Source organism: Paenibacillus sp. GYB004 (assembly GCF_036577605.1).
Taxonomy (GTDB): Bacteria; Bacillota; Bacilli; order Paenibacillales; family NBRC-103111; genus Paenibacillus_AB; species Paenibacillus_AB oceani.
On the sequence record NZ_JARBDB010000002.1, the window covers coordinates 345,857 to 403,527 of the forward strand.

The window sequence follows — 57,671 nt, forward strand, 5'->3', positions numbered from 1 at the left end:
ATAGCGGACGCCTGACAAACGTTTGAACTTCGGCGCTTTGTCAACGGATACGTGAAATTCGGTCGCCCAAAACTGCACGTTCTCCGTATGGCCGCATGGATAAGCGCCTCTGGCTCCGGCAGCGTTCCGGTACGGGGACGCGATCAGCCGGCCGCCGCCCAGCACGCCGTCCTGCCTTCGGGCAGACTCGAAATAACAGCCGATAAACTGAATGTCGTCCGAGTCGTGCAAATGCAGCAAAATATCCTCGAATCCGAGCACGGTGCAGGCCATAAATTTCAACCCTCGCAGGTTGCCGCTGGCTTCGATGTTTTTGGAGACGCCGAGTCCGATACTACCGTGCGGCGCCCCTCTTTTGGAAGTGTGCTCCAAACCGGCGATATAACAGTTCACGTAGGTCGTCCCGGCAAAACCCGAGCTGAACGGGGATAACCGCAGCCCGTCCCCGACATTCCCGAGCTCCTCGGGATTGCTTGCGATGCCGTGCAGGGTGAGCTTGTCGCCCGATACGCTGGTCGAGGTGTAGTTGAGGTAGCTGCCGGCCAGCCGCACCGTTCCTTGAACGGGAAACGGATTGCTTGCAGTCCACGGAATTTCGATCGAATATTGCCCCGCCGATCCGCCGAACGCTGTAACCCGGTACATATCGCCACCTCGCACACATACGCCGGTCATTCCCTGAAACAAACAATCGTAGAATCGGTTCCTTTCCGCTCCGGCTTTCTTGTACTCATTGCCGAGCGAGCCGGCCGCCTGAAGCTTCGCTGCTATCCGCCAATATCCGACGATCTGCACGTTGTGCATGAGAATATCCTGGGCATTGTCCAGAAATACCCCGACGTCCCATTCGTCGCCGAGCGCAGCCGTCAGCTTGTCGTTGTAGCCGCTGATGCCGTTAAAATTCGGGACGAGGCGCAAGTTTCGGATCGAAGCAAATTCGCAGCCTTTCGGCACATAGATCCCGACTGAAAACTTACGGGTCGTCGCCGGGAGATTACCCGCAGCATCGGCGTTGCGGAAATTGGTCAGCCCGTAGACGGAATCCGCATGATCCGGCAGCGTCTGCGGATTGTGCAGCACCCCTCCGGAAGGAAGCATATCGGTGGCGTAAGCAATCTCGTATGTTTTCGCCCCGGTGCCGAGAAAGCGCAGCTCCGTCGGAGCCGGCTGCTTCGGCCGGTCGGAAAAGACCAGGTCCCATGCGCTGACGCCCGCTCCCTCAAGCGTGACGCCCGTGTGCAGCTGCAAGGTGCCTGTCACGTTATAGATGCCCGGGGGCAGGAAGACGATCCCCCCGCCTTCGCCGGCACATGCCTCGATCGCCGACTGAATCGCGGCTGTATCGTCGTTCGTCCCGTCGCCCGCCGCGCCGAAATCTTTGACGTTTACGGCGCCGTATGTCGCTTGCTGTACCGAATACGTTGATTGCTCCACCGTCTGATTCGAAGCTGCACTCGCTTGCAGCAAGCCGCCCGCCGCGACAGTTATACCCGCAGCTCCCATGGAGAGCAGAAGCTCCCTGCGGCTGACACGTTTGCCCGCTCCCTCGGCTTCTGTTCGAACAGATTGCCGCTCACTGCCGGACTCGTTTTTCATCGCTCAACGCCTCCTTGGATCTTGTCCTAGTCGTAGCCCGCTTCCGGCGATTCAGGCGTACGCTTCTGGTCGGGAACTGCTGACGAAAGCCCTGCATGAGCCTAGGAATCGCCGGAACTCCTTATGAACGCGTCGTACCAAATGCGGCATGCCTAGTAAACAAGCTTCCTGAAATGGCGAATCCGATGAAACGAGATAAAGTTCCCGTTATGAGCCGTAACCGCCCGCTCGTCGCCGGAGCGGCTCAGCACAACCAGATCGTCCCCGTCGATGGCCATGCTCGCGTAATGCCGGGCCTGCTTCGGGTGATCCGTTTTCGCGACCAGTCCGGCAAAGCACCAGTCGATGCAGTTTCTGGAGAAGTGCAGCTGCAGCCGGTGCCGCTCGTTATACGGCAGGTCGAAGCGCTCCGGCGGAAGCAGCTCCGCCCGCGTCATGCTGTCCGTCGTCTGGGTGCTGAGCAGCCAGTACAGCCGGGTCGTCTCATCGTATAGGATATGATACTTCATCTGGCCGCCGGGACACGGTACGAAGGCGATCGTCTTTCCGGAAGGAACGGTCTCCAGCATCGTCGCGATCGTCCCGTCCTCCTGCTCCACCGCTTTGGCCACATTCGCGAAGCCGGTCCCTCCCGTGTGCGCTCTCATCCAGAGATGGAACGTGCGCCCTTGCGGATCATGAAAATAATGGTTCGGATCGGTAAACTGCACGACATTCGTCTCCAGCCAGCCGATCCGGACGGCCGGCCGCCCCGGGGCGATGCGCGCCACGGTGCCCGGTTCGACCTTGTAGAATGGAACGCCGAAGCCGTTCAGCGCGTCCTCGTCGATCGCGTCGCGGAAGCCCAGCTCGGAAGCGAACGTCCAGCTTGACCGGAGAGTCAGGTCGCTGCCGGCGCTCGCCCGCATCAGAACGGGGGCAAGCACGCTGACCCCCCAGCCTTTGTAGGCCGGGTCGGTCATTTTCTCCATCACGAGATACACATTACCTTTGGCATAATGAACGTTCGCCGGTGCCTGGTGCCACTTTTCGCCATTCGTAAGCCGGACCGGCGCACTCCACGTCTCGCCCCGGTCGTCCGAGCGAATGATCGTCAAATCGTTGCAATGGCCCAGAACATATAACGCGTCCCCCGCTACGAACGGTCTTCCGTGAATAAACGGAAAGTCGGTCCGAAATGTCCATGTGCGGCCTTGATCGTCGGAAGTAAACACTTTGCCCTGCCACGGCCGGCCTGGCTCAAGCTCGCCCTTGCTGCCCGGCAATGCCGCTACGCCCGGCCCGCCCAGATCGAGCGTGGCGACAAGACGGCCGCCCGGCAGCACCGCGAGTCCGGGACTGTACGCGAACACAGTGCCCGGATCGGGCGACTCGTATACCTTTACCATTTCCGGGGCAAGCTCTTCGACTTTCCAATCGGACATTTTCCTTCATCCTTTCCCGCCGCTATCCAACCTGATCCGGCAGTCGTCTTCTTATTTTTTGTTTTCCGCGATCATTTTCGTAATTTCCTCGTCCATCTCCCGCAGTGCCGTATTCAAATCTTTGGCTCCGGTCAATATATCCTTGTTGTACTTGTTCATGATCGTGCGGGCCTTGCTGTCGTAAGGGGTTGGAATATGCGATCGGGCCGGCATCGTCTTATAGATGGCTTTCACGTTTTTCCCTTGTAGAAACGATACGTCTTTGCCGAACGACTCCTGTACGTTTTGGGCTTTTACTATCGGCATCTTGCCGTTGCGCGCCATCAGCAGCTGATTTTCTTCGGACAGCAGCACCTCGACCACCTTGTAGGCGGCATCCTTTTTGTCGCTGATCGAAGTGACGACGATACCGTGGCCGTCGAATTCATGCCCCGTATTCGGCGCTTCCTTCAGGCTCGGATAAGCAACCATATCCCAGTTCAGTTTATCCGCCACCTTGGAGATCGCCGGGAGTATATTCAGACCCGCCAGCATGCCAAGATTGCCTTTCGTAAATTCGCCGAAGTTGTTCGGATTAACGAACTTTTCCTTATAGCCGGGGATCTCGTATATCGTGTTGTACATTTGGAAGATTTGCTTCCACTTCTCGCCTGTTACGGTGGATACATGCTTCTCGTTGATGATCGGCTGGCCGATCGCGGAAGCGGTGCGGAACGGCAGATCGGGATCGAGTCCGCGGTATACGACGCCGCCCTCAGTGCGGGTCATTTTGCGCGTCAGCTCGATCGTCTCTTCCCAGGTCATGCCGTCCTTCGGGTAAGGAACGCCGAACCGGTCGAACAAATCTTTGTTGTAATAGAGCGCATTGAAATGTCTCGTGAAAGGAACGCCCGATAAGTGCTGACCGCCGCTCGCGATCTTGAACGAATCGAGCGCCACCTGTTCGATCCGGTTCAGGTCGATCTGATGCTTCTTCAGCATCGGCTCCATATTGTCGGCGAGCTTGGCCGCGATCACATCGTCGAACAGCAGGTTCGCCTCGAACAACAGATCGAACTTCTCGCCTTTTGCAAGCAGCAGCTCGTAACGGTCAACCGAATATTTCTGGCGGATCAGTTCCAGCGTAATGTTGGGGTATTTTTTCTTGACCGGTCCCTCGACATACAACTGATACTCTTCGTCCGTAATCAGACCGGTGTCGACGATCTTCAAGGTAACCGGCTTCGTCGTATCGAAGCCGTCGGCCGGTGTCATGTTCGTCCCCCCGTTTGCCTGTTCCTCTCCGCTCTTCCCGTTAGTCCCGCCGCATCCGACGGCCGTTAAGACGGCGAGCGCGGCCAATGTCCCGGTAATCCATCTTTTTGACATAGTAGAATCCCCCTGCATTCAAAATGGTAAAGCGTCGTCTGCCGGCACCGTACACGCCGGTAACCAACCGTCTGTCTGCCGATGGCGTTCAACGCGACTTCCCGGCTCCGGCAACCTGCGCATGATTGCCGAATGTGTACCGCTTTCATTTGTTCTTTAATACGGAACGACGTTTCCTAGGAATAGTATAACGCTTACCCTGTACCGCTTCATTGCAATTCTTAAGGTTGACCTCCCACTTTTTAACACCAGAATGTTTAAGATGAGTGCGAGTTCAAAAAGTCCGGTTTTCAGCACGGAGAAGATGGGATGAAGCTAGGAAATGAGGAGCGGAGCGTAGTGGCAGCTTTTGTGAGCACCGGAAGTTCCGGCTGAATTCCATATTCGATGTCGAGTAGGCTTTCGGATCTCCTTCGTGATCAAAAGTGGACTTTCTGAACTACCTCTTTAACAAAAAAAGCTTTGCCGCAACATACCGGCAAAGCCTCTTGCTTGCTTATCACTACCACATCTCAAATCCCGGTGACCCGGGTACGCCGCTGTTGATCATTCCAACCAGCGGAATCGTATAAGCGAAGACGATCAGCACGATGCAGACGCCAATCCAGACGCTCCACCGTTCCAGCAAAGCCGGAGTAGGCTCCGCCGATTCGGCTACTTCCCCGATCGGATATTCCTCGCGGCCTTTCGGCGCCCGGAGCATACCGATGATGCAGCCGATCATGATCAGGACGGCCAGGAACAGCAGCACGCCCGATACCGCCATCGCGACATGATACGGCATCCACGATAACGCGTCCGGATGATCGCCGTAAGTCGTGTAAGCCGTTCGACGCGGAGAGCCGAACAACCCGACCGTATGCATGGCGCCGGACATGAAGAACATGCCGACACACCACAAAATCGTCTGCACGATCCCCCACTTGTTCATGCGCGGCGTCAGCGTGCGTCCGGTCACGACCGGAACGAGCCAATACGTAATGCCGAAAAACGTCAGCGCGACGCTGGTCGCCACCGTCAGATGGAAGTGCCCGGTTACCCACAGCGTATTGTGCACGACCGCATTCATCTGATTGCTTGCATTGATGATGCCGCCCGCTCCCGCCGGAATGAAGACGAGCATGCCCATAAACGGAGCGAAAAACCGGACATCCTTCCACGGCAGCTCCTTAAACCAGCCGAACAAGCCTTTTCCCCCTTTGGACCGCCCGTACAGCTCGAACGAAGCGAACAGCGAAAAAGCGGTCATCAGCGAAGGTACGATAACCATAAACGTCAGGACGACCTGGAAATATTTCCAGAACGGACTGATGCCCGGCTCCATCAGCTGATGGTGAAAGCCTACCGGAATCGAGAATACGATGAACAGCATAAAGGACAGTCTGGCCAGAGCGTCGCTGAATATTTTGCCGCCGATCACTTTCGGGATGATCACATACCAGCAAATATACGCCGGAAGCAGCCAGAAATAAACGAGCGGATGGCCGAAATACCAGAACAACGTCCGGCTGAGCAGCACATTGATCGTCTCGACCCAGCCGAACGACCAAGGGATCAGCTGCAGCAGCACTTCCGCCGCGACTCCGATCGTCGCGATCTGCCACAAAATCATCGTCGCGACCGCCATGAAGGAAAACAGCGGCGACAGTTTGCCTTTGTGCGTTTTTTTCCAGTAGCGGTAGTTGTAAAACATCCCGAACCCGCTGACCCAGCTGCCGACTACGATGAGGGCGAGCGCGATATAGAAAAACGGGGAAGCTTTCAGCGGCGCGTAAAACGTATACAATACGCTCGCCTTGTTAAGCAGGATGACGACCGTGCCGATGACGGTTCCGATCGCCATCAGGACGAAGCCGATCCATCCCATCCGCAGCGAAGTCGGGAGCAGCTTGCCCCCCAGCGTCTTGGACATGCCCGAATACAGGAAACCGATAATGAAAAAGGTGGTGAAAATTAACGCCATCAATACGCCGTGCGCCGTCAGCAGCTGGTAATACCCGATGCCGGCCGGCAACTCGATCAGTCCGCCGCGGACGAGCCCCTGCAGCACACCTGCGATACCGCCGAGCAGAAGAGCCGTGAAAGCGAATAAGAGATGCGCCAGAACGAGCGCCCCGTCCTGACGGTCGAAGCGTTCCGCTTTCTCGCCGCCCTTCCCGCGCGTTGTCATCGGTTCCGCAGCCGGAGCCGCCTGCGTGTCTGTTGCCATATTCATACGATCGCCATCCTTTCCGGACCAGGCCGGATCTGTTTATTTCACGACCAGCGTCGTTTTCATCATTTCATGGCCGATTCCGCAATACTCGTTGCACAGAATCAGATATTCTCCCGGTTTTTTGAACGTATGCGTCGTATGGTTCACCTCGCCGGGCAGCACCATCATATTGACGTTCGTCCCCGGAATCTCAAAGCCGTGAATGACGTCCGGGCTCGTAATCGTGAAATGCACCGTCGCCCCTGCCGGAACTTCCAGCGTACCCGGCGCATAACCGTAAGCGAATGCGGTCATGATCGCCTCATATTCGTTGTCGCCTACTTTCTTTAATACAGGCTTGTCGAAAGGCGCCGTCTCGTTCACCATCGTCGGGTCTATCGAATGATGATGGCTGCTTGGCGGTGCCATCCCCATCGAAAACGTCATCACGCCCAATACGAGCAAAAAAACGACCAGCATGGAAAACCCGAACGTCAGCCAAATTTTTTCCAAACGGTGCATGTGCATGCCAATTCCCTCTTTCCCCCCGTTAATTCCGAGCCAAGTACAACACGAACACGGCCAGCCACGTTACAGCGATAAATCCGCCGAGCAGCATTACCGCAGCAAACGTTCCTTTTAATGACGGTTCCGACTTCGAGTGCCGGTCCTGCTGCGGCTGTGAAGCTTGCGAAGCCGATTGCGGTGCCTGAACGGCTTGCCGGTTATGATCCTCCTGAGCAGTCGATTGCCCCATATCCGAACGCCTCCTCTCCTACCGCTTATAAGGCCTGTTGTTGCCCGCTTTACTCTGCTATTGTAACGGCCCGGAGGAAGTCCGCACTGTGACCAGCATCACTCGCCGCCGCCCGGAGCCGTGAACAATTTGTTACGTCTTGCCGCGATGTGCAAACTCCGCAAACTTTCCACAAGCCCAGCCGGGGCGAAACGCCGTCCACCCATTCACCAAGGGATATATGTCCTCATATGATGAGAGTAGTCTATGGAAGCAAATCAAATCCGCAAGACGGCTCTTCTAAAGGAGACACACCATGACCAGTACGAAAATGACAATCCATGTGCAAAACATGGGCGGTATGCTTCAGGATCAGACGATCGTTCTCGGGGATCGCGCAGTCCGTTTATCCAAAATTCCGACTAGCGGAACCGTCACGCTTAAGTTCGGCGCTTCCAAGCAGCAGGTGAAGGTCGTCTCCGCCTCTCATCTCGACGGCCTGCGCATCGGCGAGCCGCTGGCCCGCAGGCTGGGCGTTCACCATGGAGCCCATGTCGGCGTTTCGTATAGGGCGAGCAGCAAAACGTTGTCGCTTGGTCCGCTGATCGGCGTTTTGATGAGCCGGGTATACAGCGGTACTCCGGATCGTCCGTTCGGAACGAACACGGGGTTTTGCAAGGAACTGGTGGACGCGTGCCATACGTACGGCGCTCTCGTTTACTTTTTTACTCCCGGCGACATCTCTTCCGGACAGCAGTCTCTGGAGGGCTGGACCTATTACGGCAGATGGCGCAAATCCAGCTTTCCGATCCCGGACGTCGTGTACAACCGGCTGACGACGCGCAAGCTGGAAAATATGCCGAGCGTGCAGCATTTCATGAAAGAAGTCAAATCCCGTTACGGAAATTACGTGTTCAACGAAACGTACTTGGACAAAACCGACGTCTTCGACGCGCTGAAGAAGGATTCGTCGCTGGCCCGATATTTGCCGGAATCCCATTTGTTCAAAAACTACCAGATGCTCAAATCGATGACGGCCCGTCATCCGATCGTCTTCCTCAAGCCGATTACCGGCAGTCTCGGCAAAGGCATCATCCGGATCAGCCGGCTTGCGGGCCAGTCTTACATGTGCCAGTCTACGAGCTTGAACGGCACGGTCCGGCAGTCGTTCCCGAGTATCGACGCCCTGTTCTCCTCCTTATCCGGCAAGCTGAAGCAGCGCCGCTACCAGATCCAGCAAGGACTTCACCTGATCGAAACGGGAGGAAGACCGGTCGACTTCCGCGCACTCGTGCAGCGGGGACCGCAAGGCGTGTGGGGAGTCACCTCCGTGGTCGCCCGGATCGCCGGCAGCAATCATTTCGTCTCCAATCTGGCCCGAGGCGGGACGCTCAGCCGGGTGAAGGAAGCTTTGCAAAAGACGAATCTGAGCGCCGCCCAGCAGCGCACCGTTAACACTCATCTGCGCAAGGCCGCGCTTGATATCGCCAAAGGGATCGAATCGCACATCAAGGGACATTTCGGCGAGCTCGGCGTAGACCTGGCCGTGGATTCCCACGGCAAAGTATGGCTGCTCGAAGTGAATTCCAAGCCGTCGAAAAATGACGGAACGCCGCTCTCCGAAGGCGCCATTCGGCCGTCCGTCAAGATGACGGTCCAATATGCCCGTTATTTGGCAGGATTTTAGCGAAGGTGATAGCGATGAAAGCAACGACAGCGACGCGAATATCCGGCAATACGGTCGGCATTATGGTTTGTCCTTCGGCGGGCGATCCGCCGTTTTCCGAAAAGCAGTATTACCGCCGACTCTCATTGCTCGGTCAGAAACTGGGGCTGGCCGTTTTTGTTTTTTTCCCCCACCGGATCGACTGGGAGCGCAGACGCGTGCTCGGTTACCGCTACAACGCTTCGGGAAGCCGCTGGGAGAAGCGTCTATACCCGCTCCCGGAGACGGTATACGACCGCTGCTTTTACTCGGACGCGAAGCTGTACGCCGAATTCCGGGAGCCGATCCGCCGCCTGATGCAGACGCCCGGCACGCGGTTTCTCGGCTACGGCCTGAAGGGCAAGTGGAGCGTTCATCAGATGATGATCCGCGACGAGGCGCTCTCGCCCTACATCCCCGAGACGGAGCTGCTGCAGAGCCCCGCCGATATCGAGCGGTGGCTGAAGGAGAAGGGGGAGCTGTTTCTGAAGCCGCACGGGGGCAGCCAGGGCAAAGGGGTGCTGCGTGTGACCCGGGAGGAGAACGGTTATGCCGTGAACGGACGCAGCCACCGCAACGAAGCGGTGCGCTCGGGTTTCCGCTCCAAGCGCCGGTTGCTGGATTGGATCGCCGCTTTTACCGGAGGACGCAAATATTTGATCCAGCAATACTTGATCCTGACGACGACAGAGGGAGAAGCGTTCGACATCCGGGCGCTCGTGCAGAAAAACCGTACCGGCCGCTGGGAACTGACCGGCATCGCGGTCCGCCGGGGAGCGCCGGGGAGCGTTACCTCCAACCTGCACGGCGGCGGCCATGCCGAGGAGGCATTGCCTTTCCTGCGCCAGCAATACGGCCGGCCGGCCGCCGAGACGATCGAGTCGTCCGTCCGCGAGCTGGCGCTGCGCGTCCCCTACGTGCTCGAGCAGTATCACGGCCGTCTCGTGGAGCTCGGCGTCGATATTGGCGTCGACACCGCCGGGCACGTCTGGATTCTGGAAGCCAATTCGAAGCCGGGCCGGTCCTCCTTCGCCGTATTAACCGACAAGAAGGTGAGACTCGACTCGATCCGCAATCCGATCCTGTACGCCAAATTTCTGATCGATAATCCCGGCAAACGTCATGATCCGTCCCTATAACGCCATCCGGTAATGACTCGCTGCATGTAGAAGCTTATGAACCGGCAGCTTCTGTTTACCTGGTGCGACCATTGTCGGTATATGGCCACCCAAGCTTCTCGCAACCTTTTAGGAGGGTAACTTCATGAGTTTGACAACGTGTACAATCCATTTTGCGGCGCGAACCGACAAGACCGTGTACGTCAGCTCCGCCCTGATGAAGTCGCTGCAGCTGACGGGAACGAAGCCGGTAACGCTCAAAGTGGGAAGCAAGTCTCTGCTTGCGCCGATCAAAATCGTCAAAAAGACCGGGAACCATCTGTATTTGCCGGTTGCGGTCAAAAACGCGCTCCTCGTGCCGCGAAGTGGAACTTGCATGGCGGTTTCGCACGGGGGGCGGGATATTCAGATCGGACCGCTGGTCGGCATCCTGACGAACGCATCGAGCGCCAGCATCGTGCAACCGTTTGGCACCCGTTCCCCGCTGCTCAAGCAGTACATCGGCCCCGGCAGCCAGAAATCGTTTTTTTTCGCGTTTACGCCATCCGGGGTCAACTGGGCGGCCGAAACCGTCACCGCCTACTTCCCTTCCGGCGACGGCTGGGTCCGCAAGACGGTCCCGCTGCCCGACGTCGTCTACAACCGGCTGTCCAGCCGCAAGGCCGAAAAATCGCTTTCGATCGAAAACTTCAAGGAACGGTTCGTCCGAAGAGGGACGCCGATCTTTAACTGGAGCTTCTTCGATAAATGGGACGTGTACAACTTGCTGGAGGGCGACAAGGAAGCGTTCAAGCATGTGCCGGAATCACACCTGAATCCGACGCCCGAACGGGTCAAGGAAATGCTGGAGAAGCACCGGTTCGTCTATTTGAAGCCGACCGGCGGCAGCCTCGGCATCGGCATTTACCGGCTGACGTATCATCCGAAGCGCGGCTATTTCGCCCGGTTCCGCCGCAACGGCAAAAATGTGCTGTACCGGTTCGCCCAGTTTGGCGGCCTGATGAACCTGCTGAACTCGCGGAGCGGCAGAATGCGCAATTATGTCGTCCAGCAAGGCATCCGGTTGATCGAGATCGACAGCTGCCCGATCGATTTCCGCTTCCACCTTCATAAAAACGGTCAAAATGAATGGGTAGTCGCCGGAATCGGCGCCAAAAAGGCCGGGAAAGGGAGTGTGACGACCCACGTCAAAAACGGCGGGCAAATTATGACGCCCGAGCAGGTGCTGGACCGCGTATTCGGCAGCAAAGCCGATACGATTCTGCAAAACGCCAAGCAGACGGCCATCAAGCTGGCCGAAGCGATCGAGAAAAACAGCCGCCACTTGCTCGGCGAGCTCGGATTCGATATCGGGATCGATCAGAACGAGCGCATCTGGATGTTCGAGGCGAACTCCAAGCCGGGGCGTTCCATCTTCAAGCACCCTTCCTTGAAGTCGCAGGGCAAGACGTCTCTCGGTCTCATTTTTGAGCATAGCTTGTATTTGGGCAGGTTTCGGGCTAGGAGGGAAGCGTAAGTGGAATCTTCTGCACAGCACCATCGCCCTCTAATCGGCATTTTGACTATGGACGATCCGGCGGAAATGTTTCGGGGCAACCGGAACAACTTCATCGACATTATCCGGACCGGCTCGGAGCTCGGAGTGTCCGTATGCGTCGTGACCGTCAAAGATTTAAAGCTGAAGCACCGGAAGATGATCGGATACGTATTCGATTCGGCGAAAGGAACGTGGTCTCCGCAAACGATCGGTTTGCCCCATGTTCTGTATAACCGGATTCCGCTTCGCCAGGACGAAGCGCTGCCCGAGGTGCAGCAGACGCTCCAGGCCTGTGTCCGGCATCCGCACATCCGGATGTTCAATCCCGCTTTTTTTAACAAATGGTCGTTGTTCGAATGGCTGAGCAAAGGAAAAACAACGGCGAAATATATTCCGACCACCCGAAAAGTAACGACGCTCCAGGAGTTCGACAGTTTGTTTAAGCTTCACTCCTCGGTTTACTTAAAGCCGATCGGCGGCAAGGCGGGCAAAGGCATTATGAAGGCGGATCGCATGAGCGACCGCCTGGGCCGGAAGCTGGAATACTGCTTGAGCGTACAAGATACAAAAGGCAGCGTCGTATACAAATATCCGAAGATGTCGCAGCTGTGGGCGAAAATGAAAGAGGAGATCGGACAGGAGGAATACATCGCGCAGCGCGGCATCTCCCTGGCCCGCCATAAGAAGCGGCCGTTCGATCTTCGCCTTCTCGTTCAAAAAAATGCGAAAGGTCAATGGGATGTGACGGGGGTCGGCGCCCGCCTCGCCGGCAAGCTGAGCATCACGACGCACGTGCCGCGCGGCGGCTCGATCGACGACCCGGAGAAGCTGCTCGCCTCCACGTTCGGCATCGACGGAGCCAAAAAAATTATTCAGCGGACGCGCAGAGCGGCGCTCGCGATCGCGCGTCAGGTCGAGAAAAAGTCAGGACATATGCTAGGCGAAATGTCGATGGATATGGGGGTTGACATCCACGGCGGGATCTGGTTTTTCGAAGCCAACTCGAAGCCGATGAAGTTCGACGAACCCCATATCCGCAAAAAATCGCTGGAGAGGATCGTTCATTATTCCTTGTTTCTCATCCGGGCCAAGTCGAGCGCAGGCGGGGGTTACCCCGCCGCCCAATCCAATTAAATCGGACACTGCTTTACGGTGAGCGGACAACCGGCACGCAGAAACGGCGGTTAGGTCCGCTTCCGTACATTCGCAAAGTGGGTGAACCGTCTTGTCAGAACCGTCACTCGGCATTATGACGTTATATTTGAGCGATCGGGCGAATCTGGAAGAGCGAAGCTACTTCCGCAAGCTGATCGTACAGGCCAAAAAGCTGGGCATCCGGGCTTTCGTCTTTACCCCGCAGGATGTGGATTCGAAGCAGCACCGCATCTATGCCCACCATTTCGAACCGGCGGCCGGCAAGTGGACGCGCAGCTGGACCTCGTTTCCCCAGCTGATTTACGACCGGTGCCGGTACCAGCCGACGGAGCGGTTCCGCCAGTTCCGCCGCTTCCGGGCTACTTACAGCCAGCTTATTTATTTGAACCGCCCCATCTTGAACAAGTGGGGAATGCATCAATTTTTGGCCAAATCCAGCCGGATCCGTCCGCATCTGCCGGCCACGAAGCAATATGCCGATCACCGCGACTTGACCGAATTCATACGCAACCACCGGCATATTTACCTGAAACCGATTAACGGAACAGGGGGACGGGGAATTCTCCGGATATCCCGTCAGCCGAACGGCCAGTTCTACGTGCAGGGCCGGGACCAGAACCGCCGCATCGTGGCGCCTAAGCTGCTTACCGAGAAGCAGCTGCCCGGCCAGCTCGCTTCATGGAATGTAGCCGGCCGTTACTTGATCCAGCAAGGCATCCAAAGCCGGCTGCCGGACGGCCGCGTCCATGATTTCCGGCTGCTCATCCAAAAAAACGGCAGCGGGGAATGGGAAGTAACCGGCTGTGCCGGGCGGATCGGTCCGCGCAAAAGCATTACCTCCAACTTGCACGGCGGAGGCCAGGCCATCTCGATGACGGAGCTGCTGCGGCGGAGGATGCATTCGGAGGAGAAGATCGAGTCGATCCGCAGCAGCGTCTACGAGCTCGGCGAGGAGATCGCCAAATCAGTGGAAGGCCACTTCGGCCGGCTGTGCGAGCTTGGCATCGATATCGCGATCGATCCGAGCGGCCATCCGTGGGTGCTCGAGCTCAATCCGAAGCCGGCACGCGAGGTGTTCGCCCGGATCGGGGAAAAGGAAACGTACGAGAAAGCGATCTCCCGCCCGCTCGAATTTGCACTATGGCTGCATAAGCAGGACCCGGTTTCGTCCGCTTCGTTGCGGAGAAAGCGGCGGCGTACTTCCGCCCGCTCCGGTCCGGTACCAGGACGCAAATAAATCCGTCAGGCACCGCCGCGTCTGCAATAAAAACGGGGATGTCCCCATTTTCAAACGAAAAGACCTCAACTTCCACACTGCAACAGGTGGAGGCTGAGGTCCTTTTCTTGAGGGACATCGGTTCGAGGCGAGGTTCGAAAAATCGCCAAGCGACTTTGGAGACAGTCCCGTTCCGGCACGCCGGCGTTTTAAATATCGCGCCTCAGCGCCTTCAGCACATCGACCCGCGTCGCCCGGACAGCGGGGCGGACGCCTGACAGAATGGCGACGAGCAGGCTGATCGCGACGCAGATCAGCGTTAGCGCCGGAGGTATGTCGGAGAAGCGCAGACCTTCCGGCGGATTGCTGTCCAGCAGGCCGCGGACGATCTGGGGCAGCGCCAGATTGACGGCAAAGCTGACGGCATACGCGACCGCCGTCCCGATCGCCGCTCCCATAATTCCGATATAGGCGCTTTCGATCAAAAACACGCTTTTGATCGTCCTCGGGTGGGCGCCGATCGCTTTCATCACCCCGATATCCGGCGTACGTTCCGTGACGGCCATCGTCATCGTGTTGTAGATGCCGATCGAAGCGATCAATACGGCGATCGTACCGACGAGGATGAGGCCGATTTTCATAATGAGGAACACCGCGTTGACCTGATCGAGCTGATCGACGATCGAATACGTCGCATAGTTTGCCGTCTTAAGCCGCTCGACGATCGATTTGACGTTCTCCGCGCGGTCCGCATACACGTAGACTTCGTTGTATATCCGGGGCTGTCCGAGCGATTCAGGAGCTGGGTCCTCGGGATTTTTCGATGTCATGGCGCCGTATGCGGTCTGCGTGAACGATTCGATCTGCTTCATGACCTGTTCGTGGATGTAGACGTAACGGTCCTGGAGCCATTCCCGGGAGGGCGCTTTGCCGATCCCGACGATCGTGACCGGAACCGCGAAGCTTTTCGTTTCCTCGCCGAACCGCTGCACCACCTGTACATTCATCGTTTTCCCGATTAACGACTTCGCCTTGTCGGATACGGTTTTTTCGCCTTTGCCCGCAGCCGGCTCTTCCGCATCCGCGTTATCTTGCCGCTGCTCCTCCATCTGCTTCCGTTCCTCGGGAGTCAGCATCGATTCCGCAAAGTTGAAGCCGATGATAATCTCGAAGTCCTGCTGGGGCATCCGCCCTTCCGCCAGCTCGAAGCCGGCCTTCGCCTCGGACGGCATATCGACGACGACCGCCTGTCCGAGACCTTGAAGCTCGCCGATCCGGAATTCGGCCGACTGCTGGACCCCATATCGTCTCGTCACCGCCTTGACATGGTCCTGCGATTCCATAAACCCGATCTCGTTATCGCCGATCTGCCGGAACGATTTCTCGGATTCCTTCACGCCGTGCACCATAATTTGCGTCAGCAGTCTGCCCTCCGTTATATCCGCCACGACCGACTTTTGCAGGCCGAAGCCGACGGAAGCGAGCACGATCAGGAAGGAGCAGCCGATCGCCGTCGCGAGTACCGTCATAAATACCCGCGACCGGTTTTTCTTCATATTTTGCCGGACAAACCGGAACCTGTCCTTCCACTTCACAGCCATCCACCTCCCGTCGCCTGCAGCGGCGCTCTTTCGAGCCGGCCGTCGCGAATCGTCAAGGTGCGGTGTCCGATCGAAGCCACCTGATCGTCGTGCGTAATGATCAGAAACGTCTTGCCTTCGTCCCGGTTCAATTCGCGGATCAGCTCCAGCAGCGACCGTTCGTTGTCCGAATCCAGACTGCCGGTAGGCTCGTCTGCGAGCAGGATCGGAGGATTCGCGATCAGCGCCCGCGCGATGCCGACCCGCTGCTGCTGACCGCCTGACAGCTCCCCCGGATAATGGGTGCCGAACGATTCGAGTCCGACGCGTTCCAGCATCGCTTTCGTCTTTCGTCTCCGTTCGTTCTCGCTCGCCCCCTTCAGAATAAGCGGCAGCTCCACATTCTCGTATGCGGTCATGCTCGGAATCAGTTGAAAGCTCTGGAACACAAATCCGAATTGGGCAAGCCGGAAATCCGCCCACTGCCCTTCGCTGAGCCGCGTCACCTCTTGTCCGGCGATCCGGATCTCGCCGGTCGTGGGGCGGATATAACCGCTGATCAGGTTGAGCAGCGTCGATTTGCCTGAGCCGCTTCGGCCGACGATCGTCACAATCTCCCCTTCTCCTACCCGCATATCGATTTGATGAAGGACCGGAACGATACGCTCGCTGCCTCTTTTGCCGATGCGGAACTGATGGCTTACGCCGTTCACTTCGATCATAGCTCTGCCTCTCCTCCTGTTGCTTTCTCTTTATTTGGCCGGTCGGCTTGCTTTCTCCAGTCCTTGCTGGAGCAGCTTCCTGGCGTCCGGGTACACGTCTTTGTTCGTCGATTGCAGCACGACTACGATCACCTGCTTCCCGTCCCTGGAAGCGGAGGACACGAGACAATACCCCGCCTGGTCGGTAAACCCGGTTTTGATGCCGGTAGCTTCTTTCAAATAATTGGCTCCCCCCGGCTGAAGCAGCAGATTCGTATTCGTCAGCTGCAGCTTCGCGGACGGATTCGCGGACGTCTGCACCGCAGCCGTATAGCTGGCCGGCTGAACCGCCTGCCGGAACAGCTTGTTGTTCATCGCTTCTTTGGCGATCAGCGCCAAATCTTGCGCCGTGGAATAATGTTTGCGGTCGTGCAGGCCGGTAGCGTTGACGAAGTTCGAATGAGTGGCGCCCGCTTTCTTGGCCCGCTTGTTCATCAGCTTGACGAATTCAAGCTGCGCTTCGCGGATGCCCAGCTTCGGATTGCCTGCCGCTTTCCGGCCGATGTACACCGCAACCGATCGCGCCGCGTCGTTGCCGGACGGCAGCAGCGCCGCCTCCACCAGATCGAACAGCTTCAGCCGCTGGCCCGGTCGAAGCCCTGCCCGGCTCTCCTCCGGGTCTTCGGGAGCGACCTCCTCCCCGACCGTAACCAGTTCATCGGGCTTGCCCAGCTCCAGAGCGAGCAGACCGGTTAAGATTTTCGTCGTGCTTGCCGGATACGCCTGTTCCCGCTCGTTTTTGGAATAGAGTGTCTTGCCGTTTGCCGCATCTATGACAAGGGCATGGCTGGCCTGAATGCCATCACTAGCGAGGATCGCTCCGCCGCCGCCGATCGTGCGGTCCATCCATCGTTTAGCCTTGGACATGTATTCCTCGCCGAACGTGTTGCCGGCTACCAGAATTAGCAGTGCGATGCCGAGCGCGGCAACCGTTAAACGTTTCATTCTTCAGCTTCCTCTCCCGCTTTGATCGTTACCCAGTGTAACGGACAATGTTTAATCGAAAACGAAGAAAGGTTTAAATATTCCTTAACTTTCTCTTCAGATCGTTATGGGAAGGGGTGGTCACCCATTTGCCACTCCTGCCGCTCTAAATGAAGTCATACGTTAACGTTTTTTCGAACTCGAACATTCTGATCATTTAACCGCAAAAAAACCGCCAGGGAGCATTTCCCTGACGGTCTGGTGTGCATACGGCCGACGCGGCGGTATGCACGTACTTTAGCTATAAGCTACACGAGGCAGCGGTCCCACAAACGTTTCATATTGCCGCCGAACAGCGCTTTTTTATCCTCGATCGGCAAGTTGGCATACGCTAGCCAGCCGACCTGGGGCCGGGGGTCGCGCATCGGGGAATCGGTGCCGAACAGCACCTTGTCCGCGCCGGTCTCGCGAACCAAATATTCGATCGCGCCAAGCGTAACGGACGTGTACGTAAGCTGGAGATAGACGTTTTTGTGCGCCTTCGCCGTTTTCGCGTACAGCTCGGCAATCTCGAAGCTCCTCGCCCCGTGGTCCATAAAGATCGCTACCTCCGGATAACGACTCGCCAGTTCCTCGATCTGTCCGACGTACTCCGCGTCGTTTTGGCCCGCCGGATCGACGAGGGCGTACAGCTTGCGTTCGTTGCCCAGCTGCCACCACGGCGCAAATGCCGGGTCGGTGTAAGGAATATGCGACAAGTAAAAGTATGGCTTCATTCCTTTGAACCGTTTCTCGAGATGCCATCTCCGCGCCTCCGCTTCGACGTCCTCCACATAGTTCGGGTCGATCACGGCATACCCCTCGACCTCCTCGGGATATTTGCCTATAGCCAGCTCGGCGATCCGGTTACCCGCCTCCGAATCTCCGCCGTTGATGCCGGCCCACGGAGCGATCGACATTTTCCGGATGCCGATCTGGCGGTACAGTGCGATCATCGCGTCGATGTCCCCTTGCAGCATCGGAAAACCGCTGCCCGTACCGCCGCCGTCCTCGATCAAATGGGTATGGGAGTCGTACACCGGGATGGTGATCGGCAGTCCCCGGCAAGCGTTCGACGTGACTTCGTCCTGCTCCGGCAGCGCCGCTTCGGGAGGAGACGCGCCGAGCAGCTTTGCCAGATTGCCGCCTGCGATAAGCCGCTTCGCCTCTTCCGGAATCCGCGCGTAATCGATCAGCGCACGCGCTGCGCCTGGGCTTTTGAACGGCATACCGCTGCCGAACAGCAGCCGCTCGGCGCCTAATCGCTCGTAGGCGGTCTCGATAATTGCATTGCTTTGCAATGCCGAGAACTCGATCCGTACGTTCGGATGTTCATCGAGCATCGGGAACAGCCGGCGTTCCTGGCTCCAGCTCATCCCCTGCAGCACGACGGCCAGATCGGGGTGACTTCCGGCAATGCCGGCAACAGCGGATAAAGAGACTTCCGCTGCATCGACCAGAAGCGGAATCCGCTCCTGCTCCAGCATACTGAGCAGCTTGCCGATCGTCCTCCGGTCCGGATCGTAGTGGTGGCTCTTCGGAAACAGCTTGACGGCGCGCATCCCGCTCTGCCGCAACTCCTCCAGAAATGCCGCGGGCGCCGGAAAGTCGCCCAAATGGTCGGGCATCGCCGCCAGACAGCCGAACAGCCGCGGACTTTTGGCAAGCTCTTCCGGGAGCAGCCGGTTGCCGTATACCGGCGAATGCGATTTGGCCATCCCATGGTAGACGAGCGCCCCGGCGATTCCGCACCGCTCCATCTCCGCCAGCAAATCTTCCGTGCGCCACATTTGCAGCCGGTGCTTGTAGCCGATTTTTCCGACATTGGCATTGCAATCGAAATAGTGCAATTGCTGCTGTTCTCCAGTCATCGTTTTCTCCGCCTTCCGATGGGTTGGTCCGGTTATTCCGGGTATTTGATGGTTATCGTTTATCCTGTATGGGTTATCTCGGGACATTCATTTCCATACATGTAAAGAGGCTTTCAGGGCGATATTCCAGCCGTTTGGGCCGTGAGTCCCTCTTCCCCCATATAATCCACATGCCATTCCTGACTACAGGGTCTCCCCGCGCGCTTGTGCCCAGTTCCGGAAATAAAACTTCCGCTAACGCAACCTGATACGCCTAACCCTGTACTTACCGGAAATTTCGTTTCCGCTATTTCAGCAAAACCGCGCCTAAACGTTGATTTTCAGCGAAATAGAGGAAACGTTTCTTCCGGTATTCGGGTCCGAACGACTCATTTCACAGATTAGCGGAAGTTAAACTTCCGGTAACCGAGAAGATCCAGCAACATACGGGCGAAACTGCCGGGTGCTTAACATCCGGTACGGTCAGAACGACGATACCACATCTTGAAATGGATCAGCGTACCGCCAAAGCTCAGGGTCAGGCTCAGGCTCAGGCTCACTCACTCTAAAATCCTGCATTGCACGAGAAACCGGCATCTGACCACCCTAAATGAAACTCGATGATGATCTTCCGGCACTCCTTACGCGATGTTTTGGGGCATCTGCAACTGCGAGACACCCTAAACGAAGGTCGATGATGATCTTCCGGCACTTCTTGCGCAATGTTCTGGGACATCTGCCACTGCGAACCTCACACCCAATAAGGCTCCTAACGCTAAACGCTCGCCCCCCTGTCGCCCTACACAGCTCAGCTTCCCCACTTCGCCAGGATGGCTCCGGCATCCGCGCCGATCGCCGCAAGAGCGGCCTCTGTCAGAAGCCCTTGCTGGAGCACCGACGGAGCGCCGATATACGCCAGCATATCCCGCATGTAGTCGGCTGCCGTCGCCTGCTGGCCTTGCCCGGCCAACAGCCCGATTATACTCAGCCGGTACAGGAGCTGGCCGGATAACACAGCCGACATCCGTCCCGAAGACGCTTCCCCCTCGATCCGCCCGCGCAACTCCTCCAAGAGAAGCGCCGCCGATTCCCAGGTTGCCGTCAGCGGAATCCGGAAAGCCGCCCCTTCCGCGATATCGTACGCATACCCCGCAGCCATATCCGCATCGTTCGCATATTGGCGGATCAGCGTTTTGTCGCCGATCGAAAGCGCATAGCCGCCTCCTGCACGCTCCTGCACCGACTTGATCTCATACGCGGCGTTCCGCGTTCCGTCGTTCTCTACATAGATATGCGCCCGCTCCGGAAGCACGCCCGGCGACAAAGGTGCGTCTGCCGCGACGACGATCTCATTCTCCCAAACAAGCTGCTTCGTAAATCCGGCAATGCTGCCTTCCACAGCGGCCAGGGAAGTGGCGATCAGCGATTGACCGTTAGCCTGCAATACGGTTCCGTCATGCAAATAGCCGTATTCCGGCTGGCCGCCGCGCTCCGAGACTACCCCGAAAAACCCCTGGAACGTCAGCTTGTCGTCGACTGTGTAGACGATGTCCGGGTTCAGAGCGTTCACGATATAGTCGGTTCGGCCGTCGGCAAGCACCACCTTGATCGCAGCGGCCTCCGAGCCGGTGACGACAGCCGCGCCCGCCTTTACCTGAACCGGAGCTATCGATTGGATGTGCCGGCTGCCCCGGTAAGGCTCGATAACGGAGGCGAACAAGGAGTCCAGATCGGTGCCGGCGCGGCTGGCAAGGACGTAACGCAAGCTCTCGGGATTACCCGGCTTGTTCTGCGGCGGGATGCCGTCCGCCAGCGCAACCTCGTCGAACGTGCCCATCATCGTCAGCCGGAGGCGCACATCGGTCGGTGCTCCCATCCCTAACCCGTATACGTTCCAGGTATCTTCGACGCCCCAGTCGACGCTGAATGCGTTCGCCGGCGAATCGTCCCGCTCGACCCGCTTCAAGTAATGGAAGCCGCTGCCCATATACCCGGTACCTTCCACGCTGTCCACCCGCTGGCCGTACTCGACGTTCGGTCCCGCATACGTGCCGGCCGGCTGTGCCGTCAGATTCAATCCGTCTGTCGTAACGCCGCCTTCCGCCCCGTGAAAGCTGAAATGATGCTCGCTGCCGCCCTTCACCCGGAACAGATCGACGATGTACGAGTTCGCGTCATCCACCCGGATCGTCGCCGTCGTCCGCCGGTACGTCGTCGTCTGCGGATAGACATCGTCTGCCTCCACATCGATCAGTTTGACACGCTCCCCATCGTCGAAATGAAGCGGCGTCGACACCCATTGGGGCTGCTGCTGCGAGCGGTCCACGACGACCGTATTATGGCTCACCGTATTGCGGACGAAATGGAACCGGTGCATGTCCCGGCTGTCCGTAAATTCCGGGTAACCGAGATCCGGCGACAAATCCAGCCCGAAAGCGTGCAGACCGATATTCAGCGCATCCCGGTGCCCGTGGTAAATCGTCCGCCCGTAATACATCCACAAATCGCGCAGCGTCTCTTCCGACGCCGTACCGTCGCGAAGCGCCGTAAAGCCGTAGCCGGTCAAATTCGCGCTCTCCTGCTTCAGCGGTCCGTGCGCGGCGATAACGGAACCGATCTGTGCGGCGACGCCCTCCGGATCGGACGAGAAAATGTCCCCGTGAATGCCGGCGGTGCTGTTGCCGTTGAGGAAATAAGCCATCTGGGCGAATCCGGGATCGCCGAACGTCTGGAACGCTTTGACGTAATGGTCGAGACTGAGCCATACGGCCGGATTGCCCGTCCTGCCCGAATCGCCGATCGTCGGCATATAGTTGTCGCTTAAGACAAGCGGGGACAAACCGCTGAACAGCGTTTTCAATTTCAAATTGCCGTACAAATCCGCCCCCGGGTATAGATCGTAGCCCTGCAAAATATCCGCCGTCGTGCGGAACTGGTTCAGCCAGTACGAGTTGTATTCCGGAGAAGCTTCGTCCGGATGACCGTCCCGGTCGACCCTATTCACGAGCGAAGGAAGCACGTTGCCGCCCGTGACGCGGGCCGGATTGTACAGCGCGCCGCCCGCCTGGAACGTAAAGTCCAGCCATTCCTTCGTCTGCGGCAGCGTATCGTACACGACCGCCGCCATCGCCAGCGCGCTCTGGTGCATGCCGGTATTGCCGAGAATATCGCCGTTTCGGATCGCCGGGTACACTTGGCTGACGATCCGGTCCTCAATATTACGCGAGATCGCCGCTCCGTTTATTTTCGGATTGTCCAGTCCGAGCTCGCCCGCCTTTTGATGCAAAAACGCAATCAGCAGAGCATCCTCGCGTTCCGGGAAAAACGCGTCGTAAGCGCTCAGCAGCTCCTTGATCAAAAACGTTTCCCAGATCGCCCCTACCGCCTTGCCTTTGCCTTCCGCGCCGTTATGGAGATAAGGCGCTTTGTAGACGGACGTATCGAGCTCCGGGTAGACGTCGGCGATCCGGTCGAGCATCACGAGGCCGGCCCGCGCATATTTCGCGTCTCCCGTATACAAGTAAGCGTCTCTCATCGATTTCAGCGCATCGACGAGAAAGGCGTTTCTCTCCCCGTACCAGACGAACCGGTGAGCGTAATAAGCGATGAACGGATACCGGTTGCCGCTGCCGTCCACCCAGCCGAAGCCGTCGTCGACGCCCCAGCCGGGTCCCTTCTCCGGATACAGCGTATTCACAAGCAGGCTGCGGTCGGCAAGCTCCGGCCGGAATATCCCTTTGCCGTCCAGACCGCTCTCGTAGTAGGCGCCGAAATCGTTCGTCGGGAATTTGTAGCCGCTGCTCGGATCGACGATCTTCCAAGGCTCGTTGATCGGATCTCCCTGATATGGATAAGCGCCGAACCGGTCGATGTCGCGTCCGGTAACGGGACTGCCCATCGTCTCGTTAACGGCGTAGCTGCGCCGGAGCGTCTGCGGCGGGACCGCCTTCCAGAAAAAGTCGTAGCCATCTTGCGCAAAACCGTCCGACTGGAAGTACGCCTCCGCTCGCGTCACCGCGGCATTGCGCGACTGACTTGCCCAGCCGTAAGCGAGCACGTTGCTTCGGGCCGCTTGCACTTTGGCGGGCGTATAGATCGTGCTGCGCGTTTTGCTGCTTGTGATTGCCTTGATATCGATCGTAATCGACGAAGCCGCGCCGCCTGCGAAATCAAAATGGACGATGTAGGTTTGCGGCGGCAAAGAGTTCAAGTACGGCTCCCGAAACGTCACATCCAGGCCGGACACCGTATACGCCTCTCCCTCCGGAAGCGGAGAGCCTCCGATCCGCAGCCCGCCCAGCGTGCCTGCATAAGCGGACACTGTGACGGTTAAAGGCTGCGGAGCGGACGCTTGCTTGTAATACATCAGCGACGGTACGCTCAAGCCGGTCGAATCGGTAACGTTCAGTTCCACTTGACGTTCCTCCCCTTCATCGAACACAAACGTCAAAATCGCGGTTCCAGCCGGCTGCCCGGCCAAATATTCCTTCTTCAGGACGATCTCGCCCGTTGTCGCTGTGTAATCCCCTCCCGGCTGCAAAACGTAGCCGCCATTGCGGATCTGCAGCAAGCTGTTGCCGTTCGCCGTCACCCGGAGCGGAATATCTTGCTGCCGTGCCGCGTTTTTATCGAACTGGGCGGCGGTCGGCTCGACGACAGAGTTGCGGATCACCCGGGTCAAGGAAACGTCGTCGTACCAGATCGTCCCGGCTCCGCCCCTCATATGTACGGCCACGTGGGCATACTGGGCGCCAGCCGGAGCGGTTTCCTGCATCGCCGCCCGCGACCAGCCGGCTGCGGAGCGGTCCACATCGAGAACTTTCTGCGATAGAAACCCTGCGGCGTTCGGAGCCGAATACCAGGCCAGCAGGATGAAGGCGCGTCCGGTTATGTTTTGCGGCTTGAAGTAGCTGCTGAATTCGTACAGCTTGCCCGGCTGAACCGGAATGTACGATTGGGAGAAGAAGGCAATCTCCGTGCTGCCCTGCGTGATCAGCTTGGCCGACCGCGAGCCGGTATGGCTGACCGCCGCGTCCCATTCCCACGTGCCGGCCGCGCCGCGCGACCAATCGTCCGGCGCGGCGGCGCCGATTTCGAAGCCTGCATTTTTCACCAGATTAACCGGCTCCGCTGCCGCCACAGGGCCGCTAACCGCCAGGATCTCCAATACCATGCACACGACCAGCAATGCCGCAATCGCCGTCCGTGTAACCGCAGCCAGGCCCCGGCCCGATCGCCTTGATTCGCGCAGTATCCCGCTGGCCCCGCCGCGCCCCCGCCATGTGCCGATTTGGTGCAGCCTGCGGAGAACGCCTTTCCGATATTCGCTGTTCCGATCCTTCCGATCTTTCCGCTCCGTCAAGAGAATCCCTCCCGATTGTTAACCTTTGACCGCGCCGATCAGCATGCCTTTAATAAAGTACTTTTGCAGGAACGGGTAGACGAGCAGGATCGGCACGATCGCCACCACAACAGTCGCCATCTTGACAGTCTCGGGAGGAAGCTGGGCGACCAGCATCGGGTTGCGGATTTCGAGCTCCTGACTGACGTCCGGGGAACGAATCATGTTTTGCAGCACGACCTGCAGTGGGTACAGCCTCTTATCGTTCAAATACATAATGCCGGCAAAATAAGCGTTCCAATGGCCGACGCCGTAGAACAGCCCCATCGTGGCGAAGATCGGCGTCGACAGCGGCAGCACGATGCGCAGCAGCGTCCGCCAGTCGCCGCAGCCGTCTACCTTGGCCGCCTCCTCCAGCTCGTGCGGCAGCCCTTCGAAATACGTCTTCATGATCAGCAGATTAAATGTCGACACGAGCCCCGGAAGAATAAGCGCCCATATCGTATCGACGAGTCCGAGCGACCGGACGACCAGATAGGTCGGGATCATCCCCCCGCTGAACAGCATCGTGAACACGATGCCGAGCAGCAGGCCGCTGCGCCCAGGCACCGTCTTTTTCGACAGCGCGTAGGCGAGCAGCGAAGTAACGAGCAGGTTGAGAAACGTTCCGACTACCGTCACCGTCACCGTAATTTTCAATGCCTGCGGGATGCGTCCGCTCGTGAAGATTTCCTTGTATGCATCAAACGTCACCTGCTGCGGAAGCAGGACGAAGCCGCCGCTTCGCATCACCTCCGTATACGGCGTAATCGACATGACGACGACGTAATACAGCGGAAATAACGTGCTCAGCGCGAACAAGGTGAGGAACCCGTACATAACGGCGTCGACGATTCTGTCGCTTTTCGATTTCCGGATCGCCACCGTCCCCGGCTTGGTTACCATATTCCGTCACCTCCCAGCTTTTTGGCCAGCTTGTTCGCTCCCAGCACGAGCACCAGACCGATCACCGATTTGAAAAAGCCGGTAGCGGCGGCCACGCTGTAATCGAGCTGCTCCAATCCCCGCCGGAACACCCACGTATCGATAATATCTCCGACCTGGTAGACGCGGGAATTGAGGAAGATGTACACCTGCTCGAAGCCGGCGTCGAGAATATGACCGAGTCTGAGGATGAGCAGCAGCACGAAGACGGAGCGAATGCCGGGCAGCGTAATATGCCACAATTTGCGCCAGCGCCCCGCCCCGTCCGCTTCCGCCGCCTCGTACAGCTCCGGGTTGATGCTGGCCATCGCCGCCAAATAAATAATTGCGCCGAAGCCGGTGTTTTTCCACAGATCGCTTACGAGCAGCAGCGGACGGAAGAGTCCGGGCTCGGTCAGCACATTCGGGCTGAACCCCCACGTATCGCGGATAAAAGTCGTGACTAGCCCGGACCCTGGGGCAAAAAAAGCGAATACGAGCCCGTATACGATGACCCATGATAAAAAGTGCGGCCCATACGTAATCGTCTGCACCAGCCGTTTAAACCAGACGATCCGGATCTCGTTAAACATAATCGCCAGCGCCACATCCGGAATCATATTAAACAATATCCGGTAAAAGCTGATCACCAGCGTGTTCCGGAAAATAACCGGAAAATCGGGCGAGTGGAACACCGTCCGAAAATGGTCGAAGCCGGCCCACGGGCTGTCCCAGATCCCCTTAAACAGGTTGTAGTCTTTAAAAGCGACGAGCAGACCGGCCATCGGCAAATAACAAAATAAAACATAATACAGCACTCCCGGCAGCATCATCACATAAAACCAGCGGCTGCGCGCGATGCTTCTCCACAGCTGCCGGCGTCTTTCCGCGTTCGCCGGGGAGAAGCTCGTCTTGATTGTTGTCTGGCGGTCCATCGGCCGCTCCTTTCCCGTCGCACCGTCGGATGCACCCGCCCTGCCCGAAAAGGCAGGACGAATGCTCGATTGTGTCGTTAGCCGTCCAGTACAATTACAGAGCTTATCCATACGGGATGAAATGGTGCAGCTAACGCCAATTCCCTTTTTTCATACCGCATCCTAGCTCTGAATTGGAATCAGTTAGCGGCTTTAAACGTAATTTTTTTGCCGCGCGCCTCGCTGATTTGGCTGGCATACGCTTCGAAGATGTCCTTGGCTTTGTACTTGATCATGATCTCCTCGCGGTATTTCGGCCAGTTCGCGCTCGACTTGTCCTCGAACAGCATTCTGGCATGGTATTCCGACATTTTGGTCCGCATCTCTCCCAGGTTGACCCCCGGAGGCGGAGTCGTACTGGCGCCTACGCTCGGCACATATTTATAGCCGGTGCGCAGGAAGGCGAGAATCGACTCGTCGCGCGGCGTCTGGTCCGGATCTTTGACAGTCAGCCCGAACGTCTCCGGCGACGGCGGCGAGAAGAAGTCGTAGATCGACAGGAAGTTTCCTTTTTGGACGATGTCCTTCAAATACGCTTCTTTCTGGATCGTAATTTTCGAGCCTTCCTTCGTATAATGCTTGCCGCTTTGCCCGTAACGGGTTAGCAGGAAACCTTCCTCGCCCGCCAGCCAGTCCAGAATCTCGACGGTTTTGCGAATTTTCGCCGGATTCTGATCGGCTGTCTTCTTACTGAACAGGAACGGGTAACCCGCTTCGTTCTCGGTCCAGAACGGCTTATCCGGATACGGATTAAACGGCACCCAGTCGGCTTTCGGATTCAGCGCCTTCGCTTTGTTCTGCACGCTGCTCGGGCTGCTGTCCAGCGCAAAATTAACGTCAGGGCTATACACGATACCTGCTTTGCCCTGGACCGCTTTATCCGTCACTTGTTCCGCCTTATTCAAAAACCAGTCCGGATCGACGAGGCCGTCCTTAATCATCTGGAGCGTATCGTCCACTACCTTGGCTACGCGCGAGTCGGTTTGCGTATCGAAAAACTCGTCGTTCTCGACGTAATACCCGGCATAGAGACCGTGCTTCCGCCACTGCGGAAACGAAAGCGACAGCGACTTGCCGTTGCCGTTCGTCGTAAAACCGAACGTATCCTTCTTGCCGTTGCCGTCCGGGTCGTCGTGCGAGAACCTGCGCATCGCTTCCAGCATCTCGTCGTATGTTTTCGGAACCGGCAGCGAAAATTTGTCGAGCCAGTCTTTGCGAATGTAATACGCGAGATCGAGTTTTTTCTTGTACGGAAGCGGCGCCCGGTAAAAATCGCCTTCCACCTGATACGATTTCATTTCCAGCTCGTTCGTGTTCCAATACTTGTAGTAGTTCGGCATCGTTTCCTTCGAAACGTAAGGCGTCATCTTGGCGATCAGTCCGTCCTGAATAAGCTTCTGTGACAAGGTCCCGCTCGTGATGAACATATCCGGACTATTGCCGCTGGCCAGCGCCACGGTCAGCTTGTTGTCGTAATCGGCTCCCGCCGGATAGCTCTGAATCTTCAGGCGCACGTGAAACTTCTCTTCGATCGTTTTCTTGACGAAATCGTCGTCAGGCTTATCCGGAAGCAAGCTGCCCGCATCTCCGTCGATAAACCAGGAGATTTCCAGCGCCTGCTCCGCGCCACTTCCCTGATCCGGCCCGGCCTTCTCCCCGCCGTCCGCTTTCGTGCAGCCTCCGGCCAGCATAGCCGCCGCCAGCACGGACGTCAGCCAAACCTTTTCTCTTTTGTTCATGAGAATTCGTCCCCTCCTTTTTTACTGTGAACGGATATCCGCGAGCGGATCTCCATTACGGTGAACACGCTTTCATCTTAAACGGGGCAACCTTTGCCTGAAAACTGCAAAAACCGGCTTTTCCCTGTAAAAAACGAAGCCGTGCGACTGTAAAAACGGACTGTACTTTCACCGTGCCACTCCCTGTGCCAGCTGAGCAGGCAGTCCGGTTGCGGCCCCAAAGGCGAAAAGACGGGCTTACGCGCCGCTGCCGACCCGTCTGCCCGTCTATTCGTGTTTGCCTGCATACTGAATTTTATATTCGTTGGGCGTCAATCCGAAATGCTGCTTGAACAGCTTGAAGAAATAGCTTTGGTTGACGAACCCGACACGTTCCATTACCCTATTAACGCTGGCCTCCGATTGTGATAGCAGGTCGGCCGCATGGTTCATCCGGACCTGTGTAATATATTTGGCGACCGACAGCCCCGTCTCGTCCCGGAACTGCTTGCCCACGTAAGAAGACGACAAGTGGACCATGTCGGCGATGCTTTGCAGGCATAAGGCGGAGTCCGTATACCGCGATTCCACGATATCCCGGATCGTAGCGACAAGCAGCTGCCGCTTCGTCGTCTCCGAGCTGGCCGCGTCGATGCCGTCTTCCGACGAAAGGTGGAACAGCTGCGCGAACAGTCCACGGACGTCATCAATCGTTTCTTTTTCCAGGATGAGCTTGTACACGGAACGCAGATCGGGCGCTCCGCCTTCCCCCTTGGCCATCCGGAGCTCATGCGCGGCGCCGGCCGCTAGCGAAAGCAGCGTATTGATCATCTCTTCGTAGCGGAACTTGGCGATAAGCGAGAACAGCTCTTGCAGCAAACTCGCGCTTTCTTCCTCACTACGGGTCCGGATCGACAGAAGCCAGCTCTTCTCCAGCTCGATCGCGGCGCTCTCCATCTGGTTCTCCTCGCTTTGCCGGACAAGCGCCGGATGGATGACGGACTGTTTGCCATGAACAAACCGGTACTTCGCATAATTGTCCACCGTCCTGTATAACCGGGCGATCTGGGCATAATCCGGCGCAGGATCGCCGAATACGGCAGTAAGCGACAGCTTGTAATAGGTCATGATCGTCTGCTGCACCTCAGCGGCAAACCGGTGAATCCGTTCGGCGAGCTGCGGCTCGCTCTGCCCGGAGTTATCGTCATATAGAAGCGCGACGAACCGGTCCCCGCCTACTTCGACCACATCGCCATGCATCGAGCGGGAGATCATCTCCTGCATAATGTTAACGATCGAGAACGTGTATAACCGCCGGTCCTCCGGGCTATGGCTGTTCAGGAATGCCGCATAGTCGTCTAGCATGAACAAGCAGATGGAATAACGTCGCCGTCCGTGTCCAGAACCGGCATACAGCTTGTCGGCGGCGTCAAAAGGCGATACGTGCGGGTTGTCCATCAGCAGCTGCCTCACGTAATAACCGCGCAATATGCCGCTCTGCGAGTCCTGCATCTGCTTCAGCGAGCGCATCTCGTTCATCGTTTTCTCCAGCACCGTCGAGATGACCCCGAATTCGTCCCTTCTGGCAGACGCTGCCGGCTCGTGAAGGTCGGGATCTTTGCGGATCAGCCGCAGCACCCCGGACACCGGGTTGTACAGACGCGAGGCGAGCAGCGTCGAGCTGACCGCAACCAGCAGTAAAATAACCGCGACGGCAAATAGTGTAAACGCCTTCATTTCTTGAATAACCCGAAACACCGCATCATAGGGCTGTACGCTCACGAGCGTCCATTTGTTTTGGGGGGCCGACACATAGGTAACCAGACTGGCGATGCCGTCGCTGTCATCGATAAACGAATGGGTTCCTCCGTCGTTCAGCCGTCTGGTCTCCACCCGGTCGCGAAGCCGGTCCCAGGAGCCGTTCCCGGACAAATCGTTGACGATATTGCCGCTGCCGTCGATGATCAGCAGATGGCTGTCCGAATATTCGGTGAGCCGGTTCATTTCCGAGACGTTGGAGAACAGCCATTCCGGCTTAATGTTGAAAATTAGCGCTCCGTTGTCCGTCCCGATTAGATTGCCGGAGGAGCTGTTGTACATAAAAAACGAAAAGTGGCTGATTCTGCGGTCCGAATCGCTGTAATAAATCGGCACGAGCTGCAGCTTCGGCACATGGTCCGCCTTCATTAAGTACCGGTCCACCCGTCCATCCATCCCGTCATCCCGGCAATTCAGCACCTTCGTCTCGGAATAGTAATAATAGCAGCCGTTGCGGGAATTGTAGACGGCGACGGAATGCAGCAGCGGAACCGAACTTTGCAGCTTCTCGAACGACATGATGCTGGAATACAGCTTGAACTCCTCGGGCTGCGCCGAATCCAGCAGGTAAGCGGTACGCAGGTCCATATAGGTGGAAGTGATCAGGTTCGTCAGCATCCGGTCGGTAAAACTGAGGTTGTAGCTGACCTGCTCCAGCATCTTCCGGTTGGATTCGTGCTGCATGTCCAGCATCGTATTGCGCGATTTGTAAAACAACACGGCGGATGACAAGATCACAACGATAATAGACAGCAGGCCGATCGAGATGAGCATCTTGAACCAATACGACTTGCCGGTGTAGTTTCGCAGCCAGTTCATAGCATTCTCCATCCGTTCCCTTAAACGATAATGTAACTAGGCAACTTCATTATATAAAACTCCGATAAGAGAGAGAAGAAGATTTATCCCTGACTCCATAACCGAGCCGCCACGAGGAACGGCCTGCCCCCCTTGCCGGCACGATGTAAGCCAAGCTGCTCATCGAAGCTTTTCTGCGTGATGCGTGCCCTCCTAAGAGGGGGCTTGACTGGGTACAGAAACTGTGCCGCCGGCGCTCCCGAAACAACCTTGAAGCTTTACCGCTTTAGCAATTGTAAACGTTGTGGCGCCAAACTAATAAAAAGGCCGCCTCACCGGCAGCCTTCTCCTACTCATGTCTATCGGATTTGCAGCAGCAGCTTATAGTGCCGCCGTCTTGTCGATGAGTTGCGCCCGTTCGTCCGCTTCTACCGTCAATCGGCTGACCATCAGCACATCGTGCGGCGTCAGAACGGACGGCTTGCCTTCGATCCCGCCCAAGAAATCTTCGCACAGCTTATGCGGCACCGGCTGCAGCTCCTTGCGGGCCAGCGGTTCCCGGCCGGTCACGGTAAACATCAGCTCTTCCTTGGCAAGCGCCGGGTCCCCGTTCAGTCGCAGCTCCGCGGAGCCTTTCGTCCCGCAGACGAACAAGCGTGAATCGCCGTACGTCCAGCTTTTGTCGGGGGTATGCCAGTCCGCATACAGCTGGGCCAGAGCGGCATCCTCCATGACAACCTGGGCAGCCGCCACATCGTAGAAAGTCGGATGCTCAGGCATCATCGTTTTCGTCATGACGCTTTGCATGGAGGTTACCTCCTTGCCCGTCAGCCACCGGAGCAAGTCGAAGTCATGCACCAGAATATCTACAATCAAGCCGCCGTTATTTTCTTTGTTGAAAAACAACGGAGCTCTGGCGCCCCCAGCCAGCCGGTGGGGCTTGCGAAACGACAGGCTGACGATATCGCCCAGCTCGCCGGAATCGATCGTCCGCTTCAGCGTCACCGTCACCGGACGGAACCGCTCCGTCAGCATCATCCCGACCTGGATGCGCCCGCGTCCGATCACGGCTTCGAGCCGGCTCAGCCCGTCCCGGTCAGTTACCGCCGGCTTATCTACCATAATGTGCTTGCCGCGGCTTTCGCACAGCTCGATGACGTTTATTTTCTCGTTATTCAGCGCGGCCGAGCCGACGATGCCGATCTCCGGCGCAAGGGCCTCCTCCATATCGTCCAGAAACGGAACACCGTAACGCTCCGCAATCCCTACCGCCAGCTTCCTATCGCCGGATTCGTAGATGCCTTTGCAGCTGTACCCCAGGGCAATCATTTCCCCGATAAATGAGCCGATATGGCCGTGTTGACAGCCGATCACGGAAAACATTCGTTCCATTGCGACATCGCTCCCTTGTATTCAGGTTCGGCCTTCAGCCGAAACGGAGTTATTCCCCGATCCGGAATTGCTGCGGAAACCGGCTGTATCCGGTCACTTCGAAAGGCTCCGACGCTTTCGCCCACGGGATGCCTCCGAGCTCCGAGAACAGCCTACCTTCGCGGAATGCGGCGCGTACGGTCTCTTCAATTCCGCCGATATACATGCCGGGATCTCCCTGCTGTGTGCCCGGCTCCGCATACTGCCGCGGAATGTCCGTTACGCTGCCGGACGATTCAAAAGCGCCGTTCGCCGCAACCGTAAAGCGGATCGCCGATTCCAGCGAGACGTCGAGCTTTTCCTCGCGGCCTTCGATTACGGCAATCAAGTTCCGGTAACGGGCAGGAATAAAGCCTTCGTCCTGACAATCGTACACGACCGATTCTTCGCCTTTCCATAACGTGACCTTATTATCATAGCTCCATTCCACGGCCCCTCCGGTGCCTTCCAGACGAATCCGCTGCGTCTCTCCGTGCCGGGCGCACAGCGTGATATACAAGTGCAGCCGGAGGCCGCCCTCCGTAACCACTCGTACGCATGAAGTATCGTCGCTTTCGATCGGATTCGCATGATACAGCTCAGCCGTCACGCTCGACAAGCCGGACGGTTGTCCCGTCAGTGAGGATAACCGCTCCGACAAGTTCAGCATGCTGTAAAACAGATGCGCAGCGGGATTGTGGAACGTGCCGTCCAGCACGGTAACGCCCTGAACCGACAGCTTGCCCGCCCAAGCGGTTCTTGTGAAATAAGTTGCAGGCCGGTTCAGCAGCGAGATGCCCTTGAGCGCTTGAATCGGTCCGATCTCGCCCGAAGCGGCGATCCCGGTCAGCATCGACAGCGCTTTCCTCGAAGGAGTGAAGAAATTGACGGCGCACAGCTTGCCGCATCTTTTTGCAGTATCCGTTATCCGCAGCGCATCCTGAATGACCGCGGCCGGCGGTTTCTCGAGCAAGACGTGATACCCCGCCTCCATCGCTTCGATAGCCATCGGAGCATGGAGCTGAATCGGCGTCGAGATGACGACGAAGCTGGCGTCCTTCTCCCGGGCCAGCATCTCGCGGTAGTCCGTATAATGACGGATGCCCCGCTCCGTAACGATGGCGGATGCTTCCTCCGACAACCGCAGATCGCTTACCGCTGCGAGTTCCAGCATTCCCTCATCCTGCTGGCGCGTAAGCTCGTTCAGATGCCTGGCGCCGAATCCGTTTACTCCGATCAGCAAAACTTTATGTAATTTCCCCATATTCGGCCCGCCCTCTTCCGACTATTAACTAAGAAATCGATATCCATCCTGATTATACCAGACAATCGTTCGGAGCGGCTGTCCATAAAACGGCGTAAAAAAGAAGCGCTCAACCGCTGCAGCAGCGGTCAAACGCCTCCGTTGATCCGTCCAATGTTTGCTCGCCTGCCCTGCGTTCGCTTACCGATCCGCAAGCTCCAGCTTGAAGTTCCGCGACAAATGATCCGAGATCGAAGTAAAGTGGAAGCTTCGCATAATCTGCTCCAGCTTCGACCGGGTTCCGCCTACGTTGTAGTAATGAATGAACCGTTCCTTCGGCGGAAGGCTCAGCTTGTGCTCGGTCGTATCGATCTCCCTCGGATGCAAATAAACGATCGAGCTGTTCCCTTGGCGGTTCGCCGAACGGATCGCGTAGTCGATAAAAAACTTGGGGAAAAACCGGAAGTAAAATCCTCCGGAATATCCGATGTTTCTGCCGGCCAGCTTCATCACCGACATCGGCACCTCATACAAGTCCAGTTCCCTGCCGTTCACCCGCGGCTTATGGATCACGGTAGGCGCGCCCGGAATGCCGTACAGAAACGTTTTCACCGGGAAAATGCTCGCATCGTACTTTAAGCCAAGCTCCTCAAGCGCCTCCAGGTAGTGCAGATTCCGTTCCACGATCGACCAGGAAGGTGCACGGTAACCGAGGACCTTCGTGCCGGTAAGGTTCTCCAAAATATCGACCGATTTCTTCACGTCGTCGCGAAACTCATCAATCGTCTGCGAGTAGGCGAGCTGATGGCCGTAGCCGTGCGAAGCGACGTCATGACCGTCACGGGCGATCGCCTTGACGACGTCCGGATAATCCTCCCCGATACAGCCCAGTACGAAAAAGGTAGCTTTGCTGTTCGTCTCCCGGCACATCTGCAGCAGCGTATCCATATTGGCCCGGAAATTCGACCCTTTGCCGGTGGGAGGCGCGATGTCGTCGTAGTTGGCGTGAAACCATTCCTCTATATCGAAGGTCAGCATATTAACCGCTCCGCCGACCGGTTTCTCCAGGTTAGTCAATGTTCTTTCTCCCTTTTATCGCAAACGAAGTGGCGAGCATGTTCGAGAACGCTCCCGCCGATCTGCCGTTCGTAACGAATTTGAACGGATGATACATATGCAGAAACTCGATTTGATCAAAGCCGTATTTGTTAAACACTTTCTTCAGCTCGTCCATCGTATACATCCGGTCGAACTTTTTGCTTTTCTCCATCAGCTTGAGCAGCTTCCGCTGTACGGAGCCTTTGTTCAGCGTCTGAATCAGGAGGGTGCCGCCGGGCTTCGTCACGCGGGCCAGCTCTTTGATAACGGCTTCGTATTGTTCGATCAGTTGGATAACGCCGATGCACAATACGGCGTCAAACTTGCCGTCCTCGAACGTGAGCGCCGTCAAATCTCCGGGCATCGTCTTCAATCCCCGTGCCGCCGCGAATTCCAGACTTTTCTCGGAGAAGTCTACGCCGTATACGGTATTGTTTTTGACGAGAGGCTCGCTGAACGCGCCTACGCCGCAGCCCGCATCGAGTATGGTTTTATCCTTGCAGTCGCCCAACCAGCGAAGCGTATTGTCCCTTTGCATAAAGAAGCTTTCTTCATTGAAATAGTCGGATGATTGGACAGCCGCTCCATGAGTTTCGGCCCTTTTATCAAAGTACTGCTTCCAGTTGGTGTTGCTCATCGTATGTGCATCCTCCGATTATAGAAACGTTTATATTAAGTTACATTCAGCTTAACCACGAAGTATATTTAGCTCAACTTTCACAGTTTAAGGAAAAACATATTTGATCAATCGTTTGCCGACCGGGCCCGTAACGAAATCGGGCGTTTTTTTCCACAGCTCTACGAACAGGCTCAAGCTTTGTTTGTCCGGAGGTCCCGACTGTCCAGCCCCGCCGTCGTAGACGTAATAACGGAGCTGTTCGGGCTTCGCCCCCCATTGCTCCTTGTACTTGTACGTTCCGGAGCCGGCCGGCGACCGGCCCAAGTCCAAGCGGTTCATGCCATGCCGAATACCGAAGCGGACCGCTTCCCAGTACATAAAATTATTTAAGTATTTGTTGTTGTACTCCGTCAAATTCGCCCCGTACGGGTAATACAGCGTCGAATTCGAAGGGCTTGTCAGCAGCAGCATGCCGCCTACAACCGCCCCGGACTGCTTGTCCAAGACGGTGAGCAGGTGGGAGTGGTCCGGCAGAACTTCGAAAAACTTTCGAAAAAAGCCGATCTCCGGCGACGGAGAACCGAGCTGCTTCATCCGTCTTACGTATACGTTATAAAAGTCGTCCAGATGCCCCGGATCGAACGAAACTCCGAACCAATCGTTTTTGTACACTTTGCGGACATGATTCCGGTTGCTGCCGGAAGACAGCGCCAGTACCCGCTCCTCCTCATCCGCTAAAGCAAGCTCGAATGTATAATTGTGATCCTGCACGTTCCAGCCTGCGCCGTTCAACGTCTGCTCCTTCAGCCTTAACTCGATATAGCCGAGCCCGTACCGGGATTTCAGCTCCGGAATCGAATCGATCGCATAGCGGAGCGCCTCGTCGCTGTCGGCGCAAATATCCATATAATTCACGAACGGAAGCGAAACTCCGACCTTCTTGAGCCCGAGATTGCGGCCTGCGACAAGCGGCATAATCGCCCGGACCCGGTCATCCTTGTCTACAATCGCCTGGTAGATGCAGCTGTATCCGAAAGTTTCCGTCAATATATGTCTGAACGCAATCGTATGAAATACCGTCCCCTTCGACCATGCGAACTTGTCCCACTGTTCCTTCATGGCGTCGGTATACGCAACACACCTGAACATCAGCCGTTTATCCTTTCAGCCAGAAAATTACGCCGATCATAATGATGATGCAGCCGATCCACTTCATCAGACTGATATGCTCCTGAAAGATCAGGATAGACGCGGCCAGCAGCAAAATATATTGGAAGCTGGATACGAAAGTAACGTAGCTCAGGTCGAACTGGGACAAACAATATACCCACAGCACCGCACCTACCGCATAAGCCGCAAAGCCGGCCAATAAAGCAGGCGATGTGATATAACTCATAATGACACCGAAGATCGCACCGTCAAAACTTAACGTTCTGCTGCCGATTTTGAGCAGCGTGCTGCCCGTCACCGTCATCAAAACGCTCCCGAATAGCATCAAATACTTGATTTGGATTCACCCTCGCTTAATTTCTTCTCCAGCTCGTCGAGCCTCAGCTTCGTTAATCCCAGTTCCTGCGTCAACGCCTTGTTATGCATCTTCATGCCCGAGATGCTGACGCTCATATTCAAGAGCAGCAAATAAGCGCATGCAATAAGAATAGCAAAGAACGCCGAGGGCGCATAGTCTATTCCGATGAGATTCGAGAACCAGTCCATCATATCTTTAAATACGGACATGACGAGCGTAAAGATACCGATCGCAAACCAGATGAGCGAATATTTTTCCCGGATCATCCTGGCTCTGACCATCAAAAAGACGGATATGATCAAAAACAGACTGAACGCAATCCCCATCAATTGAACGCTGTACAAATGAGCGCCGTCCATTTGTCCTTTCACCACCTAGTCCTGATAAAGGAGAAGAAAATCGATACGATCACCTTCGCCATATAGTACGGGCTTTTGATCATCGTGATGGACGAGGAGCCATGCTCGCGCTGCCTCATTTCAACGCCTACCTCGCTTATGCGCAGACCATGCTTTTTGAGCATGATGATCGCGTCCGGCTCCGGATAGTCGTCGGAATAATGCCTCGAGAGAAGCTGGATGCTCTTGCGGTTGTACATCCGGAAACCCGAGGTGCCGTCCGTAACCTTGGTGCGGATCAGCATCCGGAACAAATAGTAGAACACTTTGATGCCGAGTCTTCTGGACCAGGACGTCCGGAACGACTGAACGTCGAGAAACCGGGAGCCGATTACCACATCGCTGCCCGTCCGGATCATCGTATTGTACAACGTGTCGACCTCTTTGGACAGATGCTGCCCGTCCCCATCGATCTGGACCGCATATTCGTATCCGTGAGCCGCGGCATACTTGAAGCCGGTCTGTACCGCGCCGCCGATCCCTAGATTGTACGGGAGATCGACGACCTTCACCCCTTCGGCCTTCTTCGCCGCCGGGGAGGTTCCGTCCAAGGAACAATCGTTAATGACGAGAATATCGCAGTCCCGGACATGCTCCCGAACGTCCCGGATCACCTTCAAAATGTTGTTCTGCTCGTTGTAAGCCGGAATTACGATGAGAATTTTCCCTTGTTGTTCCATAGCAACTTCCCCGTCATTTTTTTGGCGATGATAATCGTACCGCGAATGATCCGTTCCAATCCGTACCCTGCCGCAATCGCGATGAAGGGCGAACTGGGCGCCTTATACCTGTACATGCCGTCGATAAAAAAGATGATGCAAAACATAAATACCGCCAAAATGACATACCAGATAACAGCGGCTTTCCGAAAGGTTCCGTTCCACATCGCGGCAATCGTCCCCAGCATAAATAAAAGAACGGGAAGCATGTTTTTGAGAAAAAGCTTAATGCCGAGAAGACTGCTCAGATCGGTTTGCCAAACCCATCTTCCGAGAAAGGCAACCGTTCTTTTCCCATAAATGTGCAGAATATGTTCCCAGTTATTAATTATAAAGCTAAGAACCAAACTATTCCACACGTCAATCGTATAATCCGGCTTATATTTGTAATCGTACGGCGTCGGATGATCGTAGATCCAGCCTTTGGCGTATATATTGTACAGGACCATCTTGGCGTTGAACTGCATCGATGTAATTAGCGCATTCAGCTTATGACCGGCTATCAGGTACACAAGCACCATCAATACGGCCGCCGCCGCGCCTCCGAGCGCCAGCTTATGTTTGTTCAGGAAGGCGAGCACGGACTTTCTCGGTAGACGAAGCACAATATAAAGCAGAATGAAGGCGACGGACAATATCCCCGCCGGACGGAAAAGCGCCAAATACATCAAGGAAACTGCAAACAGCGCTTTCACGATTTTTTTATCGGATTCATAACATTTGAGGAGGAGATACACGCACAAGAGCAGGAGACTGATGAAAAAGCTGTCCGTTAAAATATAAGTCGCCCAGAGCGTAATATCCCATAAATACGAATAAAAAAGGGCGGCGATAAAAGCGGCAGTCCGGTTAAACAGCATTCTCGTAATCTTGTAGACGAGAATGACGCATAAGCTGGCCGTAACCGCCTGAATGAACAGAATCGTAGCGGGGTCCTTAAAGATGGCGAGCAGCACCGTCAGCAGCAAATTGTAGCCGATATACAAAATATCGTTCATATGCGTGCCGATCGTAAAGTTAGCCATCAGATTATGCGCGTAATCCAAGTACCACTTGGAGTCGGCAGCCTGTGGAAATCCAACGCCGGATGACTGCAAATAAAAATAATAGCGCAATCTCACATACAGAGAAAGCGGCACGAGCGGGATCAGATATATGAAATCTCTGACGATACACTTCTGGTACAATTTGTACACGGTATGCACGTTAAGCACCGCTCCACTCCGCGAAGTAGTCTTATTGCTTATCAGTTCCGGCGCCAGCGACAAGCACAACCGGTACTTAAGCCGCTGTAAGGGGAATCGCTATGGTACAAATGGACGATTGTTCCTCCTCTCATTTTGCACGGAATCCCCGCTTTCGGCAACTCTTTTTTTAATAATTTTTTAAGAATTGTGTAAAGGTGTATTTCCTCCTCTTTTCTCGTTATTTCTCCTTCTTTCGCCTATCAGGCAAAGGAAGCCTTACCTCGAACGCCGTACGGCTCTTATCGCTGGCCGCTTGAATGGTTCCGCCGTGCAGCTCGACGATCTGCTTGGAGATCGCAAGTCCCAATCCGGAGCCGCCCATATCTTCCGTTCTTGATTTCTCGACCCGATAAAACCGTTCGAAGATGTGGGGCAAATCTTGCGGAGGAATCGGGTCCCCGTAGTTCACCACCTCGACGACCGCTTCGGTCCCGTCCACGCGCACGAATACATCGAGATATACGCCGTCCTTGCCGTAATTGACCGCATTGGCCAGCAGATTGTCGAAGACGCGGGCCAGCTTGTCGCCGTCCGCCGTTATCATCACTTTACGCTCCGGAAACGACAGCCGGATATCCATGCCCGCCTGCCGCATCTCGTATTGGAACTGGGCGGTCAGCTGTCCGATCATCTCCACCAGATCGACCTCGGAGATCCGAAGCGGCAGTCCGCCTCCGCTTAACCTCGTATACTCGAACAAATCGTCGATCAGCACATGAAGCCGTTTCGCTTTCTCATAAGCAATGTGAACGTAATGTCTCAGCTCCACCTCGTCGCGGTACCGATCCTGCTCGATCAGTCCCAGGTAACCGGTAATCGACGTAAGCGGCGTCCGCAGGTCGTGGGAGACGTTCGTTATCAGCTCCGACTTCGTCCGCTCCGCCCGGCGCTCGTCTTCGATCGACGTTTTGAGCTGCTCCGACATTTTGTTCAGGTTGGCCGCAAGATCCCCCATCTCGTCCTTGTACCGGACCGGAATCCGTTCGTCGAACTGACCTCCCGCTATCCGCTGGACGGCCTGCGTAATCCGGTGCAGGTACAAAATCTGCTTCCGGCTCAGCAGGAAGATGTGGATGATAAAGAAAAACACGCCGGCGACGACGAACAACGCCACAACGCCGAACATGTCCGCCAAATCGACGGCAAGCCGGGCGGGCGCGCGAATCCCGAATTCGTACAGCAGGGCGAGCGCGGCCCAGACGCCGGCCAGACTGAGTGCGGACAAAGCGATACTGGCAACAAAAAGTGCGATGATTTTCCAGCGTATGCTGTAGAGCAGTTTACCGATCAAATTTATAGCCAACCCCCCATACCGTATGAATCCATTTGTGGCCGGATTCGGTCTCCAGCTTGTCCCTCAGCTTGCTGATGTGCACCATAACCGTCGTATAAGTGGGAGAGTAAGGCTCGTTCCATACGTGCTCGTAAATCGCTTCGGCGCTGAAGACGCGTCCGGGATGGCTGGCCAGCAGATGCAGGATGCCGAATTCGATCGAGGTCAGATGGACCGGTTTGCCGTCGGCCGTGACCGTGTGAGTCGCCTTGTCGATCTCGAGGTTCTCGAACGCCATCACATCGGCGCTCCGCTCTTTGTTCGATCTGACATTCAAGCCGTACGCGCGGCGGAGTAACGAGCGGACTCTCGCCAGCAGCTCCAGCGGATTAAACGGCTTCACCAGGTAGTCGTCAGCGCCGGTCATCAGTCCCAATATTTTATCCATATCTTCCGCTTTCGCGCTTACCATCAGAATCGGCACCGCCTTGTCGGCACGAATGTGACGGCATACCTCAAGCCCGCTCATGCCGGGCATCATAATATCGAGAATGACGAGCTTCGGCTCCTTGCGCTTCATCAGCTCCAGCGCGTCATGACCGTTATTCGCCTTCATAACCGTATAGCCTTCGTTATGCAAATAAATTTCAATCAGATTGGCAATCGCCGGATCGTCATCGACAATGAGTATCGTTTCGTTCATCCCAAAAACTTCCTTTCTTTCTTCCATCTGCTAACCGAGCAGACGTCTCCTGCTATCATACGCCAAATGGAACGCGGCCGGCAAACGGGAGTACCCGGACAGTCACACCTGCGTTCGATTGCACCAAGTAAAGAATCGTTTTTACGCATTTTTATTTTGATTCGGAAAGCCGATTGCTTTATTATAGGAGAATCCGGAACGGAACACGTTTCCTTCCACTACCAAAAGAGGTGTATGATGGACCACAAGCAAACCAAAATTAACTGGGTCGTCGCCGGCCTGCTGCTCGGCATGTTCGTCGGCGCGCTGGACCAGACGATCGTCTCTACGGCGATGCCTACGGTCATAACGGAGCTCGGCGGCTTCGAGCATTACGTGTGGGTGTTCTCCGCCTACATGATCGCCACCGTGGTCGCCACGCCGATCTTCGGCAAGCTGTCCGACCTGTACGGACGCAAGCTGTTTTTCCAGCTCGGGCTCGTGATCTTCCTGGTCGGGTCGGTGCTATGCGGCATCGCCGGCAGCATGACGGAGCTGATCGTTTACCGGGCGGTCCAAGGGATCGGGGGCGGCGCGCTGATGCCGATCGCCTTCGCCGTTATCTTCGATATTTTCCCGCCGGAGAAGCGAGGCAAGATGAACGGGCTGTTCGGCGCCGTATTCGGGCTGTCGAGCGTATTCGGACCGGCGCTCGGCGCGTATATTACCGATTATATCGACTGGCGCTGGGTGTTTTACATTAACCTGCCGATCGGCGCCGTCGCATTAGCGCTTATGCATTTCGGCTACCGGGAGAAAGCTTCCCTCCGCAAGCAGAAAATCGATTGGACCGGCGCTACTTCGCTAGTCGTCGCCATCCTCAGCTTCATGTTCGCGATCGAGCTTGCCGGCTCCGATATGTTCGCTTGGGGATCGTGGCAAATTATCGGTCTTTTCGTTCTGTTCGCGGCCAGCTTTTTGCTGTTTATCGCGACCGAGCGCAAAGTGTCCGATCCGATTGTAGAACTGAAGCTGTTCAAAAGCAGACTGTTCACCGCCAGCCAGGCGATCGGATTTTTGTACGGCATCATCATGGTTTCGGGCGCAACCTATATCCCGCTGTTCATCCAAGGCGTGTACGGCGAATCGGCCAGCGCGGCCGGCCAGACGCTCACCCCGATGATGCTCGCCGTCGTCGCCAGCAGCATGCTGGGCGGTCCGCTCATCAACAAGATGTCGTATCGCAGCATCATGCTGATCTCTACGATTATTCTTGCGGTATCAATGGCGCTGCTCGGCACGATGACGGTCGACACTCCGAGATGGACCGTTACGCTGTACATGGTGTTTGTCGGACTCGGAATCGGCGTCAACTTCGTCGTGCTGAACATCTCGGTTCTTCACGGATTGCCCGGGCAATACAAAGGCGCGGCGATCTCGCTCATCACGTTTTTCCGTACGATCGGTTCCGCGATCGGCGTAACGGTGCTGGGCGTCCTGCAGAAAGTGAATTACAAGTCGGGCATCGAAGCCTCGTTCCCACCCGACCAGGCCGCGCAGTTCTCCGATCCGAAGGCGCTGCTGATTCCGCAGGTGCGGGAGGCGTTGCCGCAGGAAGTCGTCCAGAGCGCGACGAAAGCGCTGGCCGGCTCGATCTCGTATCTGTTTCTGATCTCGATCCTGATCACCGTCGTAGGCTTCGTCTTCGTTATGCTGCTCGGTCGCGCCCGTATGGAGCTGTCGTCCGGGGACCCGAAAACGATGGAGCCGGGGCCGATCGGCCACTGAGGCTCCAAAACCGCACTATAGGCAGCAGAGTCCTGCTCGGCTGAACATATAAAAGGCTCACAGGACACGGGAACGTCCCCATATCCAAACGAAAGGACCTCAAATTCCACTATACAAGTGGAGGTTGAGGTCCTTTTTCTCGGGGGAAAACGGTCTACGCAAATCTCAACAAAATCGCAAGCGACTTTGGGGACAACCTCGTTTTGTCGTTTGGAAGGAGCCGGATCGCTTGGTTGCTGATCGCAGGAGACACGGGCCGTATATCAATGTTTAGGCGCGCACACGACTATCTTTTTCCCGTTTGCCTCTCGCCCCGCATAAGCTGCTTATGCACATAATTATTGCGCCGCTACTGCATGATTCGGTTCCGGATGTCATATCGTTAGTAAAGATGTTTTTCGGAAGGAGTGTGAGCGATATGCCGTCTGTCATCTTGTCGCCGATTCGGATTACCAGCGTTTCCGGCACCGTCACGTTCGGCGATGTGATCCAAATCTCGCCCAAGAGTACATCGAAATCGTATTCGGGTTCCGGGGGAGGCAATACGGGAGATTTCTTGCAGACCAATTCCTTAATCAGCAATACGAATACGAGCGACCCGGATGTTCTGGACAGCCTGACTGCCCTGAACAACTGACCGGCCTGTCGGCCCGTTTCGTTTTCAAGAGCGTTTGGGACTTGGGAGCGATCCATCCGAGCGGAGTCTGCATCAGCCTCAATGCCGGCTGCGTCTGCCCGATCCGGCCGATGCCGCTCGTAACTTTGTCAAACCTACAGGCTGCAGACTCCGCACTCGCCCTCTGAGCCGATCCCGATCCAAGAAACCGCTCCCTTAATCCCGAAACCGGATAGGAGCTTCGTGAAAAAAATCATCGTCCGCTCTTTTCCGCAAATGCAGCTGCAGCACTCCGTCCTTGTATACCGCCTTGCAGCTGGACTCTATAACTGCGCTGCCCAGCTTGATCAATTGGCTGCCTTTACCGGGCAGCCCTTCCAGTTTCACCACGTTCGCGCCGACCTTTACGCGTGCATTTTTGGCTTGTGTCTGGTCCGGAATCGAAATTTTTACGATCACGCTGTTATGCGTCTCGAATACTTCCGCGCTGTATCTTTTGGACGATAGATTCAACTCGCTATTTTGCGGAAACGCCTGTTTAATGGCATCCTGGACGTAGCTCTCGATCCAATTCGTATCCTTTAATCGGTCAGCCGGGATTTGAGGCAACCTGGCGCCAAAAAATTGCTCGAAGCTTTTCCAGTCGAAATTTTGCAAAAAGTTTTTTTTGGGATCGTCCATGGCAACCTCTCCTTACTTAACAACCATTATATGAACGTTTTCCAAATAAATGAGCTTCGGTCAAGTCCGGTATCCTATATTTCTGATCCGACTCTATAAGCGGATGGCAAGGATTCGCTCCACTTTTTTATTCCTAATCATAGTCTTGAAGAATCATGCATAAGAATGAAACAATCCATCGTTAAGGGTGTTAACTATGCCGGCAATCGTAGGAAATATTAAAATTTTAAGCGTAGGAAACAGCTCCATCGTACATATAGGGGACTCTCTTCAACTGTCGCCGACCAGCACCTCCAAAACATTTGCGGGTGCCGGATCGTTCAACACGGGCGTCGACATCAAAACGTTCAACGGTGTGAATAACACCAACACGCTGGACGCCGGAATTGCGGATTCGAACACCATTTCCTTATGGTAGGCGGGTGTTGTGATGAACTTGGTCGTGCATCAAAGCATAGTCATCCATCAGTTGAAAGTGGAAGCTGTCCAAAACTCTTCCGTGCTGCAGATCGGGAGCGCCGGCATCATCAAAAGCTTGTCCAAGCTGTACAACACTGGCGGATTTACAGAGCCCGCTCCCACGATCGGACAGATCGCCCCGGAAGCGCCGCTTGTTCCTTTGCCCAACCCTTCGGGCAGGGATTCGCTGTAATCCGGTCGGTACTTATAATGCATGTTCAAAAAGTCCGGTTTTCAGCACCGAGAAGATGGGATGAAGCGAGGCTGTCGGTTCAATGTGTAGAAGTGATAGCAGGCCGTTCCAAGTGAAAAATGCTCAAACAGGTTGTCCGGAATCCCTTGATTTCATAAGGATTGTAAGGTAGGGGATTCCAGACAAAACTCGCCAGAAGGTAATCTTTTCCCTTTCCACTTGGTTGTCCACATTGAATCGACAGCCTCTGAACAACCTCTATTACGTTTTATGGGGATGGAAAACAATGAGCTGTCTACCTCCGTATCCTTTTCAGCAGCTGCAAGACATGCTGCAATGGCAATATCAGAAGCTGCAGGAGCTCGAATACAAGGTCAAGCAATTAGAAAATGACATGGAGCGATTAAGTAAGCAGCGGCCGATGAACGTGGAGAAAATCGAATACAAATTCGATCAGCTCAAAATCGAAAAGCTCGAAGGCACGCTTCATATCGGGGTGTCGCCGGGCGGAGACAAAACGATTGAAGATTTGACTGTCGATGGTGAGCCTGTGGAGACGGTCACATACAATAAAGATTTATACCAATGCGTAAACCAGCGGATTGAACAATACCTCTCGGATGAATGCCCGGCCTACATCCGCAGCATGGAAGAGAAGTATCAGATGATTATCGGGCACGACTACCGGAATACGATGATCCGGGACATCCGGGGACAAGTCGACAACCGCATCGAAAATTACATCAAGTCGATGCCGCTCGGCAGCGGCCAGGTCGAAGACCCGAACCGGAAGGAGCAGGTGATCTACGAAAAGCTGAAATCTGATATCGAGGTCGCGATCGACCGGCATATTCAGCATCATAAGAAGAAGGGATGAGGGACATGAAGTTTAGCGTCGAGAACAAGGAACTGACGGTAGGCTCCATTCAAATTACCGGCGTTGCCAGCTCGTCCGTCTTATTGATCGGCGATACGAAAGTCGTCACGTTGTCCTCCATATTCGATACACCCCCGGAATCGCTGATAATCGGTCCCATCGTGCCATTGACGCTGGAGTAAGCAATGGCAAGAATCTCGATCGTCCGGAACATCCATATCAACGACGTTGTGCTAAGCTCCACTATTCTTATCGGCGATATCGTCGACGTCAATTTGCGCAATAAGGCGCTGGCGGTGCAGCGCGAAGTTTCTTCCTACCATTCAAAGGAAGGGAATTTTGACGACTACCGGATTTTTACCAAGCCAATCCCCCAGCCGGACGTGTACGAACAGGTCGACTTTAACGTTGTGAATCGCAGTCCGTATATTAAAGTTGGAGATGTGGACGTCATTGGCATCTCGACTTCAGCCCTGCTGCAGGTCGGCTCCAATCAAACGATAAGAGCCGAGTCGCGCACCAAACATATCCGGCAGTTGAAAGGCAGCCCGTGAGAAGTTCGCAACCTAGCAGCCAGGTTGTCAGGTCAAGTGGATGTAGCTCTGTTTTGTCAAATACAATCAAAAAGGGGCTGTCTCCAAAAGTTTTTTCGATTATGCGAGCCCCGCTTAGAACCGGTTTTCCTCAAAAAAAAAGGACCTCTCCACGTTCAGTGGAATTTGAGGTCCTTTCGTTTGGAAAGGGCGACGCTCCATGTCATGCGAGCGCTTTTGGGACAATCCTTTGTGTGCTGCAATTTCGTGCGTCTATTCGACTAGTTCGAGCAGTTGGCTGAATTGGGTAATGATCATATCGGCGCCATCCAGCTCGCTGTCTTTCCCGAACTGGGCGTAACGGCAGCCAACGACCGGCAAGCCGTTCTCCTTCCCCGCTTCCACGTCGGACGAACGGTCGCCGACCATCCAGGCCGAACGGACCCCGTGATGCTCCAGCAGCAGCCTGACCAGATCCACCTTGGAGCGGGTCTCGTATTCGCCCGCGCTGTACAGTCCGGTGAACAGATCGTCCAATCCTTTCAGCCGGATAACTTCCTTCACGTAGCCTTCCAGCCCGTTGCTGGCAACGAACAGCTTGATACCTTTGGCGTGCAAAGCTCGTAACGTTTCTTCCACACCCTCGTACATAACCCCTTCTCCGCGAAGGAGCCCTTCCGTCTGATGGCGGAGCAGCAGCTCGTCCGCGCGGCGGCGAACCGCTTCGTCGCTGTCGGGCAGCACTCTCGCCCATATATGTTCCAGGAGCATGCCGAGACTGCTCAATATAAGTTCTTTCGGCGGCGTGCCGAGCGTGTAGGTGCCTTCTTGTCGCAGTTCCTCGAAAGCGGCCTCATAAGCGGGCAGCAGCAGCGTTTCCGTCTGGAACAGCGTTCCATCCAGGTCGAACAGCATCGCTTCCGGGCAAGTTCGTTTCATCTTTTGTCGGTCCCCTTTTGCAACGGTAGATTTGAGGAAATAATACTAATCAAACCATGTTTTCAGACGGATTGTCAAATGACCGGGACAAAAGGAATGTAAAGGAAATGACAGTAGCTAAGAAAATGATTTTCGTGTATGATAAAATCATACAAAAATTATTTTCACACTCCAGATCAAACATCCCGTTTAAGCCGCATTCCGAAAGAGGTGACATGCTCGCATGTCCGATTTGTTAAGATCGATCCGCGAGCAAATGCACGAGCTGAATCCGAAGGAGCAGACGATCGCCGCGTTTATAACCGAGCATCCCCAGCTCGTCGTACGGCTCGGCATAACGGAGCTGGCGGACCAGTCGCAGACGAGCGCGGCTACGGTCTCCCGGTTCTGCAAAAACTTTCATGCGGGTGGTTTCGCCGGACTGAAGCTGCAGCTCGCCACCGAGCTCGCCCTGCAGCCGGCGGCTGACTCGTATCAGGACATCGTCGCGGGCAATACACTGGAAAGCATCGTGTCCGCCATGGAAGCGAACCATATCCGCTCGATCTCCGATACGTCCCGCCTGCTGGACCCGAAGCAGCTCGCACGTGCGCTGGACGCGCTGCGAAACGCCGGTCAGATCGATATCTACGGCGTCGCTACATCCGGAGTCGTCGCTCAAGACTTTTACCAGAAGCTCGTCCGGATCGGCCGCAGGGCGACCGCGTTTTCCGACCCGCACATGCAGATTACGTCGGCGTCCATCCTTGGCGAAGGAGATACCGCATTCGCCATCTCGTATTCGGGGGAAACGCCGGAGACGATCGATGCGCTCCGGTGCGCGAAGGAACGCGGAGCCGCAACCGTATCGCTGACGAAGTACGGGCCGAACACCTTGTCGTCGCTTGCCGATATTCCGCTATACACCTCTTCGCTGGAAGAAGGAATGCGCCGGGGAGATATGGCTTCGAGAATCGCGCAGCTGCATGTCGTCGATATTTTGTTTACCGGACTGGTCACGGAATCGTTCGACGAGTATGTGCCCAAGCTGGAGCAGTCGTATCAGATGGTCAAAAAATACCGCAAAGAAAAAGGGAGATAACACACGATGAACATTTTAACTTTCCGCTCTAACGAGGAATTAAACGAAGCGGGCGCAGGCATCATCACCGGACTCGTACAGACCAATCCGCGGGCGGTGCTCGGTCTTGCTACCGGCGGAACCCCGGTCGGAATCTATGAGGAGATCGTCAAGTCGTACAACAAAGGGATGGTCAGCTTCAAATCGGCCACCTCGTTTAACCTCGACGAATATGTAGGCATTGCCGAGGATCATCCGGAAAGCTACCATGCTTATATGAAGCATCACCTGTTCGGCCATGTCGACTTTGCTGCGGAACGCACCTATCTTCCGAACGGCAACGCGGAAAACCTGGAACAGGAATGCGCCCGGTACAACCAGTTGCTCGAAGACGCGAAGCAGATCGACCTGCAGCTTCTCGGCCTCGGCCATAACGGACATATCGGCTTCAACGAGCCGGACCATTCGCTCGTCAGCGGCACTCATATCGTCAAGCTGAAGGACGAGACCCGCCAGGCGAACGCCCGCTTCTTCGATTCGATCGACCAGGTGCCGACTCATGCGCTGACGATGGGAGTCGGGGCGATTTTGAAAGCGAAAATGATTCTGCTCGTCGTACGCGGTGCGGACAAGGCGGAAATCGTCCAAAAAGCGCTGCAAGGCCCGATTACGACCGAGTGCCCGGCTTCGCTGCTGCAAACGCACCCGCATGTCGTCGTGCTGCTCGACACCGAAGCGGGGAGGCTGCTGAACGCATGAGCGGAAAAATCGCGATCACGAACGCAAAAATCGTCACAGAGCAAGAAGTTATCGAAGGCGGCACCATCGTTCTGAATGGAGGAATCATCGAGTCGATCAGCGCTTCTCCGTACGCCGGCGGCGATGCGGAGACGGTCGACGCGCAAGGCGGCTGGGTGCTTCCGGGCTTCGTGGACGTTCACGTTCACGGAGGCTACGGAGCCGACTGGATGGACGCGACGAAGGAATCGATCGACACGATCACCAAGTTCCACGCCGGCCACGGGACGACTTCCATCGTCGCTACGACGCTGACGGGACCTAAGGATCATCTCTCCCAAGTGCTGGACGTCGTCGCCGATTACCGGTCTAAGGACATGCCCTACGCCCAGGTTGTCGGCGTCCATCTGGAAGGACCTTTCATTAACCTCAAATGGAAAGGCGCGCAAAATCCGGCCTACATCGTCCCTCCGCAAAAAGCGTGGCTCGAGGAATGGACTGCGAAACATCCCGGCCTGATCCTGCAGCTGTCGCTTGCACCTGAGACGGAAGGCGCGCTTGAGCTGATCTCATGGCTGCGCGCGAACGGAATCAACGCGGCCGCAGCGCACACCGACGCCACTTACGATCAGGTGATCGCGGCTGCGGACGCGGGGCTGAACCAGGCGGTGCATACGTATAACGCGATGACCGGACTTCACCATCGCAACCCGGGCACTGTCGGCGCCGTTCTGACCGACGACCGCATCCGGGCGGAGATTATCGCGGACGGCCATCACGTCCATCCGGCCTGCATCCGGCTGCTGACCAAAACGAAAACCGAGGACAACCTCCTCATGATTACGGACGCCATGTCGGCGGCCGGACTGGAGGACGGCGAGTACGACCTCGGCGGACTGGCGGTTATCGTCTCCGGCGGAGTCGCTACGCTGAAGGAAGGCAACAGCCTCGCGGGCAGCACGCTGACGATGATCGGAGCGCTGCAGTACGTCGTTGGCAAAGTCGGCGTCACCGTCCCTCAGGCAAGCCGTTATATGAGCGGCAATCCGGCGCGCCAGCTCGGCCTCTTCGACCGGACGGGCAGTCTCGCCCCGGGCAAGCAAGCCGACGTGCTGATCGTTGGTCCGGAGCTTCAGCTTCAGCGCATCTGGGTGAGGGGCAAGGAGCAGGAAGTGTTTGGAAGGTAAATGTTGCAGCAAATAGCCGTTACTACGAAAGAAAAGCCTGCAGATCATTCGCAGGCTTCTTTCGTTTATTCCCAATTCCACTCGCTATCGCCTAAAAACCCGATCAATTCGGACATCAGCGTTGATAGCCGGGGATCGCCATACTCCACAGCCTTTTGCCCGAAGCAAAGTATAGCCGGCCGTCCACATAAGCCAACCCGGCCGTAATGGCCGGCGGTTCCGCATGCAGCGGCACGAGCTTGAAGGAGCCGGTGTCGATCCGGAAAACCGATCGGGTTCGGACTCCGTATATACGCCCCTCCTCATCCTTTACAAGGCCGTTGCGTACGACACCGCCCATCTCCTCGATATTCTCGGTACGGATCACTTGTCTCGACATCGGGTCATATACAAAATAATGTTTCGCCGTGAACGCGTGGACCTTGCCCTGCCCGTCGATTTCCATCAAAGCCACTTCCGGTTCCCCTTGCGCCGGCACTTCGCTGTAGACGACCCGTTTCGCCTGCCAATCGAGCCGGTACAGCCTCCCCTCCGTTTCTTTGGGCTTGCCTCCGCCCGGAGCTTCCACGCTCGTGCCGCACAATAAATCGCCGCCCGGCAGCGCGACCATACAAACGGTGCTGTGGTAGGGAACAAGACGCTCGTTGGGCAGCAGTTCGTCTTCGCCGGTTGCCACATTGCGTATGTACAAGCCGCCGCCGATCGCACCGTATCCCGCATAGCCGCCAAATACGGCATGCTCTCCGTCCGGATGCGCCAGCGCGCAGCGCGGGCGGTAGATCGCTTCCTGCGATGCGACCAGCTGCGGGTTCCGCCCCTCCGCCGCCGCATCGGTGACGATAGGCCGGGTTGTATCGATAAGATGGACGTGACCTCCCGCATAAGCCGCTCCTGCAATCCGGCCGCCCAGCACCGCATAGGCGCAGATGTTGCCGCCGCCGCCCTTCTCGATCGCCTTGCCGCCGAAGTTCTCCACGGCACCGGAGTGCGGATCGTACCGGTACAGCTGGAGCGGGTGGTTCGAAGTCCCGTAGATGCGGCCGTCGGGACCCGCCACGAGCGGCGACAAGTCGGCGCCGTCCGTCTCGTACGACAGCCGGATCGGGAACGTTTGGCCCGAAGATTGGTCCAGCAGGACGACTTCCTTCTCCGCCAGGCTCATCTCCAGCAGCACCCACGGATGCGGGAAGGCGCGATGGACCGTCTCAAACCCGGTTCCGCTATAGGCGCTCTTCGCGACTTGCTCGGCCGTTACGGGACTCATCCGCCCTTGCTCCAGCCGATACCACCGCGGTTCAGACCCGCCGGACTCGGTATCGTAATAACCGTAAACGCGGCCGTCCGCGCCCAGATGCACCTTCCCTTGACCTTTCCGCCGCTCGCCGTCCGGCACCAGGGAGCGGGCTTGCAGCGTCACCGGGTCTACGGCCGCGATCGTCTTGCGCTCGGTACCGATCCCGCCGTAGATCCAGCCATAGGCGTCCACGGCCAGGCTGAACGGGTATTTCTCCTCCGCGTCCAGTTGCCCGATCACCGTCAGCGTTTTGCAGTCCGGATCGTATTTCATAAGACGGCATTGCGGATAAGAGGCCGTATAGATCGTCCCCCGGCCGTCTTCCGCGAAGCAGAAGCCGACAATTTCTCCGGGCAGCCCGGGCCGGGCGTAATCGGTAAATCGTCCCCGGAACGGGTCCAGCACCATGAACATCCCGCCCGCTCCGACATAAAACATCCCGTCCTCGCTGCTATAGGAAGCAAACGGGTAATCGACATGCTGCTCCGGAAACGGTACCTGCAGACTGGTCCTCTCCTGCGGATTTACAATAACGACATAACCGCGTGCCGCTATTACCAGACGCGTCTCTCCTTCGCGATTCGTGCAGATGGCCGCCGTACGCCCTTCGTTGGCTGGTACGGGAACGCCGTGGTCGGTAAACGCTGCTAACGTTTCCTTTTGTTCCGGCATGATGGTTGCCTCCTAAACTTTAACCTGAATACAACCATTATACAGGTTCCTCAGCCAACGCTCGAGTTCCTAATTGGACGAAAAATAGGAAAAGCTTTGAACTGCCATTATTCCCCTGACCAATCGGGTTTCCGACAAAATAAAGGTTGCAAGCCGCTCTTATCCGGTTTTTTCCATAAAAAGAACCGGGGCCAATTGGTCCCGGTCCTTTCGCAGCTGCGCCTCACAGCGCGCAGCGCTTATTCATAATTATTTGCTCATCAACGTTTTCACAGCTTTGTAGATCAACGTTCCCGAGAATAGGACCATAGAGACGATGCCGACGCCGTCTAATACCGGTTCCAGGCTGGATATCATCGTACCGTCGAGCGGCAGCTCGGTCAGCACATATCCGGCCAGAACTCCTCCTACATGAGTGAGAAGTTTTTCCATGTACCTCCACCTCCCGTACGTCATATGCTGCCAGTATATGCAGCAATCTCTCAGCTCGCTTGGACAAGTGCACCGATTGGTAGGAGATGGACGGCGGCGCGGAAACCAATTTTTTCAGAAATGGTAGTTTGTAAAGAGCCGTTCATCGGGTTTCTAACGAACCCTTCGTTGGATTGCCGATGAACCCGAGCGTTGCCAGCAGGACAGCCAACGTGTGACCGGACACCACGCGCCGGGAGTCGCGAGCGTTGTGGAAGCAGCTTTCCTTCCAACGCTTATTCGGCCTCATTAGTCCTTTTGGAAAACCTCCAAAAGCTGCCGTCAGCAAGCTCCGGCTTCCCCCGAAAGGGCCGAAGAATCTCGAACCGAAACAGACCGGATAGCCGGTTCCCCCTAAACACCGCCCCCCATTCAGAGCACAATCGGTCATTGAATTTTCTATGAATCCAAGTATACTTGAATTATACGTTCGGTTGTGAAGCACACGCCGCTTGGATACACGCTGCACCTTGATGGGTCAGTTTGTGTCGAAGTGGCTTCTTTATTTTTAGCCTATGCTCAGAGAGGTTGGGGTTCGATGTCAAGATTTGAACAAGCCTACGAGGAGTGGGTACGGTCGGCCATTGCCCAAGAAAAAAATCATAGAAGAGTCGAACTACTGGAGAAGGGGCTCGGCCACGGTACTCGCGAGTTTCTACGCTCCGTCTGGTTTCCGGCTGTAAAAAACTTTAACCATCTATATCCGGAATGGGAAGTACGCGACTTCCACAACGGTTATCGCTATCTGGATCTGGCTTATATGCCCGGCGGCGTGAAAGGAGGCATCGAGATTCAAGGCTACGGATCGCATGCAAGAGATCTCGACATGAGACGCTTTAAGGACTTATGCTGGCGGCATTGCTTGTTGACATTGGACGACTGGATGTTTCTATCCATTCCATACGGGTCCATTACCGATGAACCCAAGCGTTGCCAGCAGCTTGTCCTTTCCTTTATCGGGAAGTTTGTTGCGATGGATGTGCCCGAACCTTTGACTTGGCTGGAAGCGGAAACCGTTCGTTTTGCGAGGCGGCTGCTTCGACCGTTTACACCTTCGGAGTTGGCCATCCATTTGCGAGTCACAGACCAGCATGCGAGGAGGCTTCTTCATAAGTTGGTCGAATTTCAGCTTCTGCTAGTCGTCAGCGGCAAGCAGCGTTATCGTATGTACGGCTTACGAACCCAGTAACCCTTATTGGGTCCGCATGTAGCGATCTGAATTGTTACGAACTCCACTAGCGTTATTTCAATGATGCGATTTCATTCCCGTCTATTTACTCGTTCATAAGGCTGCTGGAGTTCGTTACATCAAAAAAGAAGCCGTTTTCCCGGCAATAAGAACGATTGAGTTCGTTAGCTGAGACACCTTCGGCTGGCTGAGTCACCTTCACAGACTGAGACACCTTCAGCTGGCTGAGACAACCATCGGCTGGATGAGACACCTTCGGCTGGCTGAGACATCCATCGGCAGGATGAGACACCCTCGGCAGGATGAGACACCTTCGGCAGACTGAGACACCCTCGGCTGGCTGAGTCACCTTCGGTTAGCTGAGTCACCCCTCGGCAGAGTCCCGGATGACCCCGCTCGAACCACAAATAGAGAAGCCGGCCGCTATCCACAGCAATCGGCTCCTCTACCGGAATCCATCGAACGCTAGATAGCGACGATGTTAAAACATCAACTCCAGCCATTGCTCCTTCGTGACCGCCCCGAAGTACCGGGTCAAATCCACCTCGTCCAGCAGCGCCCGGACCGCTTCTTCGTCGTACTTGACGCCGACGAGCTTGTCCGCGAATTCCTGCGCGTCCCAGGCTCCGAAGAAGTCGCCGAATACAGCGGCCTCGGCGATTTTGCCGCCCTCCACGTTCAGGCGGACGTCGAACGTGCCGGCCCCCTCGATCCGCAGCGTCTTGCGGACGTTAAACGAAGGGGATCTGCCGTAGTTCCAATCCCAGTTGCGGTACCGCTCGTCCGCCAGTTTCCGGACCGCCTCCCAGTCCGCCTCCGCAAGCTTGTATTCCGGAATGTCCGTGTCTCCGAATATCGACTCCAGCAGCCGTTGCCGAAATTCCCCGATCGCGATCGGCTCGCGCAAAAATTCGGAAATGTTCGCCACCCGGCTGCGAATCGATTTGACGCCCTTCGATTTGATCTTCTCCGGATTTACGTTCAGCGCCGATACGACGTTGTCGATTTGCGATTCGAACATCAGCGTACCGTGGCTGAACATCCGGCCTTTGGTGGAATATTGGGCGTTGCCGGATATTTTGCGTTCTCCGACCTGGATATCGTTGCGACCGGTCAGTTCCGCCTCGACCCCGAGCCCACGCAGCGCCTGCACAACCGGCTCCGTAAATTTGCGGTAATTGTGAAACGACTTGCCGTCGTCGTTCGTGATAAAGCTGAAGTTCAGATTGCCGAGATCGTGATAGACGGCTCCACCGCCGGACAACCGGCGAACGACGTGAATGCCATTGTTCTTCACGTAAGCGGCGTTTATCTCTTCGACCGTATTTTGGTTTTTGCCGATAATGATGGACGGCTCGTTGATATAAAAGAGCAAATAGTCCTCGTCGGCCGGGAATGTTTTCAGAGCGTATTCTTCCAGCGCCAGGTTAAGCGCCGGGTCGGTAATGCCGCGGTTATCGATGAACAGCATGGCGTCTTCTCCTTGTTCCGTTACGGTAGTCGGAAGGCCTTCGTGCGGAAACCGGCCTTCTCTCTCACTATACCGCAACCGGCAGGTTCGTTCCACCTGACCGCCGCTTCCCTATCCGCCTCCAGTATGGCGGATATCCGTCCCAAGCGCTTCCTCTCTAAATCCTTAAGCAAATAACCGTTACGGACACGTTTGCGCCATAACAATTTGACAAAATAATGATTCCTTACTGGCAAACCGGAAATATGAACGCGATTTATGGTAACATTAGATGGAGAGAAATATAGGAAGGGGCGGGCATCTCGTGGAGCGCGTACAAAAACAGACACTAAGTCTCGACATACGGACGAGATCGTTCACTAAAGTTGTATTCGATACAATTAAGATCGGCATTGTGAAATCGAACTTAATTGCGATGTTCGCGGGTCTGTGTATGGCCCTTTATGTCGAACAATTGTCCATATTTGATCAGATCGGTCCCATCCTGTTTGCCTTGATCGGTTCTTCCTTGGTGATCGGTTCGGCAGGCGTTTTCAACAATTTGTATGACCGGGATATCGACGCCATTATGGAGAGAACGAGAACGAGACCGACCGTAACCGGACAGGTCGGCACGAAAAGCGGCTTGATTATCGGTTTCTCGACCGCATTTCTCGGGACGATCGTCTTGTATTTGGCTTCGCCACTAGCCGCTGTATTCGGCTTTCTCGGACTGTTTTTTTACGTTTTTCCTTATACGATGTGGACGAAGCGCAGAACGATTTATAACACGGAGGTCGGAAGCTTATCGGGCGCTATGCCGCCGCTCATCGGTTGGGCGGCTATCTCGAACGACATCACTCATCCGGCAGCGTTGGCAATTTTTTTGATGATGCTCATTTGGCAGATGCCTCACTTTTACGCCATCGCGATTCGGCGCATGGAAGAGTACCGGGCAGCAAACATTCCGATGCTGCCTGTCGTGAAAGGCATTCGCAGAACGTACGTGCAAATGAACGCATATTTGGTGGCGTTGCTATTGTCCAGCGTGTTGTTCTGGTCGCTTCATCCAATTATCGCGTTGACGAATGCCGCGCTTAGCGTTTGGTGGATCGTTCTTAGCGTGTCAGGCTACCGCCGCAAACCGGAGAACAAATGGGCGAACTCCATGTTCGGTTTCTCGCTGCTCCACATTACGGTTCTGATGCTGGGCATTATCGGGTATTCCCTTATCGTCCCGTTGTTTCACTAATAGGCAATGGATATAGGTCCTTGTCTTTAAAAGGTATTTGTTCTTGTCCGCCGGCAGCAGGGAAATCATATGGAGTAGTAAGTCCATATACATCTGTAAAAAACAGATTAGTTGAATATGCAGACGGGGATGCCGTGGTAAACATCCGTATTTGGCGGACGTGTACCACGGCATCCCCTTCTTATCCCCGGCATCGGCAAAGCATATACTGCAGCGGCCGTGGACGCTGGATAAGCTGTACGATGAATGTGCTTGATCGTTTTGCCGAGTATGCTCCGGATGGCAACGAGCAGGCCTGCATCCATCCGCTTCTTTTTTTATTTGAGCCGCTCCGTCTCGATCATCTTGTTGATTTCTTCCTCCGCCTGCAACAAGGCGGTATTCACATCCAGCTGTTCATCGCGGAACAAGACGAACTTCTTGTTCACGATATCCTCCGCCTTGCTGCGATACTGCGAAGCGATCGGATAGGGGACCGGGGAGCTTTTGAAAATGCTTTGAATATGTTTGTCTTTCAGGTACGGCTTGCTGCGGCCGAAAGCCGCCTTAACCTCATCGTTTTTCAATGACGTGATTTGACCGTCGGCAGACAGCTCCTTTTGCACCTCATCGGATACCGCTACCTCAATCACGCGCAGCGCATCCTCCTTGTGTTTGCTTGACGGCGTGATCGCCATGACTTGTACACTGGCGTTGGCAAATATATTTCTCCGCTCCGGATAGCTCGGATACTGCGTCACATCCCAGTTCAAACCTTCCTTTGTCGGCGCTTCCAACGCAGAAAACAAATTCATGCTCGCGAGCATCGCCAGATTCTTTTCCTGCATAAAGTCATTGTTCGGCGTATGACCCGGCTGAATCATATTTCCGGGAATTTTGTACATCGATTTCACCAGCTCAAACACTTGCTTCCACTGATCCGTGCGGACGGAAGCTTTCTCGGTCTTATAGCTTGCTGCGGTTCCACTAGACAGAAAAAGCCCGCTATTTGCACGGGCTTCATTCGGATGATATTCTTGTCGTTCGACATAACTTTTAGCATCAGAACATGTTTCAGTCACTTTCGCATGCGCTCCGAAACGAAATATGATTTAATATACCCAAGGAGCGTGATGCAATGGACATCAAATCGTTTTTATATCCCAAGAATGAGGTCTCTTACCTCGTGACATCCTCAAATATGAAAGAAGCCATGGATAAATTGGAGGCGAGCCACTATACAGCTATTCCGATCTTAGAC

General features: G+C 55.8%; 50 protein-coding genes (2 of these 50 running past the window's edge). 18 read left to right on the forward strand and 32 right to left on the reverse strand.

Features of this window, described 5'->3' with window-relative positions; all coding sequences use genetic code 11:
- The 6 genes from PV433_RS01620 to PV433_RS01645 all read right to left on the reverse strand — a co-directional run.
- Positions 1-1,596, reverse strand: the 5' portion of a protein-coding gene (locus tag PV433_RS01620; RefSeq protein ID WP_332070448.1) for a glycosyl hydrolase family 28-related protein. The gene continues 411 nt to the left of window position 1, outside the view; only the first 1,596 of its 2,007 coding nucleotides appear in the window; its start codon is at positions 1,594-1,596; its stop codon lies beyond the left edge, outside the window.
- Positions 1,597-1,748: 152 nt separating this feature from the next.
- Positions 1,749-3,020 (reverse strand): sialidase family protein, encoded by a 1,272-nt coding sequence (locus tag PV433_RS01625; protein ID WP_332070449.1) that lies wholly within the window; start codon positions 3,018-3,020, stop codon positions 1,749-1,751.
- 51 nt (positions 3,021-3,071) lie between these two features.
- Positions 3,072-4,388 carry an ABC transporter substrate-binding protein gene (locus tag PV433_RS01630; RefSeq protein ID WP_332070450.1) on the reverse strand — a complete coding sequence of 439 codons (1,317 nt, stop codon included), beginning with the start codon at positions 4,386-4,388 and terminating at the stop codon, positions 3,072-3,074.
- A 502-nt stretch (positions 4,389-4,890) separates the two neighbouring features.
- Entirely contained in the window at positions 4,891-6,558 is a 1,668-nt protein-coding gene (locus PV433_RS01635; RefSeq protein WP_332070540.1) for a b(o/a)3-type cytochrome-c oxidase subunit 1, read from the reverse strand.
- Between the two features lie 81 nt (positions 6,559-6,639).
- Positions 6,640-7,110, reverse strand: a complete 471-nt coding sequence (locus tag PV433_RS01640) for a cytochrome c oxidase subunit II (protein ID WP_332070451.1) — start codon at positions 7,108-7,110, stop codon at positions 6,640-6,642.
- 22 nt (positions 7,111-7,132) lie between these two features.
- Entirely contained in the window at positions 7,133-7,339 is a 207-nt protein-coding gene (locus tag PV433_RS01645; protein WP_332070452.1) for a cytochrome c oxidase subunit 2A, read from the reverse strand.
- A gap of 295 nt (positions 7,340-7,634) precedes the next feature.
- Between PV433_RS01645 and PV433_RS01650 the strand changes: the two genes are divergently transcribed.
- From PV433_RS01650 to PV433_RS01670, 5 genes are all read left to right on the forward strand, one after another.
- Positions 7,635-9,005, forward strand: coding sequence for a YheC/YheD family endospore coat-associated protein (locus PV433_RS01650; protein WP_332070453.1), 1,371 nt, complete (start codon positions 7,635-7,637; stop codon positions 9,003-9,005).
- Between the two features lie 14 nt (positions 9,006-9,019).
- Entirely contained in the window at positions 9,020-10,162 is a 1,143-nt protein-coding gene (locus tag PV433_RS01655; protein WP_332070454.1) for a YheC/YheD family endospore coat-associated protein, read from the forward strand.
- Positions 10,163-10,286: 124 nt separating this feature from the next.
- Positions 10,287-11,657, forward strand: a complete 1,371-nt coding sequence (locus tag PV433_RS01660; RefSeq protein ID WP_332070455.1) for a YheC/YheD family endospore coat-associated protein — start codon at positions 10,287-10,289, stop codon at positions 11,655-11,657.
- Positions 11,658-12,812: a YheC/YheD family endospore coat-associated protein gene (locus PV433_RS01665; protein WP_332070456.1), complete on the forward strand. Its 1,155-nt coding sequence runs from the start codon at positions 11,658-11,660 to the stop codon at positions 12,810-12,812.
- Positions 12,813-12,903: 91 nt separating this feature from the next.
- On the forward strand, positions 12,904-14,070 hold the full coding sequence (locus PV433_RS01670) for a YheC/YheD family endospore coat-associated protein (RefSeq protein WP_332070457.1): 1,167 nt from the start codon (positions 12,904-12,906) through the stop codon (positions 14,068-14,070).
- 188 nt (positions 14,071-14,258) lie between these two features.
- Here the strand turns inward: PV433_RS01670 and PV433_RS01675 are convergent, their stop codons facing one another.
- The 20 genes from PV433_RS01675 to PV433_RS01770 all read right to left on the reverse strand — a co-directional run bounded on the left by PV433_RS01675 (position 14,259) and on the right by PV433_RS01770 (position 41,053).
- Positions 14,259-15,644 (reverse strand): ABC transporter permease, encoded by a 1,386-nt coding sequence (locus tag PV433_RS01675; RefSeq protein WP_332070458.1) that lies wholly within the window; start codon positions 15,642-15,644, stop codon positions 14,259-14,261.
- Positions 15,641-16,351 (reverse strand): ABC transporter ATP-binding protein, encoded by a 711-nt coding sequence (locus PV433_RS01680; RefSeq protein WP_332070459.1) that lies wholly within the window; start codon positions 16,349-16,351, stop codon positions 15,641-15,643. Before PV433_RS01680 ends, PV433_RS01675 begins: the two co-directional genes overlap by 4 nt.
- A 30-nt stretch (positions 16,352-16,381) precedes the next feature.
- The gene (locus tag PV433_RS01685) at positions 16,382-17,335 is read right to left on the reverse strand and encodes a D-alanyl-D-alanine carboxypeptidase (protein ID WP_332070460.1); all 954 of its coding nucleotides are present in this window, start codon (positions 17,333-17,335) and stop codon (positions 16,382-16,384) included.
- Between the two features lie 287 nt (positions 17,336-17,622).
- Positions 17,623-19,224 (reverse strand): amidohydrolase family protein, encoded by a 1,602-nt coding sequence (locus PV433_RS01690; RefSeq protein WP_332070461.1) that lies wholly within the window; start codon positions 19,222-19,224, stop codon positions 17,623-17,625.
- 787 nt (positions 19,225-20,011) lie between these two features.
- A complete protein-coding gene (locus PV433_RS01695; RefSeq protein WP_332070462.1) occupies positions 20,012-24,565 on the reverse strand; it encodes a X2-like carbohydrate binding domain-containing protein in 4,554 nt (1,517 codons plus the stop codon).
- 18 nt (positions 24,566-24,583) lie between these two features.
- On the reverse strand, positions 24,584-25,489 hold the full coding sequence (locus PV433_RS01700; protein WP_190929384.1) for a carbohydrate ABC transporter permease: 906 nt from the start codon (positions 25,487-25,489) through the stop codon (positions 24,584-24,586).
- Complete coding sequence (locus PV433_RS01705) at positions 25,483-26,442, reverse strand: ABC transporter permease (RefSeq protein ID WP_332070463.1); 960 nt, start codon at positions 26,440-26,442, stop codon at positions 25,483-25,485. The genes PV433_RS01700 and PV433_RS01705 overlap by 7 nt, the downstream gene beginning before the upstream one ends.
- A 179-nt stretch (positions 26,443-26,621) precedes the next feature.
- Complete coding sequence (locus PV433_RS01710; protein WP_332070464.1) at positions 26,622-28,220, reverse strand: extracellular solute-binding protein; 1,599 nt, start codon at positions 28,218-28,220, stop codon at positions 26,622-26,624.
- Positions 28,221-28,487: 267 nt separating this feature from the next.
- Positions 28,488-30,836, reverse strand: coding sequence for a helix-turn-helix domain-containing protein (locus tag PV433_RS01715; protein WP_332070465.1), 2,349 nt, complete (start codon positions 30,834-30,836; stop codon positions 28,488-28,490).
- Positions 30,837-31,196: 360 nt separating this feature from the next.
- On the reverse strand, positions 31,197-32,207 hold the full coding sequence (locus PV433_RS01720; RefSeq protein ID WP_332070466.1) for a Gfo/Idh/MocA family protein: 1,011 nt from the start codon (positions 32,205-32,207) through the stop codon (positions 31,197-31,199).
- A gap of 49 nt (positions 32,208-32,256) precedes the next feature.
- Entirely contained in the window at positions 32,257-33,489 is a 1,233-nt protein-coding gene (locus PV433_RS01725; RefSeq protein ID WP_332070467.1) for a Gfo/Idh/MocA family protein, read from the reverse strand.
- Between the two features lie 180 nt (positions 33,490-33,669).
- On the reverse strand, positions 33,670-34,545 hold the full coding sequence (locus tag PV433_RS01730) for a polysaccharide deacetylase family protein (protein WP_332070468.1): 876 nt from the start codon (positions 34,543-34,545) through the stop codon (positions 33,670-33,672).
- Complete coding sequence (locus tag PV433_RS01735; RefSeq protein WP_332070469.1) at positions 34,538-35,203, reverse strand: class I SAM-dependent methyltransferase; 666 nt, start codon at positions 35,201-35,203, stop codon at positions 34,538-34,540. The genes PV433_RS01730 and PV433_RS01735 overlap by 8 nt, the downstream gene beginning before the upstream one ends.
- 87 nt (positions 35,204-35,290) lie before the next feature.
- Positions 35,291-36,334, reverse strand: coding sequence for a GNAT family N-acetyltransferase (locus tag PV433_RS01740; RefSeq protein ID WP_332070470.1), 1,044 nt, complete (start codon positions 36,332-36,334; stop codon positions 35,291-35,293).
- Between the two features lie 7 nt (positions 36,335-36,341).
- Complete coding sequence (locus tag PV433_RS01745) at positions 36,342-36,659, reverse strand: EamA family transporter (RefSeq protein WP_332070471.1); 318 nt, start codon at positions 36,657-36,659, stop codon at positions 36,342-36,344.
- A gap of 20 nt (positions 36,660-36,679) precedes the next feature.
- Positions 36,680-37,072, reverse strand: coding sequence for a DUF2304 domain-containing protein (locus PV433_RS01750; RefSeq protein ID WP_190929374.1), 393 nt, complete (start codon positions 37,070-37,072; stop codon positions 36,680-36,682).
- A gap of 8 nt (positions 37,073-37,080) precedes the next feature.
- Entirely contained in the window at positions 37,081-37,791 is a 711-nt protein-coding gene (locus tag PV433_RS01755; RefSeq protein ID WP_190929373.1) for a glycosyltransferase family 2 protein, read from the reverse strand.
- Positions 37,761-39,044, reverse strand: a complete 1,284-nt coding sequence (locus PV433_RS01760) for a glycosyltransferase family 39 protein (RefSeq protein WP_332070472.1) — start codon at positions 39,042-39,044, stop codon at positions 37,761-37,763. Before PV433_RS01760 ends, PV433_RS01755 begins: the two co-directional genes overlap by 31 nt.
- 211 nt (positions 39,045-39,255) lie before the next feature.
- Entirely contained in the window at positions 39,256-40,368 is a 1,113-nt protein-coding gene (locus PV433_RS01765) for a sensor histidine kinase (RefSeq protein WP_332070473.1), read from the reverse strand.
- Entirely contained in the window at positions 40,358-41,053 is a 696-nt protein-coding gene (locus PV433_RS01770; RefSeq protein ID WP_332070474.1) for a response regulator transcription factor, read from the reverse strand. Before PV433_RS01770 ends, PV433_RS01765 begins: the two co-directional genes overlap by 11 nt.
- 237 nt (positions 41,054-41,290) lie before the next feature.
- On the opposite strand from PV433_RS01770, the gene PV433_RS01775 reads away from it, so the two are divergent.
- A complete protein-coding gene (locus PV433_RS01775) occupies positions 41,291-42,820 on the forward strand; it encodes an MDR family MFS transporter (protein WP_332070475.1) in 1,530 nt (509 codons plus the stop codon).
- Positions 42,821-43,238: 418 nt separating this feature from the next.
- Positions 43,239-43,457 (forward strand): spore germination protein, encoded by a 219-nt coding sequence (locus PV433_RS01780; protein ID WP_190929368.1) that lies wholly within the window; start codon positions 43,239-43,241, stop codon positions 43,455-43,457.
- A gap of 195 nt (positions 43,458-43,652) precedes the next feature.
- Here PV433_RS01780 and PV433_RS01785 read toward each other — a convergent pair whose 3' ends face one another.
- Positions 43,653-44,117, reverse strand: a complete 465-nt coding sequence (locus tag PV433_RS01785) for an Hsp20/alpha crystallin family protein (RefSeq protein WP_332070476.1) — start codon at positions 44,115-44,117, stop codon at positions 43,653-43,655.
- A gap of 196 nt (positions 44,118-44,313) precedes the next feature.
- Here PV433_RS01785 and PV433_RS01790 point away from each other — a divergent pair, with 196 nt between their 5' ends.
- From PV433_RS01790 to PV433_RS01810, 5 genes are all read left to right on the forward strand, one after another.
- Positions 44,314-44,535 (forward strand): spore germination protein, encoded by a 222-nt coding sequence (locus PV433_RS01790; RefSeq protein WP_332070477.1) that lies wholly within the window; start codon positions 44,314-44,316, stop codon positions 44,533-44,535.
- A gap of 12 nt (positions 44,536-44,547) precedes the next feature.
- Positions 44,548-44,769: a spore germination protein GerPB gene (locus PV433_RS01795; protein ID WP_190929365.1), complete on the forward strand. Its 222-nt coding sequence runs from the start codon at positions 44,548-44,550 to the stop codon at positions 44,767-44,769.
- A 286-nt stretch (positions 44,770-45,055) separates the two neighbouring features.
- Positions 45,056-45,646, forward strand: coding sequence for a spore germination protein GerPC (gerPC, locus tag PV433_RS01800; RefSeq protein ID WP_332070478.1), 591 nt, complete (start codon positions 45,056-45,058; stop codon positions 45,644-45,646).
- A gap of 5 nt (positions 45,647-45,651) precedes the next feature.
- Positions 45,652-45,828, forward strand: coding sequence for a spore gernimation protein GerPD (locus PV433_RS01805; protein ID WP_332070479.1), 177 nt, complete (start codon positions 45,652-45,654; stop codon positions 45,826-45,828).
- Between the two features lie 3 nt (positions 45,829-45,831).
- Positions 45,832-46,200: a spore germination protein GerPE gene (locus PV433_RS01810; RefSeq protein WP_332070480.1), complete on the forward strand. Its 369-nt coding sequence runs from the start codon at positions 45,832-45,834 to the stop codon at positions 46,198-46,200.
- Positions 46,201-46,452: 252 nt separating this feature from the next.
- Here PV433_RS01810 and PV433_RS01815 read toward each other — a convergent pair whose 3' ends face one another.
- Positions 46,453-47,118 carry an HAD family hydrolase gene (locus PV433_RS01815; RefSeq protein WP_332070481.1) on the reverse strand — a complete coding sequence of 222 codons (666 nt, stop codon included), beginning with the start codon at positions 47,116-47,118 and terminating at the stop codon, positions 46,453-46,455.
- A gap of 223 nt (positions 47,119-47,341) precedes the next feature.
- Between PV433_RS01815 and PV433_RS01820 the strand changes: the two genes are divergently transcribed.
- Genes PV433_RS01820 through nagA form a run of 3 tightly spaced genes read left to right on the forward strand, consistent with a single transcriptional unit; the run spans position 47,342 to position 50,103 of the window.
- Positions 47,342-48,199: a MurR/RpiR family transcriptional regulator gene (locus tag PV433_RS01820; protein ID WP_332070482.1), complete on the forward strand. Its 858-nt coding sequence runs from the start codon at positions 47,342-47,344 to the stop codon at positions 48,197-48,199.
- Between the two features lie 6 nt (positions 48,200-48,205).
- A complete protein-coding gene (gene nagB / locus PV433_RS01825; protein ID WP_190929359.1) occupies positions 48,206-48,937 on the forward strand; it encodes a glucosamine-6-phosphate deaminase in 732 nt (243 codons plus the stop codon).
- Positions 48,934-50,103 carry an N-acetylglucosamine-6-phosphate deacetylase gene (nagA, locus tag PV433_RS01830; RefSeq protein ID WP_332070483.1) on the forward strand — a complete coding sequence of 390 codons (1,170 nt, stop codon included), beginning with the start codon at positions 48,934-48,936 and terminating at the stop codon, positions 50,101-50,103. The genes nagB and nagA overlap by 4 nt, the downstream gene beginning before the upstream one ends.
- Before the next feature lie 115 nt (positions 50,104-50,218).
- Here nagA and PV433_RS01835 read toward each other — a convergent pair whose 3' ends face one another.
- Both PV433_RS01835 and PV433_RS01840 read right to left on the reverse strand, forming a co-directional pair.
- The gene (locus PV433_RS01835; protein WP_332070484.1) at positions 50,219-52,069 is read right to left on the reverse strand and encodes a hypothetical protein; all 1,851 of its coding nucleotides are present in this window, start codon (positions 52,067-52,069) and stop codon (positions 50,219-50,221) included.
- 249 nt (positions 52,070-52,318) lie between these two features.
- The gene (locus tag PV433_RS01840) at positions 52,319-52,501 is read right to left on the reverse strand and encodes a hypothetical protein (RefSeq protein WP_332070485.1); all 183 of its coding nucleotides are present in this window, start codon (positions 52,499-52,501) and stop codon (positions 52,319-52,321) included.
- Positions 52,502-53,078: 577 nt separating this feature from the next.
- On the opposite strand from PV433_RS01840, the gene PV433_RS01845 reads away from it, so the two are divergent.
- The gene (locus PV433_RS01845) at positions 53,079-53,729 is read left to right on the forward strand and encodes a transcriptional regulator (RefSeq protein WP_332070486.1); all 651 of its coding nucleotides are present in this window, start codon (positions 53,079-53,081) and stop codon (positions 53,727-53,729) included.
- A 481-nt stretch (positions 53,730-54,210) separates the two neighbouring features.
- Here the strand turns inward: PV433_RS01845 and PV433_RS01850 are convergent, their stop codons facing one another.
- Positions 54,211-55,200: a lipoate--protein ligase gene (locus PV433_RS01850; protein WP_332070487.1), complete on the reverse strand. Its 990-nt coding sequence runs from the start codon at positions 55,198-55,200 to the stop codon at positions 54,211-54,213.
- A gap of 271 nt (positions 55,201-55,471) precedes the next feature.
- Here PV433_RS01850 and cyoE point away from each other — a divergent pair, with 271 nt between their 5' ends.
- A complete protein-coding gene (gene cyoE, locus PV433_RS01855) occupies positions 55,472-56,431 on the forward strand; it encodes a heme o synthase (protein WP_442951462.1) in 960 nt (319 codons plus the stop codon).
- A 317-nt stretch (positions 56,432-56,748) separates the two neighbouring features.
- Here cyoE and PV433_RS01860 read toward each other — a convergent pair whose 3' ends face one another.
- Positions 56,749-57,492 carry a hypothetical protein gene (locus PV433_RS01860; protein ID WP_332070489.1) on the reverse strand — a complete coding sequence of 248 codons (744 nt, stop codon included), beginning with the start codon at positions 57,490-57,492 and terminating at the stop codon, positions 56,749-56,751.
- Positions 57,493-57,548: 56 nt separating this feature from the next.
- Here PV433_RS01860 and PV433_RS01865 point away from each other — a divergent pair, with 56 nt between their 5' ends.
- Positions 57,549-57,671, forward strand: the 5' portion of a protein-coding gene (locus PV433_RS01865; protein WP_332070490.1) for a CBS domain-containing protein. The gene runs 282 nt beyond the window's last position; 123 of the gene's 405 nt are visible here — the first part of the coding sequence; its start codon is at positions 57,549-57,551; its stop codon lies off the right edge, out of view.

Bases quoted from the DNA above. Each gene is read 5' to 3' on its own strand.
- PV433_RS01625 (WP_332070449.1), bottom strand. From the start codon at position 3,020: ATGTCCGATTGGAAAGTCGAAGAGCTTGCCCCGGAAATGGTAAAGGTA.
- PV433_RS01630 (WP_332070450.1), bottom strand. From the start codon at position 4,388: ATGTCAAAAAGATGGATTACCGGGACATTGGCCGCGCTCGCCGTCTTA.
- PV433_RS01635 (WP_332070540.1), bottom strand. From the start codon at position 6,558: ATGACAACGCGCGGGAAGGGCGGCGAGAAAGCGGAACGCTTCGACCGT.
- PV433_RS01640 (WP_332070451.1), bottom strand. From the start codon at position 7,110: ATGCACATGCACCGTTTGGAAAAAATTTGGCTGACGTTCGGGTTTTCC.
- PV433_RS01645 (WP_332070452.1), bottom strand. From the start codon at position 7,339: ATGGGGCAATCGACTGCTCAGGAGGATCATAACCGGCAAGCCGTTCAG.
- PV433_RS01650 (WP_332070453.1), top strand. From the start codon at position 7,635: ATGACCAGTACGAAAATGACAATCCATGTGCAAAACATGGGCGGTATG.
- PV433_RS01655 (WP_332070454.1), top strand. From the start codon at position 9,020: ATGAAAGCAACGACAGCGACGCGAATATCCGGCAATACGGTCGGCATT.
- PV433_RS01660 (WP_332070455.1), top strand. From the start codon at position 10,287: ATGAGTTTGACAACGTGTACAATCCATTTTGCGGCGCGAACCGACAAG.
- PV433_RS01680 (WP_332070459.1), bottom strand. From the start codon at position 16,351: ATGATCGAAGTGAACGGCGTAAGCCATCAGTTCCGCATCGGCAAAAGA.
- PV433_RS01685 (WP_332070460.1), bottom strand. From the start codon at position 17,335: ATGAAACGTTTAACGGTTGCCGCGCTCGGCATCGCACTGCTAATTCTG.
- PV433_RS01690 (WP_332070461.1), bottom strand. From the start codon at position 19,224: ATGACTGGAGAACAGCAGCAATTGCACTATTTCGATTGCAATGCCAAT.
- PV433_RS01700 (WP_190929384.1), bottom strand. From the start codon at position 25,489: ATGGTAACCAAGCCGGGGACGGTGGCGATCCGGAAATCGAAAAGCGAC.
- PV433_RS01705 (WP_332070463.1), bottom strand. From the start codon at position 26,442: ATGGACCGCCAGACAACAATCAAGACGAGCTTCTCCCCGGCGAACGCG.
- PV433_RS01710 (WP_332070464.1), bottom strand. From the start codon at position 28,220: ATGAACAAAAGAGAAAAGGTTTGGCTGACGTCCGTGCTGGCGGCGGCT.
- PV433_RS01715 (WP_332070465.1), bottom strand. From the start codon at position 30,836: ATGAACTGGCTGCGAAACTACACCGGCAAGTCGTATTGGTTCAAGATG.
- PV433_RS01720 (WP_332070466.1), bottom strand. From the start codon at position 32,207: ATGGAACGAATGTTTTCCGTGATCGGCTGTCAACACGGCCATATCGGC.
- PV433_RS01725 (WP_332070467.1), bottom strand. From the start codon at position 33,489: ATGGGGAAATTACATAAAGTTTTGCTGATCGGAGTAAACGGATTCGGC.
- PV433_RS01735 (WP_332070469.1), bottom strand. From the start codon at position 35,203: ATGAGCAACACCAACTGGAAGCAGTACTTTGATAAAAGGGCCGAAACT.
- PV433_RS01740 (WP_332070470.1), bottom strand. From the start codon at position 36,334: ATGTTCAGGTGTGTTGCGTATACCGACGCCATGAAGGAACAGTGGGAC.
- PV433_RS01745 (WP_332070471.1), bottom strand. From the start codon at position 36,659: ATGACGGTGACGGGCAGCACGCTGCTCAAAATCGGCAGCAGAACGTTA.
- PV433_RS01750 (WP_190929374.1), bottom strand. From the start codon at position 37,072: ATGGACGGCGCTCATTTGTACAGCGTTCAATTGATGGGGATTGCGTTC.
- PV433_RS01755 (WP_190929373.1), bottom strand. From the start codon at position 37,791: ATGGAACAACAAGGGAAAATTCTCATCGTAATTCCGGCTTACAACGAG.
- PV433_RS01770 (WP_332070474.1), bottom strand. From the start codon at position 41,053: ATGAACGAAACGATACTCATTGTCGATGACGATCCGGCGATTGCCAAT.
- PV433_RS01775 (WP_332070475.1), top strand. From the start codon at position 41,291: ATGGACCACAAGCAAACCAAAATTAACTGGGTCGTCGCCGGCCTGCTG.
- PV433_RS01780 (WP_190929368.1), top strand. From the start codon at position 43,239: ATGCCGTCTGTCATCTTGTCGCCGATTCGGATTACCAGCGTTTCCGGC.
- PV433_RS01785 (WP_332070476.1), bottom strand. From the start codon at position 44,117: ATGGACGATCCCAAAAAAAACTTTTTGCAAAATTTCGACTGGAAAAGC.
- PV433_RS01790 (WP_332070477.1), top strand. From the start codon at position 44,314: ATGCCGGCAATCGTAGGAAATATTAAAATTTTAAGCGTAGGAAACAGC.
- PV433_RS01795 (WP_190929365.1), top strand. From the start codon at position 44,548: ATGAACTTGGTCGTGCATCAAAGCATAGTCATCCATCAGTTGAAAGTG.
- gerPC (WP_332070478.1), top strand. From the start codon at position 45,056: ATGAGCTGTCTACCTCCGTATCCTTTTCAGCAGCTGCAAGACATGCTG.
- PV433_RS01805 (WP_332070479.1), top strand. From the start codon at position 45,652: ATGAAGTTTAGCGTCGAGAACAAGGAACTGACGGTAGGCTCCATTCAA.
- PV433_RS01810 (WP_332070480.1), top strand. From the start codon at position 45,832: ATGGCAAGAATCTCGATCGTCCGGAACATCCATATCAACGACGTTGTG.
- PV433_RS01815 (WP_332070481.1), bottom strand. From the start codon at position 47,118: ATGAAACGAACTTGCCCGGAAGCGATGCTGTTCGACCTGGATGGAACG.
- PV433_RS01820 (WP_332070482.1), top strand. From the start codon at position 47,342: ATGTCCGATTTGTTAAGATCGATCCGCGAGCAAATGCACGAGCTGAAT.
- nagB (WP_190929359.1), top strand. From the start codon at position 48,206: ATGAACATTTTAACTTTCCGCTCTAACGAGGAATTAAACGAAGCGGGC.
- nagA (WP_332070483.1), top strand. From the start codon at position 48,934: ATGAGCGGAAAAATCGCGATCACGAACGCAAAAATCGTCACAGAGCAA.
- PV433_RS01835 (WP_332070484.1), bottom strand. From the start codon at position 52,069: ATGCCGGAACAAAAGGAAACGTTAGCAGCGTTTACCGACCACGGCGTT.
- PV433_RS01840 (WP_332070485.1), bottom strand. From the start codon at position 52,501: ATGGAAAAACTTCTCACTCATGTAGGAGGAGTTCTGGCCGGATATGTG.
- PV433_RS01845 (WP_332070486.1), top strand. From the start codon at position 53,079: ATGTCAAGATTTGAACAAGCCTACGAGGAGTGGGTACGGTCGGCCATT.
- PV433_RS01850 (WP_332070487.1), bottom strand. From the start codon at position 55,200: ATGCTGTTCATCGATAACCGCGGCATTACCGACCCGGCGCTTAACCTG.
- cyoE (WP_442951462.1), top strand. From the start codon at position 55,472: ATGGAGAGAAATATAGGAAGGGGCGGGCATCTCGTGGAGCGCGTACAA.